The sequence below is a fragment of the Luteolibacter sp. genome (assembly GCF_058122085.1).
The window spans coordinates 1-44,483 of record NZ_JBIKBQ010000011.1; the positions used below are offsets into that span (position 1 = coordinate 1).

General features: G+C 59.5%; 46 protein-coding genes and 1 tRNA gene. 19 read left to right on the plus strand and 28 right to left on the minus strand.

Going from position 1 to position 44,483, the window contains the following annotated elements; all coding sequences use genetic code 11:
• Nucleotides 1–191 precede the first annotated feature (191 nt).
• The gene (locus tag AC4DF4_RS02935; RefSeq protein ID WP_490046618.1) at nt 192–404 is read left to right on the plus strand and encodes an antitoxin family protein; all 213 of its coding nucleotides are present in this window, start codon (nt 192–194) and stop codon (nt 402–404) included.
• Nucleotides 405–828: 424 nt separating this feature from the next.
• Here AC4DF4_RS02935 and AC4DF4_RS02940 read toward each other — a convergent pair whose 3' ends face one another.
• From AC4DF4_RS02940 to AC4DF4_RS03025, 18 genes are all read right to left on the minus strand, one after another.
• Complete coding sequence (locus AC4DF4_RS02940; protein WP_490046619.1) at nt 829–1,410, minus strand: transposase; 582 nt, start codon at nt 1,408–1,410, stop codon at nt 829–831.
• A 721-nt stretch (nt 1,411–2,131) separates the two neighbouring features.
• Nucleotides 2,132–4,006: a threonine--tRNA ligase gene (gene thrS, locus AC4DF4_RS02945; protein ID WP_490046620.1), complete on the minus strand. Its 1,875-nt coding sequence runs from the start codon at nt 4,004–4,006 to the stop codon at nt 2,132–2,134.
• Between the two features lie 198 nt (nt 4,007–4,204).
• Nucleotides 4,205–5,521, minus strand: a complete 1,317-nt coding sequence (locus AC4DF4_RS02950) for a bifunctional UDP-3-O-[3-hydroxymyristoyl] N-acetylglucosamine deacetylase/3-hydroxyacyl-ACP dehydratase (protein ID WP_490046621.1) — start codon at nt 5,519–5,521, stop codon at nt 4,205–4,207.
• A 68-nt stretch (nt 5,522–5,589) separates the two neighbouring features.
• Entirely contained in the window at nt 5,590–6,885 is a 1,296-nt protein-coding gene (gene thrC / locus AC4DF4_RS02955; RefSeq protein WP_490046622.1) for a threonine synthase, read from the minus strand.
• Between the two features lie 37 nt (nt 6,886–6,922).
• Nucleotides 6,923–7,099, minus strand: a complete 177-nt coding sequence (locus tag AC4DF4_RS02960; protein WP_490046623.1) for a type II toxin-antitoxin system HicB family antitoxin — start codon at nt 7,097–7,099, stop codon at nt 6,923–6,925.
• A 40-nt stretch (nt 7,100–7,139) separates the two neighbouring features.
• Nucleotides 7,140–8,081 (minus strand): homoserine kinase, encoded by a 942-nt coding sequence (locus AC4DF4_RS02965; RefSeq protein WP_490046624.1) that lies wholly within the window; start codon nt 8,079–8,081, stop codon nt 7,140–7,142.
• Between the two features lie 83 nt (nt 8,082–8,164).
• Entirely contained in the window at nt 8,165–8,545 is a 381-nt protein-coding gene (locus AC4DF4_RS02970) for a Dabb family protein (RefSeq protein ID WP_490046625.1), read from the minus strand.
• Nucleotides 8,546–8,588: 43 nt separating this feature from the next.
• Nucleotides 8,589–9,101 (minus strand): septal ring lytic transglycosylase RlpA family protein, encoded by a 513-nt coding sequence (locus AC4DF4_RS02975; RefSeq protein ID WP_490046626.1) that lies wholly within the window; start codon nt 9,099–9,101, stop codon nt 8,589–8,591.
• Complete coding sequence (locus tag AC4DF4_RS02980) at nt 9,098–9,430, minus strand: HU family DNA-binding protein (protein WP_490046627.1); 333 nt, start codon at nt 9,428–9,430, stop codon at nt 9,098–9,100. Before AC4DF4_RS02980 ends, AC4DF4_RS02975 begins: the two co-directional genes overlap by 4 nt.
• Nucleotides 9,431–9,593: 163 nt before the next feature.
• Nucleotides 9,594–10,523 (minus strand): ribonuclease HIII, encoded by a 930-nt coding sequence (rnhC, locus tag AC4DF4_RS02985; RefSeq protein WP_490046628.1) that lies wholly within the window; start codon nt 10,521–10,523, stop codon nt 9,594–9,596.
• Between the two features lie 4 nt (nt 10,524–10,527).
• Complete coding sequence (locus AC4DF4_RS02990) at nt 10,528–11,049, minus strand: phosphodiester glycosidase family protein (RefSeq protein WP_490046629.1); 522 nt, start codon at nt 11,047–11,049, stop codon at nt 10,528–10,530.
• Between the two features lie 26 nt (nt 11,050–11,075).
• On the minus strand, nt 11,076–12,224 hold the full coding sequence (locus AC4DF4_RS02995) for a prenyltransferase/squalene oxidase repeat-containing protein (RefSeq protein ID WP_490046630.1): 1,149 nt from the start codon (nt 12,222–12,224) through the stop codon (nt 11,076–11,078).
• On the minus strand, nt 12,221–12,952 hold the full coding sequence (locus tag AC4DF4_RS03000) for a YdjY domain-containing protein (protein WP_490046631.1): 732 nt from the start codon (nt 12,950–12,952) through the stop codon (nt 12,221–12,223). The genes AC4DF4_RS02995 and AC4DF4_RS03000 overlap by 4 nt, the downstream gene beginning before the upstream one ends.
• Nucleotides 12,953–12,986: 34 nt before the next feature.
• On the minus strand, nt 12,987–13,961 hold the full coding sequence (locus AC4DF4_RS03005; protein WP_490046632.1) for a hypothetical protein: 975 nt from the start codon (nt 13,959–13,961) through the stop codon (nt 12,987–12,989).
• Nucleotides 13,962–14,058: 97 nt separating this feature from the next.
• Nucleotides 14,059–14,403 carry a 50S ribosomal protein L19 gene (gene rplS, locus AC4DF4_RS03010; protein WP_490046633.1) on the minus strand — a complete coding sequence of 115 codons (345 nt, stop codon included), beginning with the start codon at nt 14,401–14,403 and terminating at the stop codon, nt 14,059–14,061.
• A 121-nt stretch (nt 14,404–14,524) separates the two neighbouring features.
• On the minus strand, nt 14,525–14,983 hold the full coding sequence (gene hisI / locus AC4DF4_RS03015; RefSeq protein WP_490046634.1) for a phosphoribosyl-AMP cyclohydrolase: 459 nt from the start codon (nt 14,981–14,983) through the stop codon (nt 14,525–14,527).
• Nucleotides 14,984–15,033: 50 nt separating this feature from the next.
• The gene (locus tag AC4DF4_RS03020; protein WP_490046635.1) at nt 15,034–15,738 is read right to left on the minus strand and encodes an SDR family oxidoreductase; all 705 of its coding nucleotides are present in this window, start codon (nt 15,736–15,738) and stop codon (nt 15,034–15,036) included.
• A complete protein-coding gene (locus AC4DF4_RS03025; protein WP_490046636.1) occupies nt 15,735–16,715 on the minus strand; it encodes an AhpC/TSA family protein in 981 nt (326 codons plus the stop codon). Before AC4DF4_RS03025 ends, AC4DF4_RS03020 begins: the two co-directional genes overlap by 4 nt.
• 105 nt (nt 16,716–16,820) lie before the next feature.
• Here AC4DF4_RS03025 and AC4DF4_RS03030 point away from each other — a divergent pair, with 105 nt between their 5' ends.
• Entirely contained in the window at nt 16,821–17,915 is a 1,095-nt protein-coding gene (locus tag AC4DF4_RS03030) for a calcium/sodium antiporter (RefSeq protein WP_490046637.1), read from the plus strand.
• Here the strand turns inward: AC4DF4_RS03030 and AC4DF4_RS03035 are convergent.
• The 6 genes from AC4DF4_RS03035 to AC4DF4_RS03060 all read right to left on the minus strand — a co-directional run bounded on the left by AC4DF4_RS03035 (nt 17,908) and on the right by AC4DF4_RS03060 (nt 23,694).
• The gene (locus tag AC4DF4_RS03035) at nt 17,908–19,038 is read right to left on the minus strand and encodes a M20 family metallopeptidase (RefSeq protein ID WP_490046638.1); all 1,131 of its coding nucleotides are present in this window, start codon (nt 19,036–19,038) and stop codon (nt 17,908–17,910) included. The two genes, AC4DF4_RS03030 and AC4DF4_RS03035, sit on opposite strands and share 8 nt — an antisense overlap.
• Nucleotides 19,039–19,415: 377 nt before the next feature.
• The gene (locus tag AC4DF4_RS03040; RefSeq protein ID WP_490046639.1) at nt 19,416–19,916 is read right to left on the minus strand and encodes a hypothetical protein; all 501 of its coding nucleotides are present in this window, start codon (nt 19,914–19,916) and stop codon (nt 19,416–19,418) included.
• Between the two features lie 85 nt (nt 19,917–20,001).
• The gene (locus tag AC4DF4_RS03045; RefSeq protein ID WP_490046640.1) at nt 20,002–20,634 is read right to left on the minus strand and encodes a DUF2238 domain-containing protein; all 633 of its coding nucleotides are present in this window, start codon (nt 20,632–20,634) and stop codon (nt 20,002–20,004) included.
• Between the two features lie 22 nt (nt 20,635–20,656).
• Complete coding sequence (locus tag AC4DF4_RS03050; protein WP_490046641.1) at nt 20,657–22,069, minus strand: glycoside hydrolase family 10-like protein; 1,413 nt, start codon at nt 22,067–22,069, stop codon at nt 20,657–20,659.
• A gap of 59 nt (nt 22,070–22,128) precedes the next feature.
• Nucleotides 22,129–22,722 (minus strand): methyltransferase family protein, encoded by a 594-nt coding sequence (locus AC4DF4_RS03055; RefSeq protein WP_490046642.1) that lies wholly within the window; start codon nt 22,720–22,722, stop codon nt 22,129–22,131.
• A gap of 114 nt (nt 22,723–22,836) precedes the next feature.
• A complete protein-coding gene (locus AC4DF4_RS03060; protein ID WP_490046643.1) occupies nt 22,837–23,694 on the minus strand; it encodes a carbon-nitrogen hydrolase in 858 nt (285 codons plus the stop codon).
• Nucleotides 23,695–23,787: 93 nt separating this feature from the next.
• On the opposite strand from AC4DF4_RS03060, the gene hisG reads away from it, so the two are divergent.
• The 14 genes from hisG to recG all read left to right on the plus strand — a co-directional run bounded on the left by hisG (nt 23,788) and on the right by recG (nt 38,276).
• Nucleotides 23,788–24,672 (plus strand): ATP phosphoribosyltransferase, encoded by an 885-nt coding sequence (gene hisG, locus AC4DF4_RS03065; protein WP_490046644.1) that lies wholly within the window; start codon nt 23,788–23,790, stop codon nt 24,670–24,672.
• A 36-nt stretch (nt 24,673–24,708) separates the two neighbouring features.
• Nucleotides 24,709–24,813: an AURKAIP1/COX24 domain-containing protein gene (locus AC4DF4_RS03070; RefSeq protein ID WP_200267957.1), complete on the plus strand. Its 105-nt coding sequence runs from the start codon at nt 24,709–24,711 to the stop codon at nt 24,811–24,813.
• Nucleotides 24,814–24,898: 85 nt separating this feature from the next.
• On the plus strand, nt 24,899–25,696 hold the full coding sequence (locus tag AC4DF4_RS03075) for an RluA family pseudouridine synthase (RefSeq protein ID WP_490046645.1): 798 nt from the start codon (nt 24,899–24,901) through the stop codon (nt 25,694–25,696).
• Nucleotides 25,697–25,704: 8 nt separating this feature from the next.
• The gene (locus tag AC4DF4_RS03080) at nt 25,705–26,460 is read left to right on the plus strand and encodes a Nif3-like dinuclear metal center hexameric protein (RefSeq protein WP_490046646.1); all 756 of its coding nucleotides are present in this window, start codon (nt 25,705–25,707) and stop codon (nt 26,458–26,460) included.
• Between the two features lie 406 nt (nt 26,461–26,866).
• Nucleotides 26,867–26,940 (plus strand) — tRNA-Gly (locus AC4DF4_RS03085).
• The gene (locus AC4DF4_RS03090) at nt 26,911–27,861 is read left to right on the plus strand and encodes a hypothetical protein (RefSeq protein WP_490046647.1); all 951 of its coding nucleotides are present in this window, start codon (nt 26,911–26,913) and stop codon (nt 27,859–27,861) included. Before AC4DF4_RS03085 ends, AC4DF4_RS03090 begins: the two co-directional genes overlap by 30 nt.
• Before the next feature lie 63 nt (nt 27,862–27,924).
• A complete protein-coding gene (locus AC4DF4_RS03095; RefSeq protein ID WP_490046648.1) occupies nt 27,925–29,223 on the plus strand; it encodes a hypothetical protein in 1,299 nt (432 codons plus the stop codon).
• Nucleotides 29,224–29,359: 136 nt separating this feature from the next.
• The gene (locus AC4DF4_RS03100; protein ID WP_490046649.1) at nt 29,360–31,516 is read left to right on the plus strand and encodes a GumC family protein; all 2,157 of its coding nucleotides are present in this window, start codon (nt 29,360–29,362) and stop codon (nt 31,514–31,516) included.
• The gene (locus AC4DF4_RS03105) at nt 31,491–32,102 is read left to right on the plus strand and encodes a polysaccharide biosynthesis/export family protein (protein ID WP_490046650.1); all 612 of its coding nucleotides are present in this window, start codon (nt 31,491–31,493) and stop codon (nt 32,100–32,102) included. Before AC4DF4_RS03100 ends, AC4DF4_RS03105 begins: the two co-directional genes overlap by 26 nt.
• A gap of 50 nt (nt 32,103–32,152) precedes the next feature.
• Nucleotides 32,153–32,833, plus strand: a complete 681-nt coding sequence (locus tag AC4DF4_RS03110) for a PDZ domain-containing protein (RefSeq protein WP_490046661.1) — start codon at nt 32,153–32,155, stop codon at nt 32,831–32,833.
• 191 nt (nt 32,834–33,024) lie between these two features.
• Complete coding sequence (locus tag AC4DF4_RS03115) at nt 33,025–35,178, plus strand: carboxy terminal-processing peptidase (protein ID WP_490046651.1); 2,154 nt, start codon at nt 33,025–33,027, stop codon at nt 35,176–35,178.
• Nucleotides 35,178–35,885: a YggS family pyridoxal phosphate-dependent enzyme gene (locus AC4DF4_RS03120; protein WP_490046652.1), complete on the plus strand. Its 708-nt coding sequence runs from the start codon at nt 35,178–35,180 to the stop codon at nt 35,883–35,885. Before AC4DF4_RS03115 ends, AC4DF4_RS03120 begins: the two co-directional genes overlap by 1 nt.
• Nucleotides 35,886–35,900: 15 nt before the next feature.
• Nucleotides 35,901–36,212: a gamma-butyrobetaine hydroxylase-like domain-containing protein gene (locus AC4DF4_RS03125; protein WP_490046653.1), complete on the plus strand. Its 312-nt coding sequence runs from the start codon at nt 35,901–35,903 to the stop codon at nt 36,210–36,212.
• A gap of 12 nt (nt 36,213–36,224) precedes the next feature.
• Nucleotides 36,225–38,276, plus strand: coding sequence for an ATP-dependent DNA helicase RecG (gene recG / locus AC4DF4_RS03130; RefSeq protein ID WP_490046654.1), 2,052 nt, complete (start codon nt 36,225–36,227; stop codon nt 38,274–38,276).
• Nucleotides 38,277–38,286: 10 nt separating this feature from the next.
• Here recG and ychF read toward each other — a convergent pair whose 3' ends face one another.
• Nucleotides 38,287–39,402: a redox-regulated ATPase YchF gene (ychF, locus tag AC4DF4_RS03135; RefSeq protein ID WP_490046662.1), complete on the minus strand. Its 1,116-nt coding sequence runs from the start codon at nt 39,400–39,402 to the stop codon at nt 38,287–38,289.
• 432 nt (nt 39,403–39,834) lie between these two features.
• Between ychF and AC4DF4_RS03140 the strand changes: the two genes are divergently transcribed.
• Both AC4DF4_RS03140 and AC4DF4_RS03145 read left to right on the plus strand, forming a co-directional pair.
• A complete protein-coding gene (locus tag AC4DF4_RS03140) occupies nt 39,835–40,773 on the plus strand; it encodes a ubiquitin-like protein (protein WP_490046655.1) in 939 nt (312 codons plus the stop codon).
• Between the two features lie 97 nt (nt 40,774–40,870).
• Entirely contained in the window at nt 40,871–41,584 is a 714-nt protein-coding gene (locus AC4DF4_RS03145) for a ubiquitin-like protein (protein ID WP_490046656.1), read from the plus strand.
• Between the two features lie 77 nt (nt 41,585–41,661).
• On the opposite strand, the gene AC4DF4_RS03150 is transcribed toward AC4DF4_RS03145, so the two are convergent.
• Nucleotides 41,662–42,252, minus strand: coding sequence for a hypothetical protein (locus AC4DF4_RS03150; RefSeq protein WP_490046657.1), 591 nt, complete (start codon nt 42,250–42,252; stop codon nt 41,662–41,664).
• 78 nt (nt 42,253–42,330) lie between these two features.
• On the opposite strand from AC4DF4_RS03150, the gene AC4DF4_RS03155 reads away from it, so the two are divergent.
• Nucleotides 42,331–43,341 (plus strand): SET domain-containing protein, encoded by a 1,011-nt coding sequence (locus AC4DF4_RS03155; protein ID WP_490046658.1) that lies wholly within the window; start codon nt 42,331–42,333, stop codon nt 43,339–43,341.
• Nucleotides 43,342–43,365: 24 nt separating this feature from the next.
• Here the strand turns inward: AC4DF4_RS03155 and AC4DF4_RS03160 are convergent, their stop codons facing one another.
• Together AC4DF4_RS03160 and AC4DF4_RS03165 are read right to left on the minus strand one after the other, a co-directional pair.
• Nucleotides 43,366–43,809, minus strand: coding sequence for a TraX family protein (locus AC4DF4_RS03160; protein WP_490046659.1), 444 nt, complete (start codon nt 43,807–43,809; stop codon nt 43,366–43,368).
• 486 nt (nt 43,810–44,295) lie between these two features.
• Nucleotides 44,296–44,483 (minus strand): hypothetical protein (locus tag AC4DF4_RS03165; RefSeq protein WP_490046660.1); only part of this gene is annotated, 188 nt, incomplete at its 5' end.

Genomic DNA, 44,483 nt, shown 5'->3' on the forward strand with positions numbered 1-44,483 from the left:
GACATTGCCGGGACGCGGTAGCGGGATGTGGCCATGCGCGAGTTGTGCCCGAAGGCGCAGAACATGTTCAGTAATTTGGCTCAATCAGCTGAAAACCAGATTTTTGCCGATTTTTAGAAATCCGCCGTGTCCGGATGGGCGTGCCGGGATAAAGGGGGTGATCGAAACCCAATGGCGGGTAGGGTGCGCATGTGACTGTCGCCATCCGAGCCATCTATGAGGGAGGAAAACTCCGGCCGCTTGAGCCGTTGGAGTTGGCCGAAAACTCGGTGGTGCAAATCTCACTGGAGACCGGACAGGACGACGCCGAGCGCCGGGAGTGGCTGGATCAGGACCAACGGTCGCTGACAGGCGTGTGGGATAACGAAGCTGACGACGTTTACAATATTTTGCTCACGCGATGATGTGATCCTGCTGCCGATTCCGTTCACGGATTTGAGTGGCTCCAAGGTGAGGCCCGCTACGAACAGGCGCGCCGCAGCCTGCTGAATCCACTCCAAGCCAGCGCGAACCTCGTCAAGCCGGAGTAGGGCGGGTGGGGGGCTCCATGCAACGGGAGCCTGAAGGAGCGGCGGAACGTGTCCGCCGATGCCCATGGAAAGCCAATGAGTCGAGCGAAGCGCTTTCCATTGTCTCCTCATGGTCAGGGCGATCATGCATCGCCCCTCCATCCATGGAAAGCCAATGAGTCGAGCGAAGCGCTTTCCATTGTCTCCTCATGGTCAGGGCGATCATGCATCGCCCCTCCATCCATGGGAAGCCAATGAGGTGAGCGAAGCGCTTTCCATGGTCCCCTCATGGTCAGGGCGATCATGCATCGCCCCTCCATCACCCCAACAACCTCTTCACCCAGGGCGCCTCAAACAACGCGAAGCCTCCATCCGCCAGCTTCGCCTTCTCCGGATTCCTCCGGATGTAACGCGCGACGTTGATGAAGTGATCCCAATCGCGAATCAGCCGATCAAAGTAATCTTTCTGCCACAGAGAACCCGATGTCTCGCTCGCCTTGTTGATCGGTGTGGCGCTGAACCGTTTCCAGCCGGCAACGATCCTTGAAAGTGATTGTCCCGACGCCGGCGACATCAGCACATGCACATGATTGGGCATGATCACCCGGGAGTGGATCAGATATTGGGAGCCGTCGCAGCGGTCGAGCGTGGCCGCCACCTTCTCTGCGTTCGCGGGCCTTGCGAGCAGGCAGGAACCATGGCCTTCGTCCATCCATTGATCGATGCGCATCGAGAAGCGTTTGTGATATTCCATCTCGGCTTCAAGCGACCAGGGCTTTGCATGAGTCAGCAACCATTCCTCGCGCTCGTCGCGCCACTCGGTGAGAAGCTGGGTCGGAATCGAGTCACTCAGGCGGAAGGTGATGAAACACGTCACCCTGTCCTGGCTCCAGTTCGGCAAGCGGTTCCGCTGTTTCCCGATCTCCGCGAACTCGTTGAGAAATTTCAGCTCGGGGTATGAGGAAGAATCCGACTCCATGATTGATGATGGATGACAGCGACTACACCCACAGCCGTCAACCACGGAGCGGCGGAACGTGTCCGCCGATGTCCATGGAAAGCCAATGACCCGAGCAAAGCGCTTTCCATGGTCACCTCATGGTCAGGGCGATCATGCATCGCCCCTCCGTCCATGGAAAGCCAATGACCCGAGTGAAGCGATTTCCATTGTCTCAAGGAGCGGCGGAACGTGTCCGCCGATGTCGATGGAAAGCCAATGACCCGAGCAAAGCGCTTTCCATTGTCTCCCATGGGCAGGGCGAACATGTTTCGCCCCTCCGTCCATGGAAAGCCAATGAAGTGAGCGAAGCGCTTTGCATTGTTTCATGGAGCGGCGGAACGCGTCCGCCGATGTCCATTGCAAAGACCATGGCCGGATTCTCCCTTGACTGAAGCCGCATGGGACTGTCGGCAAGGTCGGGCCCTCAACACAGACATGTGGCGGGTCAATGGCATGGAAAGGGATCATGGCGTGATCGCAAAGAGGTTCCTCAGATCCAGCCTTTGGTCATGAATGAGGAGAGGAAGAATAGCCTCCGGCTTCGCCGTGCCACGCCGGGACGGGTCCGGCGGAAGAAGGTGAAGTGGGCGCGCCCGGCGGTCGCATCCTATCTGGGTGGATTTTACAAACTCCGCTCCTTGATCTCGGCGGTGATCTTGGCGGTGAATTCCTCCAGCGTCAGGGTGATGAGGTCTTCGTTGTCGCGGTGGCGGACGGAGACGGTGCCTTCCTCGACCTCCTTGGCGCCGATGACGAGCATGTAAGGCACGCGGTCGAGGCGGGCGTTGCGGATTTTTGCGCCGACCTTTTCATTGGTGCGGTCCACGGCGACGCGCACACCGAGGTCGGCGAGCTTGGCGGCGGTGGCCTCGGCGGCTTCGAGGGTTTTCTCGGAAATCGGGATGACGCGGACTTGCTCGGGCGCGAGCCAGACGGGGAATTTGCCTTCGAAGTGCTCGATGAGCAGGCCGGTGAAGCGCTCGAGAGAGCCGAACGGCGCGCGGTGGATCATGACCGGGACGTGCGGCTGGTTGTCCGCGCCGACGTAGGTGAGGCCGAATCGAACCGGCAGGTTGTAGTCCACCTGCACGGTGCCGAGCTGCCAGTCGCGGCCGATGACGTCCTTGACGACGAAGTCGATCTTCGGGCCGTAGAACGCGGCCTCGCCGATTTCCTCGGTGTATTCGACGCCGAGCGTTTGCACGGCTTCGCGGAGCGCGGCTTCCGCCTTGTCCCAGTTTTCCGCGGAGCCGACGTATTTGTCCGACTCGGGATCGCGGAGGGAAAGGCGCACGCGGTATTCGTGCATGCCCAGCGTGTTGAGGACTTTCTTGACGAGGTCGAGGCAGCCGGTCACTTCGGCGGCGACTTGGTCCGGGGTGCAGAAGAGGTGGGCGTCGTCCTGGGTGAAGCCGCGGACGCGGGTCATGCCGCCGAGCTCGCCGGATTGCTCCCAGCGGTAAACGGTGCCGAACTCGGCCAGCCTAACCGGCAGGTCGCGGTAGGAGTGGTGGTCGCTCGCGTAAATCTTGATGTGGTGCGGGCAGTTCATCGGCTTGAGCAGATAGCCCTCGTAGGTGCCGTCTGACAGACCGTTGATGAGGGTGGCGCAGGTCGCGTCCTCGTCGGCGAGTTTCTCCAGCACGTCGCGCTCGGCGATGGCCGGATACTGGCTCTCCTGATAGTAGGGGAAATGGCCGGAAGTCCGATAGAGGTCGAGCTTGCCGATGTGCGGGGTGAAGACCTGCGAGTAGCCCTGCTTGTCGAGCTCCTGGGTGATGAATTCCTGCAGCGAGCGGCGGACGAGCGCGCCTTTGGGTTTCCAGAGGATGAGGCCCTGGCCGACCATTTCGTCGATGTGGAAAAGTCCGAGCTCCTTGCCGAGGCGGCGGTGGTCTCGCTTCTTCGCTTCTTCGAGGCGGGTGAGGTGCTCCAGCAGCTCGGTGGAGTTCTTGAAGCAGGTGCCGTAAATCCGTTGCAGCGACTGGCGGTCCTTGTCGCCTTTATAATAGGAGCTCGCCACGCTCATCACCTTGAACGCCTTGCAATTCCCGGTGCGCCCGACGTGCGGGCCGGCGCAGAGGTCCCAGAAATCGCCGTTTTTGAAGATCGAGATTTCCTCGTTTTCCGGGATGTCGTTGAGCAGATCGACCTTGAAAACGCTCTCGATTTCGCGGTCGGCGACGGCGCCGAGGCGGCCGGCCTTCGCGAGTTCCAGCGCCTCGGCGCGGGAGACGGTGATGCGCTCGAAGGGGTCGTTGTCCTTCACCACCTTTTTCATCTCCTCCTCGATCCGCGGGAAATCCTCGGGCGAGATCCGGTGCTTGAGATCCATGTCGTAGTAAAACCCGTTCTCCACCGGCGGGCCGGCGGCGAGTTGGACGTCAGGCCACAGCCGGCAGATGGCGGTGGCGAGGACGTGGGCACACGAGTGGCGGAGCCGCTCGATGTCTGACATCTGGTGGCGTTCTTCGAGAGTCTTGCGTTCGGTGGACATGGGAAGAGGTTATGAGTTGGAAGTTGAGAGCTTGGAGGAAGAGAAGAGTTTTTTAACCGCAGATGAACGCGGATGGACACAGATAAGAAAAAAGATGATGGCTGTCTGACTGAGGCTTGGAGAAAAAACTGAATTACAAACTCTTATCCCTTCTTCCATCTGCGTGCATCTGTGGTTGAACCATTCTTCTGTTTGATTTCACCGGTCCATCAGCGCGAACTTGAGTTCGGCTTCGGAAACGACCTCGCCGTTGACGAGGCATCGGGCGCGGGTCTGGCCGATGGAGCCGCGCATTTTGATGATCTCAGTCTCGATGAAAAGCGTGTCGCCGGGGAAAACCGGACGCCGCCATTTGACGCTGTCGGCGCTCATGAAGTAACCGATTTTTCCGCTGTTCTCCGGCTTGCGGAGCATCAGCACCGAGGAAACCTGCGCCATCGCTTCAAGCTGCAGGACGCCGGGCATGATCGGGTGGCCGGGGAAGTGGCCGGCGAAGTAGGGCTCGTTGATGGTGACGTTTTTCACGGCGATGCACTTGCTGTCGCCGAGGCAATCGACGATGCGGTCCACCATCAGGAACGGGTAGCGGTGCGGCAGGATTTTCATCACTTCGTTGATGTCGAGCACGCTCTCGCCGTCCGGGATGGAGACGGGGGCGGGGACCATCGAGCGCATCCGGGCGTATTCGGTTTTCAGCTTGGCGGCCATCATTGTGTTCGGGCCGTGGCCGGGCTTCACGGCGATGACGTGGCCGAGGATCTTGATGCCGGCGAGCATCAGGTCGCCGATGAGATCGAGCGCCTTGTGGCGGGCGAACTCGTTGGTGAAACGCATCGATTCCTTCGACATGATTTCGTTGCCGCGGATGACCACGGCGCTTTCCAGCGAGCCGCCTTTGATCAGGCCCTTGTCGAGCAGCGGCTTGACGTCCTCGTAATAAACAAAGGTCCGCGCGGCGCAGATTTCTTTTTCGTAGGTCTCCGGATTGACCTCGCTGGAGAAATACTGGGTGAAGCGTCCTTCCGGGCCGACGTTGGTGACGGAGACCTTGAAGGTCTTGCACGGGACGATGGTGATGATGGTGCCGTCGCCGGTCTCCAGGTGGATCGGCTCGCGGATTTCCCAAACCTTGCGCGGGGCGTTTTGGGCGAGCGTGCCGACTTTTTTGATCAGCTCCACGAAAGGGCGGGAAGAGCCGTCGCCGATCGGCGGCTCGTTGGCGTCCATCTCGATGAGCGCGTTGTCCACGCCCATGCCGGTCAGCGCGGAAATGACGTGCTCGACGGTGTGAACCTTGACCGAACCTTCCGCGAGCGTGGTCGCGCGCTCGACGGTCTGGACCTTGTCAACGCAGGCGTTGATGAACGGCTGGTCCGGCAAATCGATGCGGCGGAACTTGAAGCCGTGGCCTTCCGGCGCGGGTTTGAGGGTGAGGGTGACCTTCTGTCCGGTGTGGAGAGAGGTGCCTTCGAGAGTGGCTTGACCAGCGAGAGTGTGTTGAACAGCAGCGGACATGGGGGCGCAGGTTTCATTTTTACCCGCGAAGTATCAAGCCGGAATGGTGGGGGCGCCTCAACGCCGCCTCAGCGGTTGAGCCAGTCACGGAAGACGGCCTTGTCGGCGGGGAGCAGGGTGGCGACTTTTTCGCGCCGGGCGAGGATGGCGAGGCGCTCGGGGATCTCCACGCAGTTCGGGCCGAGCTCGGCTTCCATCACGTCGAGGAACTTGGCGGGGTGGGCGGTTTCCAACGTGACGGTGGCGCTGGCCGGGTGGGCGGCGCGCCATTTCTGGGCGGCCAGCCAGCCGACCGCGCCGTGCGGGTCGATCTCGTAATCGTAGAGCGCCTTGACGGTGCGGATGGCGGCGCGCGTCTGGTCGTCGGTGAACGACATGCCGGCGATGCGGTTTTTCATGGCCTCCCACGAGCCGCCGAAAAGTGACTGCATGCGGACGAAGTTAGACGGGGCTCCGACGTCCATGGCGTTTGAAATTGTCGGCACGCTGGGGCGCGGCGCGTATTGGCCGGTGCGGAGGAATTCCGGAACCACGTCGTTGCGGTTGGTGGCGGCGACGAAGTGATCGACCGGCAGGCCGAGCTGCATGGCGAGCAGGCCGGCGGTGAGGTTGCCGAAATTTCCCGACGGGATGACGAAGGTGGGGATGACGCCTTCCGGCAGCTGGCGGGCGGCGTGGATGTAGTAGAAACTCTGCGGCACGAGGCGCGCGAGGTTGATGGAGTTCGCGGAGGTCAGGTTGAGCCGCTCCGAGAGCTCGCGGTCGAGGAAGGCGGATTTGACGAGCGCCTGGCAGTCGTCGAACGAGCCCTCGATTTCCAAGGCGGTGATGTTTCCGCCGAGGGCGGTGAGTTGTTTTTCCTGAAGCCCGGAAACCTTGCCTTGCGGATAGAGAATGATGACGCGGGTGCCGGGCACGTTGTGGAACGCGGAGGCGACCGCGCCGCCGGTGTCGCCGGAAGTGGCGACGAGGACGGTGAGCTCGCGGTCTTCGCCGCGGGTGAGCCAGGCCATCAGGCGGGCCATGAACCGCGCGCCGAAGTCCTTGAAGGCAAGCGTGGGGCCGTGGAAAAGTTCGAGAACATGGTCGCCCGGTCCGAGCGTGACGAGCGGCGCGTCGAAGGTGACGGTGCCTTCCACGATGTCCACGATCGCCTGCGGCGGGACGTCCTCGCCGAAGAAAGCATCCGCCACGGCGATGCCGATTTCCGGGAAAGTGAGCTCACGCCAGATCTCCCAGAATCCGCCGTCGAGCACGGGCAGTTTGTCCGGCATGTAAAGGCCGTTGTCCGGCGGCAGCGAGCGCAGGATGGCTTCCTTGAGATCGACGCGGTGGGCGGGGTTGTTGGTCGAGTGATAGAGCACGGCGGGAGGAAGAATTGAATTCTAATATTCCAATGAATTACGATTGGGTGAAATCTCCCTCATCCTCCAAGCAAAGAGAAATTGCTTCCCTGATGCGCAGGTCCAGTTCGTCAAAAGACTTCGCCTGGGTGTGGCAGCCGTGAAGCGATGGAACGCTTGCGACCAGCCAGCCTTCTGAATCCCGTTCGATGACAACATTGAATTTCTGCTGCATGATGTATGAGTTTAGTCGGAGTTGCGGTTTTTGGAACTGTTTAATCGACTACGTGGACGCCGTGCGGATTGATCTTTGAGACGTAGGCTTGGTTTTCGATCGGGATGGCGGAGAAGATTTTGCTGACGGCGTCGGCGACTTTGCGGGCGGTTTCCTCGCCTTCGCAAAGCGCGAAGACGGAGGGGCCGGCGCCGGAGATGGAGAATCCGAGGGCTCCCGCAGCGAGGGCGGCGCGCTTGGCTTTGTAGAAATCCGGGATGAGTTTCTGGCGGCGCGGCTCGGCGATGACGTCGTGGATGGAGCGGGAAATCAGGCCGTAGTCTTCCTGGATGAGGCCGCAAAGCAGGCCGCCGAGGTTGCCGATCTGTTGGGTGGCGTTTTCGAGCGGGATTTCCTTGGGCAGGATCTCGCGGGCGACTTTGGTGAGGATCTCGATGTCCGGGTGGACGACGGCGGCCCACAGGTTTTTGGGAGCGGGGATCTGCGCGAAGTCGAGCTCGTCGTTGGAGCGGATGAAGACGATGCCGCCGAAGAGGCAGGGCGCGACGTTGTCGGCGTGCCAGGCGCCGTCGGCGGAGGCCTCGCCGGCCATGGCGAAGGGGAGGAGTTGTTTTTTGCTGAGCGGGTTGCCGATCAGGTGGTTGACGGCGAAAGCGCCGGCGACGGACGAGGCGGAGGAGGATCCGAGACCGGAGCCGAAAGGCATTTTCTTGTGGATTTCCATCTCGATGCCGCGATCGGACATGCCGAGGTGTTTGAGTAAATCGAGCGCGGCGACGCCGGCGCAGTTTTGCGCGGGATTTTTCGGGAGCTTGCCGTTGTCGCCGGTAATCTTGGTGATGTGAAGGCCGGGCTTGTCGCTGAAGCGCACGACGATTTCATCGCCGGGTGCGTCGATGGCGAAACCGAGGACATCATAACCGCAGGCGACGTTGGCCACCGTGGCGGGAGCAAAGACGCGAATTTCAGGAGAATTGGACATAAGGAAAGCGCTCGCGGAGAGCGGGCGGAGTCTGCGGGCGGACGTCCCCGCTATTCAAGCGCGGAAACACCGGACTGCGCGCCTCAGCGGATCATGTCGTAAACCACGATCTTCTTGCTGAGCGGCTTGAGGACTTCGGTGACTTTTTGGACGTGGCGCGGGTGGCTCTCGTAGGCGCGAAGGGATTCCGCGGAATCGAAACGCATGGTCATGCCGATGTCGAACGAGTCATCGACGACAGGCCGGTCGCTGGCGAGGGCGGTGCCGGAATCGAGAAATTTCAAACCGGGGATGGCGCGGAGCTCATTGGAGGCTGCAATGACGGCCTGGCGGTCGGTGGGGTTTCCCGGGCGTTTAAGCCAGACGAAGACGACGTGATCGACGGAACCGCGGGCTGCGGGCGGGGCGATGGTGGAGCAGGAGGCCAGAACGAGACTGGCGGCGAGGGTGAGAATTGATTTCATGGGGAAATGGTGCGCTCGCGGCGACCGGTGATCGCCGCTACGCTTAGAAGAACCAGCCGCGTTTCTTGCGCTTGTAGGAGCCGTCGCCGACGGAAATCACCTTGATGTGTGTCTCGGTGAGGCCGTTTTCGCGGAAGCCGAGTTTTTTGGCGGCGCGGGGTGTGAGGTCGAGATGGCGGCCTGCGATGAAGGGTCCGCGGTCGTTGATGCGGACTTTGAGGGACTTGCCGTTCTCCAGATTGGTGACCTTGACGAGGCAGGGCAGGGGAAGGGTTTTGTGGGCGCCGGTGATGTGCCATGGCATGACTTTTTCACCAAGCGAGGTGTTGCCGCGCTTGAGGCCGAAGAACGAGGATTCGTTATACCACGAGCAGGTGCCGGTTTCCTCGAAGTCGAGCGCGGCATCCACGCTCATCGGCTGATAGTGCTGGCCGCGCACCGTGTAGGAGCGGGTCTGATAGCCGCGGTAGCCGCCGCAGGAGGTGAAAACAAAAACCGCCACGCTGCAGATGGCGGCGAGGCGGAGCGTTGGGTTTTTGAAGAGGCGGGAAATCACGATTTGCGTTCGCGGATGACTTGGAGGGTGGTGGCGACTTTTTCCTTCATCTCCTTGCCCGGCTTGAATTTCACGGCGGCGCGGGCGGGGATCGGCACGTCCTTGGCGGGATCTTTCGGGTTGCGGCCGATCTTGGCCTTCATCTCGCGGACCTGGAACGCGCCGAAATTCCGCATCACGACGGTGTCGCCGTGGGCGAGCGAGTCGGTGATTTCATCGATGAGGGTTTGCACGACTTCGTGCACGTCCTGCTGGGTGATTTCAAGTCCCTTGGCGCCGAGCTGATCGGTGATTTTGATGACGAGTTCGCGTTTGGTGATGGTGGCCATGGGAGTAGGGAAAGTGTTGATGATTAACGATGCGGGCTGATTGAACTACGAGGACGGCGGTTTTGTCTCCTCAAAAATCGTTTAATTCAATGCGCTTTCCGTGCCAGCGCGGGGACAAATTGCAAAATCGGCGGATGATTCGCAACCGACTCTGCCGGAATGTCTAATCGCTGGATTCCGGCGGAGTGGTTCCGAGCACGGCGTGGGTGGTTTTGAAGTGGAGTTTGGCAACTTTTCCGAGGACTTCCGGTCCGTCGCGGGCGACGAGTTCGCGGGCGGCTTGGACCACGGCGTCCGATGCCCCGAGCGGAAGCTTGATGCCGGCGGCGGCCGAGGTTTTATCCATCCAGTCGATGAAGCGCTCGCGGGCGAGGATGGAAGCGGCGGCGACGGCGGTGTCGGACTCGCCCTTGGTGCGTTGTTCGAGTTGGAGGGTGAGGCCTTTTTCCTTGAGCGCGCGCTGGAGGATCTCGGGGCGGGCGAACTGGTCGCTGAGCGTGCGCGGACAGTCCGGGCGGGCGGCGGCGAGGGTTTCGATGACGCGGGCATGGCCCCATGCCAGCAGGCGGTTGAGGTTTTTGAACGACGCGTGCATCGTGTTATAACGCTCCGGCCCGATCGCGACGACGGCGGTGGTGCAGCCGGGCGTCTCGCGGATGATCGCGGCGAGCTGGCGGATGCGGGCGGGGCTGGTGACGCGCTTCGAGTCCATGATCCCGGCGGCTATCAAGCGGCGGGCGATGGTGGCATCCGTGTAAGCGCCGGCGATGACGAGCGGGCCGAAATAATCGCCCTTGCCGCTTTCATCGATGCCGAAGTGCGGTTCGAATTTGTCGGGTTCGAGAACCTCCTCGTAGTCTAACTTCGCTACGCCGGTGACTTCGGGTTCGAGCGTGAAGCGGATGAAGTCTTCCGTATCCTTGCCCTGGATGAGGACCTTGGGGCCCTTTTCGTAAACCGTCACGTTGAGCTTGCCCTTGCGCGCGGCGAACAGGGCGTAGGGCTTGGTCTCGAAATCATAGCCCTGCCGCTCCAACACGTGGCGGAGGGTTTCCGCCTGGGCGGAAGTGAGCGGCGCGGTGTGGGTGGTCATGAAATTACTCGGCGACGACGAACATCGCGCCGAACTGGTTGCTCGGCACGGGCTTGTCCGGATTCACCGCCATTTGGGAAATGTCGCCGTCGAGAAACAGCGCGTCCTTGCAGCCGAGCTTGAGAAACAGTCCGGCGAAGTCCCATAAACTCACCATTTCTCCTTTTTCGGTGATGGCGAAAACCAGTTGTTTCTGGTCATCCACCCCGACGCCGTTAGGCTTGAGGAAGAAATTTCCCGGGGCGTCGGCCAGGTTCAGTTCGTGGAGCGTCTTCCGTTTCTCGATGTGGAGTCCGCTAGGAATCCCGCCGGGTTCGAATATGCCGGCGTTCATGATGAATATCACGGCCTTTCCTTGTTTGGCGAATGCCGCCTGCACCCGCTCAAAGCTGCGATAAGGCACATCGGTTTGATCTTTCCAAACCACTTGCACCTGCTTTGGCGCGAGGCGGACCACGCGGAATCTCACTCCGGCGGATTCGATGGATTCCTCAACGATTTCCGCGTGGAGGACAAGATGGCTCATCAGGAGAATGATGACAGGAAATCGGATCACTCCGGGATCGAGTCGTAGATTCCCTCCAGCGAGAGCACGGTGTAGGCGGTGACGAGGACGGGGTTGGACTCCATCCAGCGGCCGTTGTCATTGATCCACGAGCCGTTCTCGCGCTGGGCGGCGAGGATCTTGTTGCCGAGGTCGTTGCGCCAGTCGGCCTCGGTGCCGTCCGCGAGTTTGAGGTTGTCGACGTTGGCTGCGGTGAGCGCCTTGGACATGGTCTGATAGTAATAGTAGATGCCCTGGGTTCCCATGCCGGGGTTTTCGGCGAGGGTGTAGTTTTTGCCGAGCCATTCCTTGACTGCGATCACCCGTGGATCATTGGCGCTGACCTTGGCGTAGATGAATGACAGGAGCCCGGCATACGACATGGAGCCATAGGAGCGGAGCGCGGTGCGGCCGTTGGGGAGCTTCTCCTCGCCGGCTTTGGTTTCGTTAGGTCCGTAGATGAATCCGCCTTTGTTGTTCGGGTCGTTGGACGCCCATTCGCTGTCGTTGGTTTCCTCGAGGTTCTGGCAGCGCGAGAGGAAGGTGACCGCGGCGCCCCAGTCGAGATCCGGCTGGTCGCCGTGTTTGCCGTCCTCGATGACCTTCTTCGAAAGCGCGAGCGCCTCGATGGCGAGGTAGGTGTTGGACATGTCGGCGCGGTCGTTTTTGGAGCCGTAGCCGACGCCGCCGTCGTTCGGGTTGTCGGTTTCCTTGGCCTTGTCGATGTCCCACTGCTGGCCGATGAGGTGCTTGCGGGCCTTGACGATGGCGGGCTCGTAGGCTTCGCGGCCGGAGGCGACGAGGGCGGTCACGGCGGTGGCGGTGTTGTAAACCGACAGGCCGCGGTTGTAGATGCCGCCGTCTTCTTTCTGTTGGGCGAGAAGCCAGGTGAAGCCTTTTTCGAGCGGCTCTGGAAACGGGGCCTTGCGGTCCAGACTCGGGTCGCGGGCGAGGGCGGTGAGCGCGAGCGCGGTGAAGGCGGGCAGTTCGCCGTCGTCCCAGTTGCCATCGGGTTTCTGCTGGGTCTTGAGCCAGGCGTTGCCGCGGGCGATCGACTGGCGGATTTCCTGTTTGAGGGACTCGTGGCGGCCGGGGGCTTTCCCCGCGGCGCTGCCGATGGTGGTGCCGAGGATGATGAGCGTGGATAGTAATTTCATGGTTTCGGGAGAGGGCTGGTGTCCGAGTAAGCAGCGATGATCACGGTGACATTTGTTTCTAGGGGCGGCACTCTTTTGGGAAAGGCGACCCATGCGGTGTCGTCCTGATTGTCGGTGCCGGGATAATTGATGATCGCGGCGGGGGAGACGAGAATCGCGGCGATGTCGCCGGTGATTTCCGGGACGTATTTGCCCTCGTTGAAATCCGAGCCGCTGTAAACCCACGGTCCCGCGTCCATGGCGGTGGTTTTCACGGCATGTTGGATCCAGTCGTTGATCGGGACGCGGCGGGTGCGGCCCTGGTCATCCCATTCCACATCGATGGCGATGCGGGCACCGGCTTTGATGGCGGCGGGGACCTCCGGGTATTTGTCCGTCAGGCGACCGTCTTCGTCGGGGATCAAGAAAAGCTCGCGAGACGGGGGGTAGCGAAGCAGGGAGAAGGCGAGATTGAGGTGAGTGGAGGAAATCTCGCTGATCAGCAATGCTTCGTGGAGTTTCCCTTGAGCGAGCACGATGAGGTATTCGATGAGCCCTTCCGCCATGTTGACCTTTGCGGGGAAGCGGATTTCCCGGGTCTTTTGGTCGAAAGTCACCGCGCCGATTTGGTGCTTTGTCTCGCTGAGTTTGACCACCGAGGGTTTGACTGGCTCCGCGGTGGGCGCGCTGTCTTGGGCCAGCGCCAACGAGGCGCAAATCGGGATGAGGATGAGGCTGTGGAAAAGCATTTTGAAATTGTCTGTCTGGTGAAACGCCCGGGCGTCAGCGAATCTTAGAACCGTTTGCGGGGGCTTCGGTTTTTTTCGGCGGCAGATTCAGGGTGGTGGCGAATTCGCTCCAGCACAGGCGGGTGACGCGGAAGTTGAGCGCGTCCTGCGGGCTTTCGCCAGCCGCCAAACCGGCGGGCGGCGTGTAGGCGGTGGCGCGGCCCAGATGGCTTTGGATGAGCAGGAAAACCGTCTTCAAAATGTCGTCGCGGAGGGTGTCGGGCGACTCCGCAGTGAAGGAACGCACTTCCGTGGAAACCGATTTTTTCTCCGGGCCGGAGAGCCAAATGGCGACGGGCGCGGGACCCTTGGTGGTGCTGCTGATCTTGCCCGGGGTGACCGTGGTTTTGATTTTCACGATGCCCGAGGACGCGCGTTCCAAATCACGGGCGACGCCTTCGAGGATGGGAGTGAGGGTTTTCGCGCTCTTTTTCGCGGTGCCGGCACGCAGCGAGAGGGTGATGGCTGTTTCGGGTTTGGCGTTCCAATCCGGCAGGGTCGGGCGCAGGCGTTTGATCGCGGAAATGGCGGTGGCGGCTTGGCCTTCGTCGGGATGGGTCAGATCGATGACCCGCTCCCAAGCCAGCAAGGCACGTTGGAATTCCTCTTTTTCCTCAAGCAGCGTCGCCAGTTCGATGAGATGGGCGGAGCCCGCGGGCGAGCGCACGCCGTAATCTTGCAGGCTCGGTGGAATCGTCAGATCGCCCAGTTCGATGACCGGTTTGGGTGGCTCGACCGGCGGCGGGGGCGGAGCCACCACGGGGACGGAAATTGCGTCGTCCACTTGGTCGGTCTGCGGCAGTGATGACTCGATTCTCACCCGGATCGCCGCAAGTTTCGACTCGGACGGCGGCGTCACGAAATCCATGTGGCGGGTGTTGCCCCACCAAACTCCCCCGGCGACAGCCAGGACGAGAAAGATGACCACTGGAATGGGAACGCGCACGGCGGCAAGGTGGCGCGGACTCACGCCGCCGGAAAGCGGAAATCTCACGCCGCGCTAAAAACAAAACGCCCCGCCCGGAAAGCCGGTGGAGCGTCTTGAGAGAAAAACCAAATTCGCCGGATCAGTTGGCGCTCTTGACGAGGAGGGCGCGCTTGCCGACCCGCTCGCGGAGATAATGCAGCTTGGCGCGGCGGACTTTGCCACGGTTGGTGACTTCGATCTTCGCGATCCGCGGGGTGTGGAGCGGGAAAACACGCTCGACGCCTTCGCCGTAGGAAATCTTGCGGACGGTGAACGCGGCGTTCACGCCGGAACCGCCACGGGCGAGAACGATGCCAGCGAAGATCTGGACGCGCTCTTTACCACCTTCGACAACCCGGCAATGGACCTTCACGGTGTCGCCGACGTTGAACTCGGTGACGTCTTGCTTCAATTGCTCTGATTCGATCTTCTTAATGATGTGCATGGGGTCCTCCTTCGCGGAAAATAATGTGCTGCCTGCGGTGTCTTTGCGGTGTGCCCTGACGCGCGGGGCGGCAGAGCTACTGGATCAGTTTGTGGATTGCAACCGTGAAATCACTCGAAATTCATGGTTTTCCATAAACCGCCGCCGGATCGAACGACTTTCCGGGGCCGATGAGCTCCAATTTCGTCGTCTCGCCGCTCACGGCGGCCACCACCTTGCGGTAGAAGCACGAATTCCGGCCGGTGTGGCAGGCCCCCGCGCCGATTTGCTCGACCATGAGAATCAACGCGTCCTGATCGCAATCCGTGCGGATTTCGACGATCCGCTGGATGTGGCCGGAGGTCGCGCCTTTGTGCCAGAATTCCTGCCGCGAGCGCGACCAGTAAACCGCCTCGCCGATTTCCAGCGTCCGCCGCAGCGATTCCTCGTTCATGTAGGCGAGCATCAGCGGTTCGCGGGTCGTCGCGTCCATCGCCAGCGCCGGGACGAGGCCGTCGGCGTCGAATTTCGGGGAGAAATCCGCGCCTTCCTCGACGGCGACCTTGGCGCCCCGCGGGGCGAAAATGTTTTTGAAATCCATGCGCGGACCGTGAAACGAGTCGTCCGGGCTGTCCAGTTTTTCCGCCGCGTTCACATCTGCTGCTCGGCGCTGCGCATCAGGATGTCCCCGATCTCGACGTGCGCGGGTGCTTCGAGGATGGTGAGGACGGCCCACGCGACATCGGACGGCTCGAGCATTTTCATCGCGGCGCGGGTCTGCGCCAGCGATTGCTCGCGGCCGAGGAAATAGGAATCCAGCAGCGGCGTATCGACGAAGCCCGGAGAAACGCAGGCGACTTGGATCGGTGATCTCACCGACTTGAGCTCGGCGCGCAGCGCGTCGGTGATGGCCCTGACCGCGAACTTGGTCGGCGCGTAGAATCCGCCGGACGGCGGCACGCGGTGGCCGCTCATCGAGGAAACGTTGACGATGCGCCCGCCGCTGGCGGGGAAGTGTTTGAGCGAGAGCTGGCAGCAGAGGGCCAGCGCCATCACGTTGACGCGCCACATTTCCTCCCAGTCGGCGGGGTTGCCGTCGATGATCCGCGAGAGGTAGGCGGTGCCGGCGCAGTTCACCAGCCCGTCGATTTTCCCCAAGCCTTGGAAAATCGATGAAACCTGCTCGCGCTGGGTCAGGTCCGCGAGGATCGGCGAGACGTCTTCGGAGAGGGCGGACGGCCGGCGGGTGACGCCGAGGACGTTGGCCCCGCGCGCGACGAGGAGTTCACAAAGTGCCTGCCCGATGCCGCTGGAGGCGCCGGTGACGAGCAGGGTTTTGCCTTGCAGCGATGTCATGCGGGCACGGTGTCAGATCCGGCGGGCGCGGGCAATGCTTTGAAGAGCTCTGACAAATCCGGCAGGTCCGCCGCTGAGCGGGCCGGCTGCGACGAGATGATCTGGCCGTCGCGGAAAAGGAAGGCGCCGGGCATTTGCAGGCCGTCGCCCGCGAGATGACCCAGGCCGCAGCCTTTGAAAATCGCCACCGCGCCGCGCCACCAGACGTGCGGGCCGAACAGTTCGAGGAAGCCGCCTTTTCCCAAACCGAAGGCCCGATAGAGTTCGCAGCGCGGGTCGGCGATGCGGGCGACGCCGCTGCGCTCGCCGAGGTATTTGGTTTCCCGGCCGTTTTGCAGCATGTGGACGAGCACCAGTTCCGCGCCGTGGGCGATGGCCTCTTTCTGAATGCCTTCCAAGCCGCGGAGGATCTGGCGGGTGAAGGTGCAGCCGAAGTGGCGGAGGAAAACCAGAGCCAGCGTTTTCGAGTCGGACGCCTCGGCGATGGTCTGACCGTTGGATAGATGATAGGTGGCGGCGGCTTCGGAAATGCTGTATGGCTCGGAGCGGGTGGGCGGCACGCCGGTGTGGGCGCGGACGCTGGCCCACAGGATCCCGGCGAAGGGGAGCCACCAGATGACGTCGTCCGCGAGCAGCAGCCAGGCGGCCTTGGTGGGAATCTCGCGCTGGATGATTTCCAGGCCGAAGGCCACGATGCCGAGGCTGAACTTGAAGAACCCGATCAGCACGGTGAGCCAATGGTGCATCGGGTTTTTCGCCGCGATCAGCAGGCCGACGCCGAGCGCGCCGATCACCAGCCCGACGCCGCGCCAGAGGAGCGGATGATTCGGGCGGGCGATGCCAAGCCAGTCGAAACAGGCAAACGGCCAGAGATTCGCAGCCAGCGCGAACAGGATGTGATAGATCCCGGCGGCCAGCAGCGTCCGCCGCATCCAGCACGGGATTTCACAGCGTCCGCTCCGGCACAAGTAGGTCATGGCCGATCGTAAACGGCGATTTTGCCGGCGCAAGACGATGAATTGGAAAATCCGGGGCATTTTTCCATTGGCTGATCACGGTCCCCGGCTAGTTTCTCCGGAGCGATGACATTGACGACAATAGGTTTGCTGGTGCTGGGTTTGATCCTGCTGGTGGTGAGCGCCGAATGGCTGGTGAAGGGGGCCTCGCGATTGGCTGCGGTGTGCGGGATTTCCCCGCTGGTCATCGGACTGACGGTCGTGGCCTTCGGAACCAGCGCGCCGGAGTTGGCGGTGAGCGTGATGTCCGCCTTCAAGGGCCAGGCGGATCTGGCGCTGGGCAATGTGGTGGGCAGCAACATTTTCAACGTGCTCTTCATCCTGGGAGTCGCGGCTTTGGTCACGCCGCTGATAGTCGCGCAGCAACTGGTCCGGCTGGATGTGCCGGTGATGATCGTGGCTTCCGGCCTGATGCTGGTCCTGGGTCTTGACGGAAACATCAGCCGTCTGGATGGCGCGCTGCTTTTCGCCGGAGGCATCGGCTACACGTGGTTCCTGATCCGCCAGAGCCGCAGGGAAACCAGCGAGGCGGTGAAGTTGGAGTATGCCCAGGAGTTCGGCGGCGCGAAGGAAAAGCCCAGCCATTGGGCGGTCAACGTCGGCCTGATCCTGGTCGGCGTCGGCGGCCTGGTAATCGGCTCAAAGTTTCTGGTGGATGGCGCGGTGCAGATCGCCAAGCACTTCGGCGTCTCCGAGCTGATCATCGGGCTGACGATCGTCGCCGCGGGCACCTCGCTGCCGGAAGTGGCGACCTCGGTGGTGGCGGCCTTCCGTGGCGAGCGGGACATCGCGGTGGGAAATGTGGTGGGCAGCAATATTTTCAACATCCTCAGCGTGCTGGGGCTCGCCTCGGTGGTCGCGCCGGCCGGCATCAACGTGGCTAGGTCGGCGCTGGTCTTTGACATTCCGGTGATGATCGCCATCGCGGTGGCTTGCCTGCCGGTGTTCTTCGCGGACTATCAAATCAGCCGTTTGAACGGGGCCGCTTTCCTCGGGTTTTACGTCGCCTACGTGGTCTACCTGATTTTCTCCTCCACCCAGCACGACGCCCTGTCATCCTATCGGATGGTGTTGTTCTACGCGGTGGCCCCGGTCACGCTCGTCACGCTTCTGTTCATCACGGCGCGGGCGCTCCGCCGCCGCAGGGCCGCGCTCACTTGAGGCAGGCGATGAACTTGGACAAAAACGCGGCTCCTTCCTTGAGCGCGGAGATCTCGATGAATTCATCCACCGTATGCGCCTGGTCGATCGAGCCGGGGCCAATGCAGATGCAGGGAATCCCGCCGTTCGAGAGATGGGCCGCGTCGGAAAACCACGGCGCGCCGGCCAGTCCGGTCGCCGGGTCCGTGGCGAGCAGCGCCTGGATCATCGGGTGATCCGCCGCCGTTTCCATCGGCGGGTTCTCGTGCGGATTTACGATGCCGATCGGCAGGTCGTGAAACGCGAGGGTTTCGGTGAGCAGCTTCAGCGCGCCGCCCTCCGCGGCGAGCGCGGGAGTGATGCGGATGTCGATTTCCGCTTCTGCCAGGTCCGGCACGATGTTAGGCCGCGCGCCGCCGCGGATCATGCCGACGTTCATCGTTGAGCGGCCGAGCACCGGGTGGGTGAAGGTGGCGAGCTGGCCGCCGAGGTGGTGGTCGAGCTGGTCGAGCGAGCGCGTGAGTTTGAGAATCGCGTTCTCGCCGCGCTCCGGTTGCGAGCTGTGCGCGGCTTTGCCGGTGGCCCGCAAGGTCGCCCACAGCGAGCCCTTCGTCACGTGGACGACCTGCATCGACGTCGGCTCGCCGACCAGCGCGAAGCTGTAATCCCTGCCGTGCCGTTTCACGAAATCCTTCGATCCCCACTGGCCGGATTCCTCGCCCATGAACGCCACGAAATCCACCGCCACCGGCAAATCCGCCAACACGTCCTGATGGTCGTGCAGCGCCCACAGCATCGCGGCCATCGGGCCTTTCGTGTCGGACGCGCCGCGGCCCCAGAGTTTTCCGTCGCGGATCTCGCCGCCGAAGGGCTCGATCACCATCCCGCCGACGCCGACGGTGTCGAGGTGCGGTCCCAGCAGGATCCGCGGCCGCCCGTCGAGCGGCGCGAAGCGGGCGATCAGGTTCGGCCGGCCGGGCTTGATTTCCTCAAGCACCACCTCCGCGCCGATCGATTCCAGCCAGCCTGTCAGAAAGATGGCGAGCGTTTCCTCGCCGGTCTGCTCGGTGCCCGGCGCGTTGTCGGGATTGACTGATGGGATGCGGACAAGCTGCTGGAGAAGGGAAACAACGTCTTGGCTCATGACGGGAGAATCTGCCGAACCGGGCGGTGGAAGCAAGGTCTTACGTGAGGGTCACCCGTGGTTGATGTCGAAAAAAATCACGGCTCGCGTGTGAGGACTCGAAGTTGTTCCCGGTTCATTTGGGGGGAGGACGGCGCCAGGATTTTCTGACCTGCGATCGCATTGGCAGACATGAAACGTTTTCCTGACGCAAAAGTCATGATGCTCTGTTGCCTGCTAATCCGCAGAGTTGTCGGCGGCACGGGTCATGATGTTGTCGTCCATGGAGGCATGCCCGGCGTCCGTCATGGCATCCCGTGAAGGAGCCAAGGTGTTGCTCATCGAGCCCGGGTGTGTGAAGCCTCCTTGCAGATGCTCTCCGCCCTTTGCTCCTGGTTTCACGCAAGCGCCAGGCGCTCGTCGGAGGCGAGTTTTTCGCTGAGCTCGGGCCAACCGCCGGGGACCTGCATGTTGAAGCAGTGCAGGTAAACGGCGAGGATCTTGGGTTCGAAAATATCGACGAGGCGCTCGATGGTAGAGTTGAGGCGGTCGGTATCGAGTTTCTTGGGAAGGTTGCCGACGACGGAGCCCTTGCCGTCGTGCGGGATGCCCATGCCGTCGCAGAACATGGCGAGCAGCGATTGCTGGCCGGCCATCAGGTAGGCTTGCAGGAGGTGCTCGCCGATGGTGTCACAGGCGTTGATTTTGAGGGTTTTGTGAATCCAGGCGTATTGGTCGGCCATGGATTTTTTCTCGATGAAAACGGGGCGGAGCTTGCGGTTGGCGGCAAGGGTGGCGACGGCGGACCGATACACGTTCTTGTCGTTGGCGCGGAACCAATCGAGGATTTGAGTGACAATGGCGGGATCGACGGCGGAGTAGAGTTCGTGAGCTTTCACAGTGAGGGAAATTGGAATCTCGGGAAGTCAATGCGCTCACCCGTCGCGTGGCAAGGGCGGAGACGAGGGAAATCCGGACGATGGGTTAAATTGTAGGGATTGGGCGGGATTTTTCCAAGCCGGCGATGGACCGGTCATGGGCGCGGGAGAGGAATGCGAGGGCGCTCAAGGCTCCAACTCCCGCCAGAAACATGTCCCACTGGGTATCCCAGACATCGCCTTGGGTGCCGAGGAATGACTCGGACGCCTCGGCGGAAATGAGGGCGGCCAGCCACTCGATGAGTTCGTAGGTGGCGCTGAAGGCAAGGCAGAACGACATCACGCAGAAGCCGAGCCAGCCGCGGCGGGCGAGCACTCCGGTGCGGACGAAAATCTCGCGGCAGACGATCGCGGGCACGAAGCCCTGAGTGAGGTGGCCGAGGCGGTCGTAGTGGTTTCTATCTGCTCCGAAAAACGCGCTCACCCAGTCGCCGAGCGGCACCAGGGCGTAGGTGTAATGGCCGCCGATCAGCAGTACGATCATGTGAAACCCGATCAGGGAAAGGGACAGATTGGAAAAGCGCCAGCCCTTGGACTGGGCGATGAGCAGCGCGATGAAGCCGAGGAAGACCGGCGCCACTTCCATCCACCACGTGGGCCGGTCGAACGGCTGCCACGCGGACCAGGCGATCCACGGGCTGATGGCGGTTAGGAGGAGCAGGTTGGGGCGGGCTTTCAAGCGGGCTGCTTTTCAAGTGGGTTCACTTCAAGCCGAGCACCTTCGGAGCGCTGGCGTTGCCGAAGCGGTCGAGGGCGGTCACGGCGATGGCGTCGGCGCGCGGAATGGTGATGCTTTGGGAGCTGACCGGTGAAATTTTCATCGTGCGCCAAGTGCCGCCAATCTTGGCTTGGACTGCGAGTTTCGCAGTGCCGGAGCCGGGCGTGCAGCGGATCGAGGTGCCGCCGCTCTGGACGCTGGCGCTGACGCCGGGGGCGGCGGGCGCGTTGTCGTTGACCCACGGCATGGGCGGGATGGCGGCGGGCTGGGTGTAGGTGTTAGCAAGCCGGGTGGAAATGCCGCCTTGGTTTTTCACGAGGCTTTTCGCGCTCCAGTGGATGTGGCCGTTCCAGTTTTTGCCGGTCTTGCGGCTGAGGTCGATCTGGTGGGTGATTTCCGAAGCGGGCCGGTTGTCTTCCGAACCGCCGATGCGGGTGGTGGCGATGCCGGGCCAGACGGGGCGCGATCCTTGCTGGCGCCACCAGTTGAGGAGGGTGGAGAAACTTTGTTTTTGCGGCGAGTCCCGCCAGTAGAGTTGCGGGGCGAGGTAGTCGAGCCAGCCGTTTTTGAGCCACTTGCGCGAGTCGCCGGCGAGCTGCTCGTAGCTGTCGATGCCGGCCTCGATGCCCGCGGGGATGCCGGGCCGCCAGATGCCGAAGGGGCTGATGCCGACGCGGACCCAGGATTTCTGGCGCTTGACGGAGGAGTAGAGGCTGCTGACGAAGCCATCGACGTAGCTGCGCCGCTCGGCGGGGCTTTTTCCATCGGGGAAGCGCAGGCTGCCTGATGGATACGGATAGAAATAGTCGTCGAGGTGGACGCCGTCGATGTCGTAGCGCTTGACCACGTCGAGGATGACGTTGAGGGCGCGGGAGCGGGTGTCGGAGCTGGCGGGATCGCACCAGGTCATGGTGCCGAATTTCTTGGTGATGCCCGGCGCGCTGCGGCAGACGTGGTTTCCGGCGATCTGTTGGGAGTTGTTGGAAAGGGCGCGGAACGGGTTGAACCAGGCGTGGACCTCGATCCCGCGGGCGTGGGCCTGTTGGATGCAGTAGGCGAGGGGATCGTAGCCGGGCGAGCGGCCCATGGTGCCGGTGAGCGATGAACTCCACGGCTCGATGGATGAGGCGTAAACCGCGTCGCACTGCGGGCGGACCTGGAAGATGACCGCGTTCATCCTGAGCGCGGCGAGCTTGTCGAGGATGCCGCGCATTTCGGCTTGCTGGCTGGCGGCGCTGAGGCCGGGCGAGCTGGGCCAGTCGAGGTTATAAATGCAGGCGATCCAGGCACCGCGGAATTCGCGGGCGAGGGCGGGCGGGCGCTCGTTGACCGGGGCGTAGGACTGCGCCTGCGAGGCGGCGGCGAGCAGGCAGAGGAGCAAAAGCGGACGAATCATGGGGTGAGCATGACGAGTCCGGCGGCGCTCGGCAAGGTTTCCGGCAGTCCGGATTGATCTCACTTGGCCAGATAAGCCCGGACCAGAATCATCAGGGGGATGAGCGGCAGCGCGAGGGATGCGTCCTGCAGGGTGCGTTTCACCAGCTTGAAATTGATTTCGAAATACTTGCGTTCCTGCCACAGCAGCAAGTTCGGGAAGAAGAGCGGCACCCGCTTTTCATACGCGGCGAAGTCATCGAATTTCTCCCGGAGGTATCTGGCCTCGTTGCGCATCATCGGATAGAAAATCGCCAGATAGGCGACGCATGCCAGCAGCGCAAAATCCAAGCGCCCGGAGAGCAGCCCGAAGCCGAGCGCCATCAGGAAGGAGGCGAAGTAGAGCGGATTCCGGCAGATGGAATAGAGCTCGGTTTGCATGATGGTCTTGTCCTTGTGGCCGCCGATGGAAATCGTTGCGAGCCCCCGGCCCAGGATTCCGGCGAACATCAGGAGGGCTCCCGCGGTTTGTAAGGACAGGATGGCGAAATCGGAAAGTTTCAACGGGTCTGGAACCAGGAAAAAGTAGGCGACTAGGCCGACCGCCATGAGGCGGAAGAGCAGCTTGCGATTGAGATTGGTGAATCCTTGGGCGCTGAGGCGGGGTGATTTCATGGTTGAATAGCTGACAACTGAAAGGCGGAGAGCTTCTTGCCTTGAGTTGGTGGCGATTGGAAGGCCTTTCTTCAAAAGGCCGCTGCTGAACAACCAGAACGCGGATGTGGCCGCTCAGGAACGCCAGCGCTTGGTGAGGTCCCCGTAAGCGTCGATGCGGCGGTCGCGGAAGAAGGGCCAGATGCGGCGGAAATCTTCGACGGCTTGTAGGTCGAGGTCGTGGAGGAGGATTTCCTCGCGGTCGGTGGAGGCTTTGGCGACGAGTTCGCCGTAGGGATTGGCGATGAACGAGCGGCCCCAGAACTCGGTGTCGCCTTGGGTGCCGGTGCGGTTGACGGCGGCGAGGTAGCAGCCGTTGGCGACGGCGTGGCCGCGTTGGACGGTTTCCCAGGCGCAGTGTTGGGCGTCGCCGAGGGTGGGTTTTTCCTCGGGCAGCCAGCCGATGGCGGTGGGGTAAACGAGAATTTGCGCGCCACCGAGGGCCATCAGGCGGGCGGCTTCGGGATACCATTGGTCCCAACAGATGAGGACGCCGATTTTGCCGAATCGGGTGTCCCACACCGGCCAGTCGCTGTCGCCGGGGGTGAAATAGAATTTCTCCTCGAAGCCGGGGTCCTGCGGGATGTGGCTTTTCCGGTAAAGGCCCATCAGCGAGCCGTCCGCGTCGTGGATGGCGGCGGTGTTGTGATAGAGTCCGGGGCCGCGGTGTTCAAACAGCGAGGAAATCAGGACGATGCCGAGTTCGCCGGCGATTTTTCCAAGGCGGTCGGTGACCGGGCCGGGCAGGGGATCAGCGAGGTCGAAAAGCGCGGGGTCCTCGACGGTGCAAAAATAGGGCGTGAGGAAAAGCTCCTGGGTGACGACGATGTTCGCGCCCTCCGCGGCGGCCCTGCGGATGAGTTTCTCGTGGTGGTCGAAGGATTCCGCCTTCGAGGCGAAGGTTCCGGATTGGAGCAGGGCGAGGCGCGGCATGGCGGGAGCATTGCCGGGCGGAGTCAGGCTTTGAAGAAAATATTCAAAACATGGCTTGATTCCTCCAGAAGCGGGGCCTAAACCGCCGCCCCCATGCCGGACCCGTCACGAACTCTGAAAGTCGCGATCCCCAAAGGCAGCCTTCAGGAGCCCACGATCGAGCTTCTGGCCAAGGCTGGCTACGAGATTTACGTCTCGTCGCGGGGCCTGCGCCCGAGCTCGAACGATGCGGAACTGGATCTCTATTTGATCCGCGCCCAGGAAATCGGCCGTTATCTGGGGCAAGGTTTCATCGATTGCGGGATCACCGGTTACGATTGGGCCTACGAAAACGGCGTGGATTTGATCGATCTCTGCGAGCTGCCCTATTCCCGCGCCACCACGCGCCCGACCAAGTGGGTTTTGGTGGTGCCGGAGGATTCGCCGATCCGCAAGCCCGAGGATCTGGAGGGAAAACGCATCGCCACCGAAGGCGTGGGAATCACCCAGCGCTACCTCGCCGAGCGGGGAATCAAGGCGGAAGTCGAGTTTTCCTGGGGCGCGACCGAAGTGAAAGTCCCGGATTTGGTCGATGCCATCGTCGATGTCACCGAAACCGGCTCCTCGATCAAGGCCAACCGCCTCCGCATCGTCGATACGCTGCTGACTTCGTTTCCCCATTTTTACGCCAGTCCGGCCGCGGCTGCGGACCCTTGGAAAAAGGAGAAAATGGACCGCATCGCCCTACTCCTCAAAGCCGCTCTCTGCGCCCGCGGCAAAGTGGGGCTTAAAATGAATTTCCCGAGCGTTCGTTTGCCCGAACTCTTGGAAAAACTCCCGTCACTCCGCCGTCCCACGATTTCCCAGCTTTCGGAAGAAGGTTGGGTCGCCGTTGAGACAGTGATTGACGAAATCGTCGTCAGGGACATCATCCCCGAACTGAAGCGTCTGGGGGCAGAGGGGATCATTGAATATCCGCTCAACAAAATCGTCCCCTAATCCTTTCACCACAACCTAACCCCGAACGCAAACGCCATGGGCTCCATCAAGAAACGCCGTAAGACCAAGATCAACAAGCACAAGCGCAAAAAGCGCATGAAGCAGAACCGCCACAAGAAGCGTCTCCGCTACAAGTCCTAGTCACTGGGATGGGTTTGTTTTTCAATCGCCAGAGGCTCGCTTGCGGGCCTCTGGCTTTTCTGTGCGCTGAAGCGTAATTTCTCCCATGAGCCTCCAGGTGGTCGTCAATTTCCGGGTGATCGACGAATCCGATGACTGGATTGTAGTGAACAAACCCGCGCCGTTGATCGTGCATCCGGCGAATTTAAAGCCGGAGCCGACGCTGCTCGGCGGGCTGGAGCAGCTTCTGGCGTATGAGATTCAAAACGGCACCCGCCTTGGCATCATCACCCGGCTGGACCGGGAAACGAGCGGGGTGGTGCTGGTGGCCAAGCACACGCGGGCGGCGCGCGAACTTGGCTGGATTTTTGAAAGACGGGAGGCGAGGAAGGAATATCTGGCGATCGTGACCGGTTGGCCGGAGGAGGATGCTTGGGAATGCGCCGAGCCGATCATCCGGGCGGGCGAGTTGGGGCCGTCGGACATTTGGGTCCGGCAGGTGGTCAGTGCGCGTGGGCGGGATTGCCTGACCCGATTTCAGGTGGAGCGACGCTTCGAACGAGAAGGCGGAAAGTTTTCGCAAGTCCGCTGTTTCCCGGAAACCGGGCGGATGCACCAGATCCGGGTTCATTTGGCCAGCTGCGGGTTCCCGATCGTGGGCGATAAACTATATTCCGGGGATGGCTCGGAGTATTTGGAATGGATGGCGACCGGTTGGACTCCGGAATTGCAGCGGCGGCTGGTTTTGCCCCGTCACGCGCTCCATGCGGCTCGCCTTGAGATCACCTGGTTGGGTGGGTTGATCCGTTGGGAGGCGGCTTTGGGCAAGGATCTGCTTGAGTTTTGCGCAGGTCGGGAAATCAGCCCGACTCCTGACGTTGTCATTTGGAGTCGGCATGATTAGGATTCGCCATGGTTTCACTCGATGAATTGGTAGCGTATTTGGATCAGGAGTTGAAAACAGGCTCAATTCCGGATTATCCGGGCGCGATGAACGGCCTGCAATTGGCCAACGCCGGAAAAATCGGAAGAGTCGTGGCGGCCGTGGATGCCTCGCTTCCCGTCATCGAGGCCGCGGCGGATGGCGGGCCGGGACTCTTGATCGTTCACCACGGCATGTTTTGGCAGGGGGCGCAGCCGGTGACCGGTGCCTTTTACCGCAAACTCAAAATCGCCCTGGACGTCGGACTCGCCATTTATTCATCGCATCTTCCCCTCGATATTCATCCAGAGTTGGGAAACAACATTCTCCTTGCGCGGGCGATCGGGTTGCAAAATCCCGAGCCGTTTTTTGATCAAAAAGGGATTTCAATCGGTCTCCGCGGCTCCTGGGCTGGAACCCGTCAAGACCTTGCCGATACGCTGCAAACCGCGCTGGGAGGGCCGGTTCATCTGTGCCCGGCGGGCCCTGAGGCGATTTCAAAAATCGGGATCATCACCGGTGGCGCGGGCGGCGAGGTCGTGAAAGTCGCCGCATCCGGAGTGGATTCCTTCATTACGGGAGAGGGCCCCCATTGGAGTTATCCGCTTGCCGAGGAGCTCGCATTGAATGTTTTCTACGGTGGGCACTATGCCACGGAAACCTCGGGGGTGAAGGCGGTCGCCGAACGAGTCGCTAAGTTGTTCGGGATTCCGTGGGAGTTTCACCACCACCCCACGGGCTTATGAGCCGCGTTGTCCGAAGGGGACCCCGTCGTCGCACCTGTCAAAGTCAGCGTCCTGGTCGAAAAGGGCGACCACATAGCCCGAGATTTAAGACTGATCAGCAACGAGTTGCATCACATCTTCGCCATCACCGAGCGATGAAGCCCTGGACCAACGCTGGACGTTGCCGTTGACCCGATTGCTCAGGCGTCGGCTGGGCGGCAAGTGGCTTCCCGGCCTGCCAGACGAAGCCGCGCCGCTCCTCAGCGGATGAAAATCGACCCCCCCGCATCCACCCCGGAGCAAACACCATACGCCTCGCTCAAAGCCGCTCACCGGGGGTGCTCATTTTCTTTTTGGTTCAATTTGGGTCCAAGGCCATAAAAGTCTTGCATAAAGCCGGAAACCTCGACTAAATTCCGACGGGTTTGCGGGCATAGCTTAGTGGTAAAGCGCTATCCTTCCAAGTTAGACATGCGGGTTCGATTCCCGCTGCCCGCTCCAAAATTCAACAAATTAATCAGTCAAATTGTGAAAAGAAAAATCGCAGTTATCCTGTTAAGCGCAGTGCTAGGTGCTTTCCAGCTTCATGCTCAGGAAAGTTCGGCGGTGCTCTCGGCCTTTAAAGAAGCGCTGAAGTCGAATCCGTCCAATTCCCTTCAATTGCTCAGGACTCAGATATTATCCAGCCCGCTCATGGCCGCAGCCTTGGTGCAAGAGGCCATTGAGGAGTCAAACGGCACACAAGAAGCAATAATCGCTATCGTGCAGGTGGCATGTGGAGCAGCTCCCGCGCAGTATGCAAATATTGTGGGCGCTGCCGTGCTTGCTTCTCCAGTAAACGCTCCAGAAGTGGTCGTTGCGGCGATTGAAATTTTTGGCGGAAAGTCAGCAACCGCAGAGACGGTGGCGAATATCACGGAATCTGCCTGTAAGTCCGCTCCTCTTCAATCCGCCGAAATCGTCGGTGCTGCCGTTTTGGCGGCGCCTAAGGTAGCTGAGGCGGCGGTTCGTTCGGCAATTCAAGTGATCGGTGGAAATGCCGCAAATCCTGACCAGGTCGTCGCCATCGTTGAAGAGGCTTGTAAATCCGCCCCATCGCAAGTCGAAAACATTCAGAATGTTGCCCAGTCCATGGTTCCTAGTGCTGCCACACAGATTCAGGCAGCGGTTACTCAGGTGAAGTCGGAACCTGCTTTTGTGGCTCAAGCGGCCAAGGAAGCCGTGTCAGGCGATGTTCTGAGCTTCCCACCAGGAGATAATTCTTCTTCGGACGCCAACTCGGGTGTGACAGATGGCGGCCAAGGTGGGAATGATCTGTTTCCGCCCGTGCCTCCGGTAAATCCACCGCCGGTGACGAACGTCAATCCTCCCAATCCTCCCAATCCTCCCAATCCTCCCAATCCTCCCAATCCTCCCAATTAGCCCACCGCCGATTATTTCGACAGGTGATTCTCTCTATTTTCGGATGTTGATGAGATCCTTCTCTTGGAAAGCATTACTGTTTGGTGCATAGGGCTGTATCTCAAACCCACCAAAATTTCTTTTGTAATGAAAAATAATTCTATCAAATCTCTATTTGTGGTTCTTTTGGCAACCGGTAATTCTTCCGTTTCAGCTCAAAGTCTCTATTATGTCGGAAACAATCTCAATGAGTCGATGCCTCTTAAATGGGTAGTCGGCAGCTCGCTTAGCTATGACGACAACATTGCGGCCGGTGCGGTCGGCGCGGAAAAAGAGAGCTCCTACGGCATCTCCCCATATGTTGGACTTACATTTTTCAATAAATCGCCCCAAACTACTTGGGATGTCAGCGCTAGGCTCGGTGGGATTTATTATTTTGAGGAGCCTGAGGCGATAGGCACTGAGCAATGGAATAATCAGTCCAGTTTAATGGTGAATTACACCTTCCGCTACAGTGAGCGTCTTCGTTTCGTGTCAACTAATTTGATCAGGCGCGAGGTCCAACCCGACTATTCCTATGGGTATGCATCTGCTCTGACGAGTGGAGAATATACTTTCTTACACACCGACCAGGCTGTTGGCTGGCGTTGGTCGGAGCGTTTCGGAACCTACACGGGTTTTCGTGTCAATAACAACACCTATGAAAACGGCACTGAGAACGACCGTTTGACGCTGGAGTTATACAACCAGTTGAGGTATCAGTTGGATCCCTCTAGTGTTTTGACCGGTGATTATCGCTATGGTGAAACTTCTGGCGATGGTAATGCCTCGGGTTATACCGATCATTACTTGCTAGCCGGTATCGAGCGTCGCTTCAGTCCGACGGCTGTTGGTAATTTCAGGCTTGGAGCCCAGCTTCACCAAGCCGACAGGAACTCCGTCGACACCACCAGTCCCTATGCTGAGTTGGCTTTCAATTCGACGGTCAATCAGCAGTTTGCCCTTCGATCATTTCTTCGGTACGGAATCGAGGCGAATGACACTGGTCAGATTTTTCTGGATGGGATATCCGCGCAGTTTGACGACCGCCGGACGCTGCGTTTGGGAGCGTCTTTCACTTATTCGTTTTCAAGCATGCTCAGTTTATTGGGAGGGCTGGACTATGTGCCAACCTGGTATCAAGAGGGGCGCAATACTGTAAGTGGGGCTTCGGTTGAAGATGGTTCCGAAAATCTTTTCAATGGTTATTTGGGGCTTTCCGTGAAATTCAATGACTATCTTACCGGTTCATTAAGTTATAATTTCACCAATTCCGACTCTGATTTCCTGGGAACCAACTACAGTCGTAGCAGGGTCAATATCGGTCTGAGTAGTGAGTTTTAAGGGTTGCGTGATTTGACGCTTGCCCACCTGCTCGAAATAGGCCTTGCCCGAGCTGTGACACCCGCAATATTTATCATTGCGGGTGTTTTTTCCATTTGAAATTTATCGGATTTGTAAAATAGTCTCCTTAATGAATATGAACAACCCGCAACAAAACGAGGCCGCGCTGCACGCCGTGGACTACTGGCAGGTCATCAAGAATCGATATGGAATCATCCTTTTAACCCTCCTTTTGGTCTTCATGACGGCGGCGGTGATCACTTACGTGATGCCGAAGAAGTATGAAAGCTCGGCGACCATCGAGGTGAAACCAAGGTCTGTGGGTCAGTCTCCGTTTGAGGGGGGGGACAGTCCTTCCTATGGATCAAGTCCGATGACCGCCCAGTTTTTTGGAACGGAGTTCGAGAAAATCAAGAGCAGCAACTCGCTTGCCAAGGTGGTGGAGAACTTGGAACTGGTGAACAAATGGAGCGTCGACAAGGAAACGGCCGTTCGGATCCTGAAGGGAATCGTCAACACCCAGAACATTCGGGGGACCGACTTGATTTCAATCACCGTGCGCCACACCGACAAGGAAGATGCGCGGAATGTCACCGCAGAGGTGGCGCGCGCCTACAAAGCCTACCGAACTGAGATCGAAAGCCGTGATTCCGACAAGGGCTTGTATGAATTAAGCAAAGCCGTTCGAGACCAGGAAGATAAAGTGGAAGAGCGACGCAAGGTGCTTGCCACAATCGTGAGAACCAAAGGGATTATCTACAAGGGACAGGACTCCTTCTATGGTCAATCCGGTGTTGACGAGGATCAGGGCGCCCGGAACGCGCTTCAAACCTATAATCAGCTTGAGCAGGACAAGATGCAGCTTGAAAGCCAGATCAACAGCCTCCTGAAATATGATAGCGACCAGTTGATGGTGTATGCGGCCGGACTTAATTTGCCCGACAATATCATTAAAAACCTGCTTCCCCAGTATAACGATGCGAAGCGGACTCTCGACACTCTTAAAATCAACGGCTTGGGAGTCAATCATCCCACCGTTCTGGCTGCGGCCGATCAAATCAAGACAATGAAAGATCAACTTGACGAGGGGGTCGTCAACTTGAGGGCGACGCTACAGGCGCAGCTGGACATGGCGACGGATCGTTTGAAGAATGTCGAAGTGATGAAAGATGACTCCCGCGAAGAGGCGATCAAGCGCGGTCTCGACGCTCAGGACTATGTTGACGCAAAGCGCGATTTCGAGACGGACCAGCAATTGCTGCAGTCGATGAAGCTGAAGCAAATCGGCAAGAACATCACCGATAAAATGACAGACGAAAGCATCGTCGTTCATGAGGAACCGCAAATTTCCCAAAGTCCGGTGAGTCCGAACGTGACCCTGAATCTGGTTTTGGGGGCGGTGGTTGGATTGATCTTCGGGGTCGGCATCGCCTTCTTCCTGGAATATCTGGATACTTCGGTGAAGAGCATCGAGGACGTGGAACGTTATCTCCAGGTTCCGGTTCTTGCGGTCATTCCGAAAGATGTCGGGATTCTCCATAAGCAAAGTGGCATGAGTCCGGACGCGGAAGCGTATCGAATCCTGCGGACAAACATTGAGTTCAATCGCAAGAACCCCGAGGACAACGCGATCACGGTGGTTTCGGGAGGTGCCGGCGAGGGTAAATCAACAACCCTGGTCAACCTGGCTTACATCTGCGCCCAAGGAGGTTATACCACCTTGATGATCGACGCCGACTTGCGCAGACCCCGCTTGCATACCTTTTTTGACATCAACAACTCGGTGGGCTTGACGAATTACCTGACGACCGAGTTGATGTTGGAAGACGTGATTCTTCAGACTCCGGTGAACAACCTGTATTTCATGCCGTCCGGTATTTTGCCTGCGGATGCCGCGGGTATCCTCAACTCACGGCGGATGTCCGAATTGATTCAGGACGTCAAGAAGCGTTTCGACCTGGTTCTGGTGGACAGTCCTCCAATTCTCGGGGTCAGTGACGCCTCGGTTCTTGCGAGCGAGGTCGATCTTACCATGATTGTCGTGCAGCATCGGAAATTGCCCCGCAACATGCTTCTGCGCGTGAAGCAGGCCGTGGAGAACGTGGGAGGCAACGTTATCGGGGTTGTGCTCAATAACGTCGACGTCCGCAGCGATAGCCAATATCAATATTATACCAGCTATTACACTTACTACGCCCCGGCCGAGTCTCAAATCGGGCCACCGGTGGCGGTTGGTTCCAGTCCTGCCAAACCACAGGCTGGCGCGCGTGAAAACGATTCCGAATTGTATTAAAACACCGAGTCTGACCACCACCATGAACTTTAAAAAAACGCTCGTTGGATTGTTTCTGATGATTGGCTTCTCATTGCCTTTGTTCGCACAGATCCAGGCGGGCAAGGCGATTCAGATTACCATTTCAGGTGTGCCCTCCGAAGAAAAGGGACGGATTGACGGGATCTACCCGGTTTCCGATGCCGGCTTTATCAACATGCCCTTCATTGACACGGTTCGCGCCGCAGGTTTGAGAAACGAAGACCTGGCGGTTGCTCTCCAGTCGCGGTATAAAAGTCTGGGAATCTATACGAATCCCACGATCCAGGTGATTTCGAACAGAGACAACAGCATCAACGAGCAGACGGTCTATCTTGGAGGTCAAGTCCGCGCACCCGGCCCCAAGGCTTTCACCAAGGGTTTGACGCTGTATCAGGCCATTCAGGCGGCTGGAGGGGCGACGGAGTTCGGCAGCATGAAACGGGTCAAGTTGTTCCGGGGCAGTCGCCAGACGACCTATGATCTCACAAAGTCGCAATTCATGAGCATTCCCGTGCAGCCAAACGACACGGTCGAAGTTCCTCAAAAAAACATGATTGGTAATTAACCGTCGAGGTGGCCTCAATGCGACTGAGCGAGACTGACAGGTTGACGAAGATGGCTCTTGTTGGGGCGGTTTTGCTTGGCTCGTCAATTCTTGGATTGTCGTTGGAGCTTCCAGCGAAAGCATTCGATGGTCTTGGCTCCGCCGAGTTTCGGGAGCGGGAAGCCGCCCAGTCCGAGTTGCTTGCGTGGAGTCGCAGGCAACCTGAGCTGGCGATGACCGAACTCTTCAGGCAGTCGCAGGCTGCGGAGGATCCGGAAGTCAGGCAGCGTTGTTTGAATGTTCTTCGAGACCTCGTCATCGACGAGTATTCGAGGGAGGGTGAGGGGTTTATCGGAATTGTCATGAAAGATGAGATTTCCGATGTTCCTGGTGATCCCAAGCCATGCAGGGTGATTCGTGTGACGGAAGTGCGAATGGATACGCCTGCCCGGCAGGCGGGAATCCAGTTGAACGATTTGATTGTTGGGTTGAACGGCCAAGTCTGGCATGCTGAGGACGCGTCGTTGCCATTTCGGGAAAAGATCCGGGCGATGAAGCCGAACACGAAAGTGGATCTGAAAATCCTTCGGGACGGGGGATTGGTTGATTGCAAGGTGACCTTGGCCAGACGCCCCGTGCTGGCTGACAGGCCGTTTTTCAATGGTCAGAATTTCAATCCCGAAGCCAGTGAGCAGGCAGCCAAGGAGGCTTATTTCCGCCGATGGCTGAGTCAGAGAAAGCTCCCGAAGTGAACTCATTCCAAGTTTTTAGAAATCGACATCCCTGAAAGTCGTGGCACTTTCTTGAAACATCCTCAATCCTGTCCCGTTTGATTTTCATGACAAATTCCTGGTTCCGAAAAACGGCCGCTGCTGCGGCGGTTGTGGTGATTTCTTGTTCCGCGTGGGCACAACAAGCCGATTTCAATGAGGTTGGCAGGCAGATGGCAATCATGTTGCAGAACAGCCACTTTGCCCGCTTGCCCTTCAATGCGGAACTCAGCCAGCGGTTTCTGGATGATTTTCTAAAAGACCTGGATTCCCAGCGACTCTATTTCACCCAGGAAGACGTGGATGGGTTCAATCTGAAATACGGTGACCAACTTCACACGCTTTTGTTACACGGGAACAGCATGCCTGCCGCGACCGAGATTTACCGGGTTTTTGAAAAGCGGGTTGAGGCGCGCGTGACACTTGCCGAGAAGTTGTTGAAGGGCGCCGATTTTGATTTTTCCGCAAATGAATCGGTGATGCTGAGTCGCAAGGACGCGCCGTGGCCGAAAAATGACAAGGAGGCCGCCGACTTGTGGCGGCGTCAGATCAAGGAAGCGGTTCTTGGGGAAACCTTGCGGCGTGAATTGCTGACAAAACTGTCGAAGGAGCAGGGAAAGGCCGATCCAGGAAGTGCGGATCGAAGCCCGAAGGAGAAGGTCTCGCTCCGCTACAAGCGGTTTCTCAATAGCGTGAAGGATGTCGATGACGAGGAGATCGCCAACTATTTCCTGAGCTCGATCGCCCGCGCTTATGACCCTCACACGGACTACATGAGTTTCCGTGAGATGAATCGTTTCAAGGACGGGATGAAAAACGAACTGGTAGGCATTGGTGCGCTTCTCCAAGGCGAGGAAGATGGCGCTACCAAGATCATGGGCATCGTGGTGGGCGGGCCTGCGGATCGCGAAGGGACTCTCAAGCTCAATGATCGCGTGGTGGCTGTGGATACTCTCAACACCGGCAAGGCCGAGGACATGACTGATATCATGTTCATGAAGATCGATAAGGTGGTCGATTATATCCGGGGAAAAGAGGGCTCAACCGTCGCTCTGAAAGTAGAGCCAGCGGGCGGTCCTCCCGGAGAGACGAAAATCGTCGTCATCCAGCGAGGCAAGGTGGAGATGAAGGACGAGCAGGCGAGCGGGGAACTGATTGAGATGAAAGCCGGTAAAGGAGCAAGTCGCCGTCTTGGCGTGATCACGCTGCCGTCCTTTTATGCCGACTTCGAGGAAGGTAAAATCCGCTGTTCCGTCGATGTCGAAAGAATCCTCAAGCGTTTGACCGAGGAGAAAATCGACGGCCTCATTCTGGATCTTCGGAACAACGGCGGAGGTTCGTTAGAGGAGGTCCGGCGGATGACCGGATTTTTCATCGATAGCGGACCGGTGGTGCAGGTGAAGAACACCTTGGGCCAGGTCCAGGTGAAGGATTCCGATGGCGGCAAGCCGATCTACACGGGGCCGATGGTCGTGATGACCGACAAGAGCAGCGCTTCGGCGAGTGAGATTCTGGCAGGCGCGCTTCAGGATTTCAACCGCGCGGTGATTGTCGGGGATTCCTCGACGTTTGGAAAAGGAACGGTGCAACAACCGATGGACATCGGCCGGATGTTGCCGCTTTTCGCCGCACGCAACCGGGCCGGATTCTTGAAAGTGACGATCCAGAAATTCTATCGTCCATCCGGGTCGTCGACGCAAATGGACGGAGTCGCGGCCAATGTGGCCATTCCGAGTTTGGCGGATGCCCTGGATATGGGCGAGGCGTTCCTGGATCATCCGCTGCCACACGACCGCATCCGTCCTGCCGGCGATTTCAAGCCTCTTGACGCCCAAGCGTTGTTCATACCGCGGTTGAAAGAATTGAGTCAGGAGCGACTGAACGCATGCAAGGACTTCTCCTACGTGATCGAGGATGTGATGAAGGCCAAGGACCGTTTGAAAACCAACCGGCTGTCACTGAACAAGGCGGCCCGCGAGAAGGAGCTTGCCGAATCCGACGCGCTCCAGAAGAGCCGCAATGCGGAGCGCCGGGTACGGTTTGCCAAGATGAGCGAAGAGGATAAGAAGGCCATGAGTTTCTTCAAGCTGACGCTGGAGGATCTTGAGAAAGGCGCGGATCTCAAGCCATACAACCCTGCTGATGAAAGCGGCGCATACATGCGTCGCGCCAAGGATGAGACCGCCGACTTGGACGAAACTCCGAAGTGGCCCACCGGACTCGATCCAGTGAAGCGCGAATCGATTTCAGTGCTCAAGGACCTGGTCGATACCACCGAGAACGCCCGGCTCGCTGGGTTGTTGAAAGGCACCGCCGAGATCCGCTGATGTCGGAGGTTGCAGGGAATCTATTGACCATCGCCGGGAAAATCTCCGCCGCTTGTCTGCGCGCGGGGCGGGATGTGAAATCCGTCGAGCTCATCGCCGTTTCCAAAACCTTTCCGGTTGGATCGGTGCGGGAGGCTTTCGAGGCGGGGCAGCTTCAATTCGGTGAAAGCAAGGTTCAGGAGGCCGAGCCCAAGATCGCCGCCTTGCCGGGTTCGTTGCACTGGCATTTCATCGGCAGGGTCCAGCGAAACAAGGTGCGCAAGATGCTCCAGAACTTCGAGGTCATTCATGCGATTGATTCGCTGAGGCTTGCATCCTACACCGATGAAATCGCGGGTGAGCTCGGCCTGTTTCCCAAAGTTTTCCTGCAGGTGAACGTTGGCAGGGAGGCTTCGAAAGGCGGTTTTGAGCCCGATGTCTTGCGGGCGGAAATGGAGGGGCTTTTGAAGTTAGGACGCTTGGAGATCATCGGCCTGATGTGCATTCCCCCGGCCGGGCCCGATGCCGAATCCGCCCGGCCATGGTTTGCCTCGCTCAGGGAAACTCGCGATGCGCTGGAACTCGAGTTCGGAGTGATGCTTCCCGCGCTCAGCATGGGAATGAGCGGTGATTTTGAAGTGGCGATCGAAGAAGGCTCCACGCACGTGAGGGTGGGATCCGCGATTTTCGGCAAACGCTCCTATCGGGTGGACGAGGAACTCGGATAAGGACAAAGATTCCCCATGACCTTGATCTTGGAAAACGCCACGGTGATTGGAAGCGAGCTCGCCCTGTCGTTTGCGGACGGGTTTGAGGCTTACCTAGCTCTCCCCATGCTTCGCCGCGCGTGTCCTTGTGCGGGCTGCCAAGGCGAGCCTGACGCCATGGGGCGCGTGCTCCGGCCAATGGTCGAGCACGGGCCGCGGGCCTTTGAGCTTCAGAAATTCGAGACGGTTGGAGGCTATGCCATCCAGTTGTTTTGGGGCGATGGTCACTCCACTGGGATTTTCAGTTATTCATATCTGCAAAAACTCGCCGAGCTGCCCCCCGTGTAGAATCCTTCCGCAGTGTTTTCCGCTCGAAACGACCTGGCTTCGCTGCCGCTTTTTGCCGAGCGAGAGGTGATGGCGCTCGCCGATGCCGGCCTCGGCACCGCCGCGGAGGTGCTCGCGCATTTCCCCAAGCGCTACGAGGACCGGCGGCACTTCGATGCGTTTCCCAATCAGGCGGCACCCGCCGCCGTGTGTCTTCGCGGCACGGTGATCGACGCGGCTCTCCGGCATTTCGGCCCGGGCCGGCGCTATTATGAGGCGGTCGTGATGGATGGTTCCGGCGGTGTTTTCGGCTCGGGGAAAATCACCTGCCGGTGGTTCAACATGCCTTTCATCCAGAAGGTCGTCGCCGCGGGGCAGGAGGTGAGTCTCTATGGAAAAGTGAAGGATGCGAACGGGCGGCTCATCATCGACCACCCGGAATTCGAGATCCTGCGGGATGATGACCAAACATCCATCCACCTCGAAAGGATCGTTCCCATTTACAAGAACATCTCCGGAATCGCTCAGCGCCGCCTGAGGGAAGTCATCCATCTGTTACTGCTGCAAATCGACCCCGCGACACTGGCAGCGGATCATGAGGCGGATGATCCTTCTGTGAGGGCGCGGGCTTTCAAGGATGTGCATTTCCCCGAGTCCATGGAGCAGGCCAAGGACGCCCGCCGGCGGTTTGCGTTCGAGGAGTTCTTCATCCTGCAGCTCAACGTCGCGTGGCGGCGGTACCGCTACAGCGAGCAAACCGGCCGCGTGCTGGGGAAGAGCACTTCGTTTCTCAAGCAATTCTACACGAGTCTTCCGTTCGATCTCACGGAGGCGCAGAAGCGTTCTATCCGGGAAATCCTCGCCGACATGCGGGCGGCCCGGCCGATGAACCGGCTGTTGCAGGGCGACGTGGGTTCCGGGAAAACCTTCGTGGCGATGGCGGCCATGCTGCTGGCTATCGGCTCGGGTTGCCAAGCCGCGTTGATGGCTCCCACGCAGATTCTGGCAGAGCAGCATTATCTGACGTTCCGGCGCTGGCTGGAGCCTTTGGGAATCCGCGTCGCGTTGCGAACGGGCAATCGTGACGAAGGCAATCACCTTGAAATCGAAGGCGAGCCGCAGATCATCATCGGCACCCACGCGTTGCTCTATGACTCGGTTTCTTTCCGGGATCTCGGACTGGTGGTGATCGACGAGCAGCACAAATTCGGCGTCGCGCAGCGAGCGTCGCTGATCCGCCAGGGGATCGTGCCGGACGTGCTGGTCATGACCGCCACCCCGATTCCAAGGACGTTGACGATGACGATTTACGGCGATCTGGACGTGTCGCTGTTGGATGAAAAGCCGCCCGGTCGTGGCAAGATCATCACCGCCGTGAGGATCGCTGCGAAGCAAACGGACGTGACGAAATTCGTGAAGGACCAGCTTGCGCAAGGTCGCCAGGCTTATCTCGTTTATCCGCTAGTGGAGGAGAGTGAGACGTTGAAGGCCGAGTCCGCCACCGAGGCGTTTGAAAAATGGAAGAAGCGCCTGGGTTCCCATCAGGTCGGGTTGATTCATGGCAAACTGCGCCCTGAGGAAAAGGAATCGGTGATGCGCCGGTTCCGCGAAGGTGAAACCGCGGCCCTCGTATCCACCACCGTCATCGAAGTGGGCGTGGACGTGCCGAATGCGAACGTGATGATTCTTCACCACGCCGAGCGCTTCGGGCTGGCCCAGCTTCACCAGCTCCGCGGGCGCATCGGCCGCGGCGGACACAAGAGTTACTGCGTCCTGCTAACCGACGGGAAGAATCCCGAGGCTTTGGAGAAACTCCGGGTGCTTGAGCGGAGTTCCGACGGATTTGAAATCGCCGAGGCGGATCTCCGCCTGCGTGGTCCCGGCGACGTGCTGGGCACGGTGCAGAGCGGCTTGTCGGATCTCCGCTTCACGGACTTTCTCGGCGACACCGTCTTGCTGCGGGAGGCGCGGGCTTTGGCGGACCGGGTGCTTGCTGAGGATTCCCGCTTGGACGGGATTCATCAGAAAATGCGAATGTTGATTCAGGCTCCTGACGAGAGCACGAATCTACCAAGCACCGCGTGACGCGACGGCTTCAGACGTTGAAGCGGAACTCGACGACGTCGCCGTCTTTCATGACGTATTGCTTGCCTTCGATGCGGACTTTTCCTGCGACCTTGGCGGCAGACATGCTGCCTGCGGCCACCAAATCGTCGTAGTGGACGACTTCCGCGGCGATGAAGCCACGCTCGAAATCCGTGTGAATCACCCCGGCCGCGGCGGGGGCCTTGTCTCCTGCGATGATGGTCCAGGCGCGGGTTTCCTGGACGCCGGTGGTCAGGTAGGTGCGAAGCCCTAGCAAGTGATAGACGCCGCGGATCAGGGCCGAGACGCCGGAATCGGTCACGCCCATGTCGGCGAGGAATTCATTGGCTTCCTCGACGGGCATGTCACTGAGTTCCTCTTCGATGCGTGCGGAAATGACGACGGCTTCAGAGCCGGTATGCTCGGCGGCGAACTTGCGGACGCGGGCGACTTGCGGGTGCGAATCCGGATCTGCGATCGCACCGGCGAGCTCGTCTTCGGCGACGTTGCAGGCGTAAATGGTCTTCTTCGAGGAAAGCAGGAAAAAGTCCTTCACGATGGCCTTGTCGTCCTCGCTGAAGTCGATGGTGAGCGCCGGATTTCCCTGGTCGAGATGCGGCATGATGATGTCGATGAGCTCGACTTCCTTCTTCGCTTCCTTGTCGCCGCCTTTGGCTTTTTTCTCGCGGGAGTGGCGGCGCTTTTCGAGCGACGCCATGTCGGCGAGGATCAGCTCGGAGTTGATGATTTCAATGTCGCGGATCGGATCGACGGAGCCGAGCTCATGGATGATGTCGTCGTTTTCAAAACACCGGACGACCTGGACGATGGCGTCCGTTTCGCGGATGTTGGCGAGGAACTGGTTACCGAGTCCGGCGCCTTCGGAGGCACCTTTGACGAGTCCGGCGATATCGACGAACTCGATGGCGGTCGGCACCAGCTTGTGGGAGCCGGAGATTTTGGAAAGCACGGCGAGGCGCGGGTCCGGCACGCTGACGATGCCGACGTTCGGATCGATGGTGCAGAATGGATAATTGGCCGCCTCCGCCTTGCGGGTGCGGGTGACAGCGTTGAAGAGTGTCGATTTACCGACATTGGGTAGTCCTACGATTCCGGCCTTGAGCATTGCGGGGGCAGGGTGGGGGAGAGGCGGGCGGGAGGACGAGGAAAAAGTTTGGCGGTTGATGAGCCGCTTTTTGAGCCCCTTGAGCCCCTTGAGCCCCTTGAGCCCCTTGAGCCCCTTGAGCCCCCTCGCATCGACGTTCAAGCTCTTCGCATCGACGTTCAAGCTCCTCGCATCGTCGTTCAAGCTCCTCGCATCGACGTTCAAGCTCTTCGCATCGTTGTTCAAGCTCTTCGCATCGTCGTTCAAGCTCTTCGCATCGTCGTTCAAGCTCTTCGCATCGACGTTCAAGCTCTTCGCATCGACATTCAAGCTCTTCGCATCGACGTTCAAAGCTCCTCGCATCGACGTTCAAGCGCTTGTCTTGTCACCAATTCTACCAGAGATCAACATCTCGCTATCGAAGATGGCGAGTCGATCCCGTATGTGGGCAGAGTGACCACTAAAATCACCAGCGATCTCGACGATCCGACTGTTTTTGAGGATTCTTCATCTCAAGTTTCAGTTTTCAGCGTTTTAGCTTTACCAAAATCCACTTTTCCCCGAGACACCACCTCTGCCATCAATTCGATTCTGACATTGGTTTCTCCGCGGTCTTCACCGCCAAAGCAATTTCCCTGCAATTTAAATTCAAGAACCCGATTCATTCATCAAATCATGAAAAACCTCATTTGGCTTCTCTCCATACTCCTCGGATTCGTTCTCGCTCCCAAAGCGGAGGCGAGCGGCATGCAAATCTTCGTCAAAACACTGACCGGAAAGACAATCACGCTCGACACGGAAGCCAGTGATTCCATCGAAAATGTGAAGCAAAAGATCGAAGACAAGGAGGGAATCCCGCCGGATCAACAGCGCCTTATTTTTGCAGGCAAACGACTGGAGGACGGTCGCACCCTCGCGGATTACAATATCCAGAATGAATCGACGCTCCATCTTGTATTGATCAACCAAAGCGTCATCCAGCTTTCCCTCGAAAAAACCACCGACTTCATTACTTGGCAGGAGGTGCCGATCACCTCGCCCATGCTGAGTGCGGATGGCCAAATCATCGCGCCAAATAACAGCAGTTCCGCCTTCGTCAGGCAAAACGTCCAAGTCATCAATAGCCCGAAAATCACGGTCCAACCGACCTCCGTCTCAATCAATAGCGGGGAAACGGCGACCCTGTCGGTCACAGCGACAGGCACCGCGCTGATTTACCAATGGTATGCGGGCATGAGCGGCGACATGAGCAACCCCGTTTCGGGTGCGAATTCGGCATCGTTCACGACGGAACTACTGACCTCAGACGGCGCTTATTGGGTGTCAGTGGGCAATAATTGCGACACCGCTTACTCGGGTTCCGCAACGGTCACTGTGATTCCTCTGCCTTGATGCGGCCCCGCGACAAGCTGCAACGGGCAAAGGCAGCCGAGAAAAAACTTTGCACTCTAACTCCTTGGCGACAGTCTTCCCCCTCTTTCATCAAATCATGAAAAACCTCATTTGGCTTCTCTTCATGCTCCTCGGATTCGCTCTAGCCCCGCAAGCAGAGGCTAGCATGCAAATCTTCGTTAAAACCCTGACTGGAAGGACGATCACGCTCGACGTGGACAGCAGTGATTCAATTGAAAACGTGAAACAAAAGATCCAGGACAAGGGTGAGCTCCCTTCCGACCCATATCGACTTATTTTCGCCGGCAAGCGTTTGGAGGACGGTCGCACCCTCGCGGATTACAATATCCAGGAAGAGTCCACGCTGCATCTCAAATTAAGAATTCTAAGCATCCTTCAGCTTACGCTGGAGCAATCGACGGATTTCATCACTTGGCAGGAAGTGCCGATCTCAGCGTCTCTGCTGAGTGGGGATGGGAAAATCATTCAGCCGAAAAACGGCAGCTCCGTCTTCTACCGGCAAAGCATCCAAGTAATCGATGCCCCCGCAATCACGGCTCAGCCTGCAAGTATAACCACTATCAACAGTGGGGAGACGGCTACCCTCGCAGTCACGGCGACCGGCCCTTCACTGGTTTACCAGTGGTATGCTGGCGCAAGTGGCGACAAGAATAACCCAGTCGCCGGGGCCAATGCGGCCTCTTTCACGACCGAGGCGCTGACCGCACCCGCTTCCTACTGGGTGTTAGTGAGCAATAATTGCGACTGGGATGCTTCCTACTCGGCGTTTGTGCAGGTCAACCAACCTTGACCTAACCTTCGCGAATTGAGGCGTGGCGTGAAGCGGTAAACGAGGGAATTGGGCGGCACGTCACTATTATGGCCTTTTCACTGATTCAGTCGCTTCGCGAGTCCCTGGCCCGGGTTCAACCCCGCGCGCAGGGAGCCCTTCCCCGGGCCGATGTGCTCACTGCCCGCGTCGCCAGCTCCCCGGCGTTCCTCTTTCAGATCCACCATTCCGCCGCCTTGGGACGACACGCGGTCGCCTCCCATGCACTCGCGGGAAAGCCGCCCGGCACCGTCCTGCTGCGGGAGACCAGCTACATCTGGATTCCCACCAATCAGGGCCGCGAGGCTGTCTGTCACTCGTGCGCGCTCGACTTGGCCTCTGCCCATCCATCCCGATCGCATCGGGTGAATTGCGAGGGCTGCGGCGGGCAAACCCAATACTGCTCCGTAAAGTGCCGCGACGAGCAGGCTCCCCTGCACCAGCCCATCTGCGCGATACTCCGCGACGCGCCCTTGCTCGCCGACCGCCATCATTGTCCCCCGGACTTGGTGCGCGCCCTTCTCCAGCTCGTCGCAAAGCGTGCGGCCGGTTTGCAGCCCGACGCTTCGTCGGCGGATCGTCAAACGCTCCATTCCGATCCGCTCGCCTTCGAGGCCGGTCCCGAGGCTTTTTCTCAAATGCTCGCTCATCCTGTCTCACTGGATTCCGCATCGCGAAGCTCCTTGCGTGCGTTGGCGGCATCTATTTGCGACCGAATTCCAGAGGAAATGCGCCCTCCGCTCGACCTCTTCATCACTTGGGCCTCACAGATCAATTCCAACTCGCACGGCCTCAACAGAGCGAGCCCAGCCAACGAATCCTTGGGCTTCGGCATCTTTCCGCTCGGCTCCATCTTCAACCACTCGTGCCTGCCAAACTGCACTTACACCAACGAGGGGCCGCTCCTGGTATTCCGCCTACTGCGTCCGGTGCGCGAGGGTGAAGAGCTTTGCGTCAATTACACCGAACTCTACGCGGCACGCGACGAGCGACGGGCAGAACTCCACGCGACCAAGTCGTTCGAATGCCGCTGCCGACGCTGCACTCACAGCCCGGCGAGCGAGGAGGAAGCCCGCATCATCGGTGCCGAAACGTTGGTCTCGGCGGTGCTCTGCGACCAGACCAAGGGCTGTCCCGGCCTGCTGCACCCATGCGACGTGCTTACCGATCGACTGGAGGATCGCTCAGCCAAATGGGAGTGCTCGGTCTGCCACGCGCGCTGCACTTACGGCCACCTCCTCGACACCCACCTCAAGCCCCTGCGGGATCGCTTGCAAGAGGCGATGCTCCTGTATTCCCGTGGACTAACGGGTAAGGCGGCGGCTCCGATCCGCGCCGCCTTCGAGTCGCTGTTGCAATCGGCACTTACCCGACTTCCTGCATCTCACGCCCTCGTCTTCAACTGCTACCTGCCCCTCATCAACTGCTGCTCGGCGCTCAAAGACTATCCCGCCAAGGAAAACTATGTGCGGGCCTTGATCGAAATTGCCATCGCGACTTTGCCCGACTACCCGCCCCTTGCCAATTATCTGGAAGCCTTCGCCCAGTCTCTGAATGAGCGGATCCAGACAACGCCTGGCATGCCGCGAGAAACGCGCGCAAAATACGCCATGGAAGCGTTCGAAGCACTGCAACGGTCGCTGAGCATATGCCAAGTCTGCTATGGGCTGACCCACCCCAAGACATTGCAAACCCGCGACAAGCTGCGCCGGGCAGAGGCGGTCGCCAAATCCCGGTGATCTCCCGACTCACCTAGGTCTGAACTAAAACCCAAACCCTACGCGCTCCAACAAGGGCCGAATCGCGTAAATCACCAGCAAATGGCCTGGGTAGAATACGTAAAAAAGGTAGCGGCAGTCACGCCCCCTTTGCCCATTGTATCGGCTCAAGAGAGGAAGAGCCAACATGCAGCCGAGATTGATGAAATTGATCAACTCGTAGCCAGGATCTCCAGTCCGCGCGCTGACGACCGCAAAAAGACCAGCGTTCGCCAGCAATAACCCGCCCAGCGCACCAACCGTCCAGCCAAAGCGCCCGCGGGTGGCATGGAACACAAAGATCATCCAAACCCCCAGATGCCACCAGTCCAAGGTAACGTAGAAACCCGCGGCACCAACCGCCAGCAGTAGTCCAGCCAAGAGCCAGCGTGAGTGAATTCGCTCGGCCGCCCAGATCACGCACAGCCCCGCCAGCAGATCAAAAAACACATTGAGTCCGTGCGGGAATACCCATTTTCCCAGCCTCCGATCCGGCCACGGGCTCTTCCAACGGCCTTCACCCCAAACCACATCTCCAAGTCTCCCATCGCCGCCCTGACGTTCCCTGCTGCCCCGGCCGCGATCATCCGGGTGGTGGCAATAGGGACAGCCCACCGCCTCGCGAGGGATGCCGCGAGAACCTCGTTTTCCGGTGGCTGAAGGCGGACCGATTGCGGCGGTAATTGCCTATCGAATGACAGGCTTGTCCGCCGCTGATAGGGATTGCGCGCGCTTTACGTTCTCGGTGGCATATCTCGCCCGATACCGAGCGACCCGTTCGCCCATGATTCCCTCGCTTGTCGGGTTCCGGGCGTTGAGGGTTTGCCGCCAGCATTCCCCGGCGAGGCCTCCCATTAGGATCTCGCCATGTTGGATGCGCTCAAATGCCTCGGCGCGGGGGGCTGGGCGTCGGGCCGGGGCAGGGCGGTTGTCTGGTTAGCTGATTTTTGGAGGGGAGGTTTTGAGGAGGCACAAGGCGGCGTGGGGTTTGGCGCTGTGGTGGTGGAAGCCGGCGTTGAGGCTCTCGAAGGCTTCCGCGTCGTGAAGCCGCAGGATGGCACCTCTCAACAGGGCAAGCACTTGGCCTCCGCTGGCTTTCTTGCGCGGACGCGAGGCGTCTTCTT

Excerpts from the sequence above, each read along its gene's own strand:
- AC4DF4_RS02960 (WP_490046623.1), bottom strand. The coding sequence starts at position 7,099 with ATGCAGCAGAAATTCAATGTTGTCATCGAACGGGATTCAGAAGGCTGG.
- AC4DF4_RS03090 (WP_490046647.1), top strand. The coding sequence starts at position 26,911 with ATGCGGGTTCGATTCCCGCTGCCCGCTCCAAAATTCAACAAATTAATC.
- AC4DF4_RS03025 (WP_490046636.1), bottom strand. The coding sequence starts at position 16,715 with ATGACCTACTTGTGCCGGAGCGGACGCTGTGAAATCCCGTGCTGGATG.
- AC4DF4_RS03145 (WP_490046656.1), top strand. The coding sequence starts at position 40,871 with ATGAAAAACCTCATTTGGCTTCTCTTCATGCTCCTCGGATTCGCTCTA.
- AC4DF4_RS03155 (WP_490046658.1), top strand. The coding sequence starts at position 42,331 with ATGCGCCCTCCGCTCGACCTCTTCATCACTTGGGCCTCACAGATCAAT.
- AC4DF4_RS03050 (WP_490046641.1), bottom strand. The coding sequence starts at position 22,069 with ATGATTCGTCCGCTTTTGCTCCTCTGCCTGCTCGCCGCCGCCTCGCAG.
- AC4DF4_RS03120 (WP_490046652.1), top strand. The coding sequence starts at position 35,178 with ATGTCGGAGGTTGCAGGGAATCTATTGACCATCGCCGGGAAAATCTCC.
- AC4DF4_RS02995 (WP_490046630.1), bottom strand. The coding sequence starts at position 12,224 with ATGAAATTACTATCCACGCTCATCATCCTCGGCACCACCATCGGCAGC.
- AC4DF4_RS03000 (WP_490046631.1), bottom strand. The coding sequence starts at position 12,952 with ATGCTTTTCCACAGCCTCATCCTCATCCCGATTTGCGCCTCGTTGGCG.
- AC4DF4_RS02980 (WP_490046627.1), bottom strand. The coding sequence starts at position 9,430 with ATGGCCACCATCACCAAACGCGAACTCGTCATCAAAATCACCGATCAG.
- hisG (WP_490046644.1), top strand. The coding sequence starts at position 23,788 with ATGCCGGACCCGTCACGAACTCTGAAAGTCGCGATCCCCAAAGGCAGC.
- AC4DF4_RS02970 (WP_490046625.1), bottom strand. The coding sequence starts at position 8,545 with ATGAAATCAATTCTCACCCTCGCCGCCAGTCTCGTTCTGGCCTCCTGC.
- AC4DF4_RS03100 (WP_490046649.1), top strand. The coding sequence starts at position 29,360 with ATGAACAACCCGCAACAAAACGAGGCCGCGCTGCACGCCGTGGACTAC.
- AC4DF4_RS03080 (WP_490046646.1), top strand. The coding sequence starts at position 25,705 with ATGGTTTCACTCGATGAATTGGTAGCGTATTTGGATCAGGAGTTGAAA.
- hisI (WP_490046634.1), bottom strand. The coding sequence starts at position 14,983 with ATGGATTTCAAAAACATTTTCGCCCCGCGGGGCGCCAAGGTCGCCGTC.
- rnhC (WP_490046628.1), bottom strand. The coding sequence starts at position 10,523 with ATGACCACCCACACCGCGCCGCTCACTTCCGCCCAGGCGGAAACCCTC.
- thrS (WP_490046620.1), bottom strand. The coding sequence starts at position 4,006 with ATGTCCACCGAACGCAAGACTCTCGAAGAACGCCACCAGATGTCAGAC.
- AC4DF4_RS03125 (WP_490046653.1), top strand. The coding sequence starts at position 35,901 with ATGACCTTGATCTTGGAAAACGCCACGGTGATTGGAAGCGAGCTCGCC.
- rplS (WP_490046633.1), bottom strand. The coding sequence starts at position 14,403 with ATGCACATCATTAAGAAGATCGAATCAGAGCAATTGAAGCAAGACGTC.
- AC4DF4_RS03070 (WP_200267957.1), top strand. The coding sequence starts at position 24,709 with ATGGGCTCCATCAAGAAACGCCGTAAGACCAAGATCAACAAGCACAAG.
- AC4DF4_RS03075 (WP_490046645.1), top strand. The coding sequence starts at position 24,899 with ATGAGCCTCCAGGTGGTCGTCAATTTCCGGGTGATCGACGAATCCGAT.
- ychF (WP_490046662.1), bottom strand. The coding sequence starts at position 39,402 with ATGCTCAAGGCCGGAATCGTAGGACTACCCAATGTCGGTAAATCGACA.
- AC4DF4_RS03150 (WP_490046657.1), bottom strand. The coding sequence starts at position 42,252 with ATGAGCGAGCATTTGAGAAAAAGCCTCGGGACCGGCCTCGAAGGCGAG.
- AC4DF4_RS03035 (WP_490046638.1), bottom strand. The coding sequence starts at position 19,038 with ATGAGCCAAGACGTTGTTTCCCTTCTCCAGCAGCTTGTCCGCATCCCA.
- AC4DF4_RS02965 (WP_490046624.1), bottom strand. The coding sequence starts at position 8,081 with ATGTCCAATTCTCCTGAAATTCGCGTCTTTGCTCCCGCCACGGTGGCC.
- AC4DF4_RS03110 (WP_490046661.1), top strand. The coding sequence starts at position 32,153 with ATGGCTCTTGTTGGGGCGGTTTTGCTTGGCTCGTCAATTCTTGGATTG.
- AC4DF4_RS03115 (WP_490046651.1), top strand. The coding sequence starts at position 33,025 with ATGGCAATCATGTTGCAGAACAGCCACTTTGCCCGCTTGCCCTTCAAT.
- AC4DF4_RS03060 (WP_490046643.1), bottom strand. The coding sequence starts at position 23,694 with ATGCCGCGCCTCGCCCTGCTCCAATCCGGAACCTTCGCCTCGAAGGCG.
- AC4DF4_RS03020 (WP_490046635.1), bottom strand. The coding sequence starts at position 15,738 with ATGACATCGCTGCAAGGCAAAACCCTGCTCGTCACCGGCGCCTCCAGC.
- AC4DF4_RS02950 (WP_490046621.1), bottom strand. The coding sequence starts at position 5,521 with ATGTCCGCTGCTGTTCAACACACTCTCGCTGGTCAAGCCACTCTCGAA.
- AC4DF4_RS02990 (WP_490046629.1), bottom strand. The coding sequence starts at position 11,049 with ATGAGCCATCTTGTCCTCCACGCGGAAATCGTTGAGGAATCCATCGAA.
- AC4DF4_RS03055 (WP_490046642.1), bottom strand. The coding sequence starts at position 22,722 with ATGAAATCACCCCGCCTCAGCGCCCAAGGATTCACCAATCTCAATCGC.
- AC4DF4_RS03030 (WP_490046637.1), top strand. The coding sequence starts at position 16,821 with ATGACATTGACGACAATAGGTTTGCTGGTGCTGGGTTTGATCCTGCTG.